The 52,973-nt window shown below is 67.2% G+C and carries 60 protein-coding genes (2 of these 60 running past the window's edge); 22 read left to right on the top strand and 38 right to left on the bottom strand.

Annotation, left to right across the window (positions count from 1 at the left end; all coding sequences use genetic code 11):
* Together BMW87_RS18345 and BMW87_RS18340 are read right to left on the bottom strand one after the other, a co-directional pair.
* On the bottom strand, positions 1 to 1,395 hold the 5' portion of the coding sequence (locus BMW87_RS18345) for an FAD-binding oxidoreductase (RefSeq protein WP_093077830.1). It extends 39 nt beyond the left edge of the window; only the first 1,395 of its 1,434 coding nucleotides appear in the window; the start codon lies at positions 1,393 to 1,395; its stop codon lies beyond the left edge, outside the window.
* Entirely contained in the window at positions 1,392 to 1,865 is a 474-nt protein-coding gene (locus BMW87_RS18340) for a DUF2069 domain-containing protein (protein WP_256216820.1), read from the bottom strand. The genes BMW87_RS18345 and BMW87_RS18340 overlap by 4 nt, the downstream gene beginning before the upstream one ends.
* Between BMW87_RS18340 and BMW87_RS18335 the strand changes: the two genes are divergently transcribed.
* Positions 1,864 to 3,075: a YihY family inner membrane protein gene (locus BMW87_RS18335; RefSeq protein WP_093051585.1), complete on the top strand. Its 1,212-nt coding sequence runs from the start codon at positions 1,864 to 1,866 to the stop codon at positions 3,073 to 3,075. The two genes, BMW87_RS18340 and BMW87_RS18335, sit on opposite strands and share 2 nt — an antisense overlap.
* On the opposite strand, the gene BMW87_RS18330 is transcribed toward BMW87_RS18335, so the two are convergent.
* Positions 3,072 to 3,410, bottom strand: a complete 339-nt coding sequence (locus tag BMW87_RS18330; RefSeq protein ID WP_093051582.1) for an Mpo1-like protein — start codon at positions 3,408 to 3,410, stop codon at positions 3,072 to 3,074. The genes BMW87_RS18335 and BMW87_RS18330 overlap by 4 nt on opposite strands.
* Positions 3,411 to 3,533: 123 nt before the next feature.
* On the opposite strand from BMW87_RS18330, the gene BMW87_RS18325 reads away from it, so the two are divergent.
* Together BMW87_RS18325 and BMW87_RS18320 are read left to right on the top strand one after the other, a co-directional pair.
* Positions 3,534 to 3,920, top strand: coding sequence for a thioredoxin family protein (locus BMW87_RS18325; protein ID WP_093077829.1), 387 nt, complete (start codon positions 3,534 to 3,536; stop codon positions 3,918 to 3,920).
* Between the two features lie 14 nt (positions 3,921 to 3,934).
* Positions 3,935 to 4,597 carry an NAD-dependent epimerase/dehydratase family protein gene (locus tag BMW87_RS18320; RefSeq protein WP_093077827.1) on the top strand — a complete coding sequence of 221 codons (663 nt, stop codon included), beginning with the start codon at positions 3,935 to 3,937 and terminating at the stop codon, positions 4,595 to 4,597.
* A 9-nt stretch (positions 4,598 to 4,606) separates the two neighbouring features.
* Here the strand turns inward: BMW87_RS18320 and BMW87_RS18315 are convergent, their stop codons facing one another.
* Positions 4,607 to 5,548, bottom strand: coding sequence for a LysR family transcriptional regulator (locus BMW87_RS18315; RefSeq protein ID WP_093051573.1), 942 nt, complete (start codon positions 5,546 to 5,548; stop codon positions 4,607 to 4,609).
* A 116-nt stretch (positions 5,549 to 5,664) separates the two neighbouring features.
* On the opposite strand from BMW87_RS18315, the gene BMW87_RS18310 reads away from it, so the two are divergent.
* Complete coding sequence (locus tag BMW87_RS18310) at positions 5,665 to 7,092, top strand: M20 family metallopeptidase (RefSeq protein WP_093077826.1); 1,428 nt, start codon at positions 5,665 to 5,667, stop codon at positions 7,090 to 7,092.
* Positions 7,093 to 7,100: 8 nt separating this feature from the next.
* Positions 7,101 to 8,090 carry a Bug family tripartite tricarboxylate transporter substrate binding protein gene (locus tag BMW87_RS18305; protein WP_093077824.1) on the top strand — a complete coding sequence of 330 codons (990 nt, stop codon included), beginning with the start codon at positions 7,101 to 7,103 and terminating at the stop codon, positions 8,088 to 8,090.
* Between the two features lie 12 nt (positions 8,091 to 8,102).
* On the opposite strand, the gene BMW87_RS18300 is transcribed toward BMW87_RS18305, so the two are convergent.
* Together BMW87_RS18300 and BMW87_RS18295 are read right to left on the bottom strand one after the other, a co-directional pair.
* Positions 8,103 to 8,909, bottom strand: a complete 807-nt coding sequence (locus BMW87_RS18300) for an alpha/beta fold hydrolase (protein WP_093077823.1) — start codon at positions 8,907 to 8,909, stop codon at positions 8,103 to 8,105.
* A gap of 1 nt (position 8,910) precedes the next feature.
* Complete coding sequence (locus BMW87_RS18295) at positions 8,911 to 10,221, bottom strand: O-acetylhomoserine aminocarboxypropyltransferase (protein WP_093051563.1); 1,311 nt, start codon at positions 10,219 to 10,221, stop codon at positions 8,911 to 8,913.
* A gap of 164 nt (positions 10,222 to 10,385) precedes the next feature.
* Here BMW87_RS18295 and BMW87_RS18290 point away from each other — a divergent pair, with 164 nt between their 5' ends.
* Positions 10,386 to 10,838: a CBS domain-containing protein gene (locus BMW87_RS18290; protein WP_093051560.1), complete on the top strand. Its 453-nt coding sequence runs from the start codon at positions 10,386 to 10,388 to the stop codon at positions 10,836 to 10,838.
* Between the two features lie 15 nt (positions 10,839 to 10,853).
* On the opposite strand, the gene BMW87_RS18285 is transcribed toward BMW87_RS18290, so the two are convergent.
* From BMW87_RS18285 to BMW87_RS18275, 3 genes are read right to left on the bottom strand one after another with little or no spacing between them, the layout of a single operon-like run.
* Complete coding sequence (locus tag BMW87_RS18285; protein WP_177192807.1) at positions 10,854 to 11,930, bottom strand: nucleoside hydrolase; 1,077 nt, start codon at positions 11,928 to 11,930, stop codon at positions 10,854 to 10,856.
* A gap of 19 nt (positions 11,931 to 11,949) precedes the next feature.
* Positions 11,950 to 12,927: a Bug family tripartite tricarboxylate transporter substrate binding protein gene (locus BMW87_RS18280; RefSeq protein ID WP_256216819.1), complete on the bottom strand. Its 978-nt coding sequence runs from the start codon at positions 12,925 to 12,927 to the stop codon at positions 11,950 to 11,952.
* A gap of 8 nt (positions 12,928 to 12,935) precedes the next feature.
* The gene (locus BMW87_RS18275; protein ID WP_177192798.1) at positions 12,936 to 14,036 is read right to left on the bottom strand and encodes an adenosine deaminase family protein; all 1,101 of its coding nucleotides are present in this window, start codon (positions 14,034 to 14,036) and stop codon (positions 12,936 to 12,938) included.
* An 86-nt stretch (positions 14,037 to 14,122) separates the two neighbouring features.
* Between BMW87_RS18275 and BMW87_RS18270 the strand changes: the two genes are divergently transcribed.
* A complete protein-coding gene (locus BMW87_RS18270) occupies positions 14,123 to 15,085 on the top strand; it encodes a LysR family transcriptional regulator (RefSeq protein WP_093077818.1) in 963 nt (320 codons plus the stop codon).
* On the opposite strand, the gene BMW87_RS18265 is transcribed toward BMW87_RS18270, so the two are convergent.
* On the bottom strand, positions 15,082 to 16,302 hold the full coding sequence (locus BMW87_RS18265; RefSeq protein ID WP_093077817.1) for a polyhydroxyalkanoate depolymerase: 1,221 nt from the start codon (positions 16,300 to 16,302) through the stop codon (positions 15,082 to 15,084). The genes BMW87_RS18270 and BMW87_RS18265 overlap by 4 nt on opposite strands.
* A gap of 81 nt (positions 16,303 to 16,383) precedes the next feature.
* Between BMW87_RS18265 and BMW87_RS18260 the strand changes: the two genes are divergently transcribed.
* The gene (locus tag BMW87_RS18260) at positions 16,384 to 17,040 is read left to right on the top strand and encodes a glutathione S-transferase (protein ID WP_093077815.1); all 657 of its coding nucleotides are present in this window, start codon (positions 16,384 to 16,386) and stop codon (positions 17,038 to 17,040) included.
* 10 nt (positions 17,041 to 17,050) lie between these two features.
* On the opposite strand, the gene BMW87_RS18255 is transcribed toward BMW87_RS18260, so the two are convergent.
* Positions 17,051 to 17,878, bottom strand: a complete 828-nt coding sequence (locus BMW87_RS18255; RefSeq protein ID WP_093077814.1) for a helix-turn-helix domain-containing protein — start codon at positions 17,876 to 17,878, stop codon at positions 17,051 to 17,053.
* A gap of 110 nt (positions 17,879 to 17,988) precedes the next feature.
* On the opposite strand from BMW87_RS18255, the gene BMW87_RS18250 reads away from it, so the two are divergent.
* Both BMW87_RS18250 and BMW87_RS18245 read left to right on the top strand, forming a co-directional pair.
* Positions 17,989 to 18,975: a tripartite tricarboxylate transporter substrate binding protein gene (locus tag BMW87_RS18250; protein WP_093077812.1), complete on the top strand. Its 987-nt coding sequence runs from the start codon at positions 17,989 to 17,991 to the stop codon at positions 18,973 to 18,975.
* Positions 18,976 to 18,993: 18 nt separating this feature from the next.
* Positions 18,994 to 20,310, top strand: a complete 1,317-nt coding sequence (locus tag BMW87_RS18245; protein ID WP_093077811.1) for an aromatic ring-hydroxylating oxygenase subunit alpha — start codon at positions 18,994 to 18,996, stop codon at positions 20,308 to 20,310.
* Here the strand turns inward: BMW87_RS18245 and BMW87_RS18240 are convergent.
* From BMW87_RS18240 to BMW87_RS18215, 6 genes are read right to left on the bottom strand one after another with little or no spacing between them, the layout of a single operon-like run.
* On the bottom strand, positions 20,307 to 20,654 hold the full coding sequence (locus BMW87_RS18240; protein WP_093051535.1) for a DOPA 4,5-dioxygenase family protein: 348 nt from the start codon (positions 20,652 to 20,654) through the stop codon (positions 20,307 to 20,309). The two genes, BMW87_RS18245 and BMW87_RS18240, sit on opposite strands and share 4 nt — an antisense overlap.
* Positions 20,655 to 20,661: 7 nt before the next feature.
* On the bottom strand, positions 20,662 to 21,291 hold the full coding sequence (locus tag BMW87_RS18235) for a DUF4166 domain-containing protein (RefSeq protein ID WP_093077809.1): 630 nt from the start codon (positions 21,289 to 21,291) through the stop codon (positions 20,662 to 20,664).
* Positions 21,288 to 22,322 (bottom strand): SRPBCC family protein, encoded by a 1,035-nt coding sequence (locus BMW87_RS18230; protein WP_093077807.1) that lies wholly within the window; start codon positions 22,320 to 22,322, stop codon positions 21,288 to 21,290. The genes BMW87_RS18235 and BMW87_RS18230 overlap by 4 nt, the downstream gene beginning before the upstream one ends.
* Positions 22,323 to 22,365: 43 nt before the next feature.
* Positions 22,366 to 23,322 carry an SAM-dependent methyltransferase gene (locus BMW87_RS18225; RefSeq protein WP_093077806.1) on the bottom strand — a complete coding sequence of 319 codons (957 nt, stop codon included), beginning with the start codon at positions 23,320 to 23,322 and terminating at the stop codon, positions 22,366 to 22,368.
* Positions 23,323 to 23,357: 35 nt separating this feature from the next.
* Entirely contained in the window at positions 23,358 to 23,780 is a 423-nt protein-coding gene (locus BMW87_RS18220; protein ID WP_093077804.1) for a thiol-disulfide oxidoreductase DCC family protein, read from the bottom strand.
* 60 nt (positions 23,781 to 23,840) lie between these two features.
* Complete coding sequence (locus BMW87_RS18215) at positions 23,841 to 24,443, bottom strand: GbsR/MarR family transcriptional regulator (protein ID WP_093051520.1); 603 nt, start codon at positions 24,441 to 24,443, stop codon at positions 23,841 to 23,843.
* Positions 24,444 to 24,563: 120 nt separating this feature from the next.
* On the opposite strand from BMW87_RS18215, the gene BMW87_RS18210 reads away from it, so the two are divergent.
* Complete coding sequence (locus BMW87_RS18210) at positions 24,564 to 25,658, top strand: PA0069 family radical SAM protein (protein WP_093077803.1); 1,095 nt, start codon at positions 24,564 to 24,566, stop codon at positions 25,656 to 25,658.
* On the opposite strand, the gene BMW87_RS18205 is transcribed toward BMW87_RS18210, so the two are convergent.
* A complete protein-coding gene (locus BMW87_RS18205; RefSeq protein ID WP_093051513.1) occupies positions 25,655 to 26,209 on the bottom strand; it encodes a MarR family winged helix-turn-helix transcriptional regulator in 555 nt (184 codons plus the stop codon). The two genes, BMW87_RS18210 and BMW87_RS18205, sit on opposite strands and share 4 nt — an antisense overlap.
* A gap of 311 nt (positions 26,210 to 26,520) precedes the next feature.
* Between BMW87_RS18205 and BMW87_RS18200 the strand changes: the two genes are divergently transcribed.
* The 6 genes from BMW87_RS18200 (at position 26,521) to BMW87_RS18175 (ending at position 30,848) form a co-directional block, all read left to right on the top strand.
* Positions 26,521 to 27,453 (top strand): LysR family transcriptional regulator, encoded by a 933-nt coding sequence (locus BMW87_RS18200; RefSeq protein WP_093077801.1) that lies wholly within the window; start codon positions 26,521 to 26,523, stop codon positions 27,451 to 27,453.
* Positions 27,454 to 27,882: 429 nt separating this feature from the next.
* Complete coding sequence (locus BMW87_RS18195; protein ID WP_093077954.1) at positions 27,883 to 28,557, top strand: hypothetical protein; 675 nt, start codon at positions 27,883 to 27,885, stop codon at positions 28,555 to 28,557.
* Complete coding sequence (locus BMW87_RS18190) at positions 28,554 to 29,096, top strand: GTP-binding protein (protein ID WP_093077800.1); 543 nt, start codon at positions 28,554 to 28,556, stop codon at positions 29,094 to 29,096. The genes BMW87_RS18195 and BMW87_RS18190 overlap by 4 nt, the downstream gene beginning before the upstream one ends.
* Complete coding sequence (locus BMW87_RS18185; protein ID WP_093051489.1) at positions 29,093 to 29,488, top strand: roadblock/LC7 domain-containing protein; 396 nt, start codon at positions 29,093 to 29,095, stop codon at positions 29,486 to 29,488. The genes BMW87_RS18190 and BMW87_RS18185 overlap by 4 nt, the downstream gene beginning before the upstream one ends.
* A 48-nt stretch (positions 29,489 to 29,536) precedes the next feature.
* Positions 29,537 to 29,896, top strand: a complete 360-nt coding sequence (locus BMW87_RS18180; RefSeq protein WP_093051487.1) for a hypothetical protein — start codon at positions 29,537 to 29,539, stop codon at positions 29,894 to 29,896.
* Positions 29,897 to 29,924: 28 nt separating this feature from the next.
* The gene (locus BMW87_RS18175) at positions 29,925 to 30,848 is read left to right on the top strand and encodes a LysR family transcriptional regulator (protein ID WP_093051484.1); all 924 of its coding nucleotides are present in this window, start codon (positions 29,925 to 29,927) and stop codon (positions 30,846 to 30,848) included.
* Between the two features lie 24 nt (positions 30,849 to 30,872).
* Here BMW87_RS18175 and BMW87_RS18170 read toward each other — a convergent pair whose 3' ends face one another.
* From BMW87_RS18170 to BMW87_RS18160, 3 genes are read right to left on the bottom strand one after another with little or no spacing between them, the layout of a single operon-like run.
* Positions 30,873 to 32,363, bottom strand: a complete 1,491-nt coding sequence (locus tag BMW87_RS18170) for an efflux transporter outer membrane subunit (protein WP_256216818.1) — start codon at positions 32,361 to 32,363, stop codon at positions 30,873 to 30,875.
* On the bottom strand, positions 32,360 to 33,625 hold the full coding sequence (locus BMW87_RS18165; RefSeq protein WP_093077797.1) for an efflux RND transporter periplasmic adaptor subunit: 1,266 nt from the start codon (positions 33,623 to 33,625) through the stop codon (positions 32,360 to 32,362). The genes BMW87_RS18170 and BMW87_RS18165 overlap by 4 nt, the downstream gene beginning before the upstream one ends.
* A 4-nt stretch (positions 33,626 to 33,629) precedes the next feature.
* On the bottom strand, positions 33,630 to 36,854 hold the full coding sequence (locus BMW87_RS18160; RefSeq protein ID WP_093077795.1) for an efflux RND transporter permease subunit: 3,225 nt from the start codon (positions 36,852 to 36,854) through the stop codon (positions 33,630 to 33,632).
* A 109-nt stretch (positions 36,855 to 36,963) separates the two neighbouring features.
* On the opposite strand from BMW87_RS18160, the gene BMW87_RS18155 reads away from it, so the two are divergent.
* Positions 36,964 to 37,470: a gluconokinase gene (locus BMW87_RS18155; protein WP_256216817.1), complete on the top strand. Its 507-nt coding sequence runs from the start codon at positions 36,964 to 36,966 to the stop codon at positions 37,468 to 37,470.
* On the opposite strand, the gene BMW87_RS18150 is transcribed toward BMW87_RS18155, so the two are convergent.
* A complete protein-coding gene (locus tag BMW87_RS18150; RefSeq protein WP_093077794.1) occupies positions 37,460 to 37,954 on the bottom strand; it encodes a MarR family winged helix-turn-helix transcriptional regulator in 495 nt (164 codons plus the stop codon). The genes BMW87_RS18155 and BMW87_RS18150 overlap by 11 nt on opposite strands.
* A gap of 57 nt (positions 37,955 to 38,011) precedes the next feature.
* Here BMW87_RS18150 and BMW87_RS18145 point away from each other — a divergent pair, with 57 nt between their 5' ends.
* A complete protein-coding gene (locus BMW87_RS18145; protein ID WP_093077792.1) occupies positions 38,012 to 38,539 on the top strand; it encodes a thioesterase family protein in 528 nt (175 codons plus the stop codon).
* 3 nt (positions 38,540 to 38,542) lie between these two features.
* Here the strand turns inward: BMW87_RS18145 and BMW87_RS18140 are convergent, their stop codons facing one another.
* Together BMW87_RS18140 and gnd are read right to left on the bottom strand one after the other, a co-directional pair.
* On the bottom strand, positions 38,543 to 39,100 hold the full coding sequence (locus BMW87_RS18140; protein ID WP_093077791.1) for a GNAT family N-acetyltransferase: 558 nt from the start codon (positions 39,098 to 39,100) through the stop codon (positions 38,543 to 38,545).
* Between the two features lie 4 nt (positions 39,101 to 39,104).
* Positions 39,105 to 40,532, bottom strand: coding sequence for a decarboxylating NADP(+)-dependent phosphogluconate dehydrogenase (gene gnd, locus BMW87_RS18135; protein ID WP_093077789.1), 1,428 nt, complete (start codon positions 40,530 to 40,532; stop codon positions 39,105 to 39,107).
* A gap of 154 nt (positions 40,533 to 40,686) precedes the next feature.
* On the opposite strand from gnd, the gene BMW87_RS18130 reads away from it, so the two are divergent.
* Entirely contained in the window at positions 40,687 to 41,646 is a 960-nt protein-coding gene (locus BMW87_RS18130) for an AraC-like ligand-binding domain-containing protein (protein WP_093077952.1), read from the top strand.
* A gap of 8 nt (positions 41,647 to 41,654) precedes the next feature.
* On the opposite strand, the gene arsH is transcribed toward BMW87_RS18130, so the two are convergent.
* Genes arsH through BMW87_RS18110 form a run of 4 tightly spaced genes read right to left on the bottom strand, consistent with a single transcriptional unit; the run spans position 41,655 to position 44,403 of the window.
* Positions 41,655 to 42,374: an arsenical resistance protein ArsH gene (gene arsH / locus BMW87_RS18125; RefSeq protein WP_093077788.1), complete on the bottom strand. Its 720-nt coding sequence runs from the start codon at positions 42,372 to 42,374 to the stop codon at positions 41,655 to 41,657.
* Positions 42,358 to 42,789, bottom strand: coding sequence for an arsenate reductase (glutaredoxin) (gene arsC, locus BMW87_RS18120; RefSeq protein WP_093077786.1), 432 nt, complete (start codon positions 42,787 to 42,789; stop codon positions 42,358 to 42,360). The genes arsH and arsC overlap by 17 nt, the downstream gene beginning before the upstream one ends.
* A 19-nt stretch (positions 42,790 to 42,808) precedes the next feature.
* Positions 42,809 to 44,092, bottom strand: coding sequence for an arsenic transporter (locus tag BMW87_RS18115; RefSeq protein ID WP_093077951.1), 1,284 nt, complete (start codon positions 44,090 to 44,092; stop codon positions 42,809 to 42,811).
* Positions 44,086 to 44,403 carry an ArsR/SmtB family transcription factor gene (locus BMW87_RS18110; RefSeq protein ID WP_093077785.1) on the bottom strand — a complete coding sequence of 106 codons (318 nt, stop codon included), beginning with the start codon at positions 44,401 to 44,403 and terminating at the stop codon, positions 44,086 to 44,088. Before BMW87_RS18110 ends, BMW87_RS18115 begins: the two co-directional genes overlap by 7 nt.
* A 143-nt stretch (positions 44,404 to 44,546) precedes the next feature.
* Here BMW87_RS18110 and BMW87_RS18105 point away from each other — a divergent pair, with 143 nt between their 5' ends.
* Positions 44,547 to 45,275 carry an alpha/beta fold hydrolase gene (locus BMW87_RS18105; protein WP_093051448.1) on the top strand — a complete coding sequence of 243 codons (729 nt, stop codon included), beginning with the start codon at positions 44,547 to 44,549 and terminating at the stop codon, positions 45,273 to 45,275.
* A 15-nt stretch (positions 45,276 to 45,290) separates the two neighbouring features.
* Here BMW87_RS18105 and BMW87_RS18100 read toward each other — a convergent pair whose 3' ends face one another.
* The 10 genes from BMW87_RS18100 to BMW87_RS18055 are packed head-to-tail and all read right to left on the bottom strand — an operon-like array spanning position 45,291 to position 52,393.
* The gene (locus BMW87_RS18100) at positions 45,291 to 45,902 is read right to left on the bottom strand and encodes a 3'-5' exonuclease (RefSeq protein ID WP_093077783.1); all 612 of its coding nucleotides are present in this window, start codon (positions 45,900 to 45,902) and stop codon (positions 45,291 to 45,293) included.
* A complete protein-coding gene (locus tag BMW87_RS18095) occupies positions 45,899 to 46,294 on the bottom strand; it encodes a TfoX/Sxy family protein (RefSeq protein WP_093077782.1) in 396 nt (131 codons plus the stop codon). Before BMW87_RS18095 ends, BMW87_RS18100 begins: the two co-directional genes overlap by 4 nt.
* The gene (locus tag BMW87_RS18090; RefSeq protein ID WP_093051439.1) at positions 46,291 to 46,680 is read right to left on the bottom strand and encodes a VOC family protein; all 390 of its coding nucleotides are present in this window, start codon (positions 46,678 to 46,680) and stop codon (positions 46,291 to 46,293) included. Before BMW87_RS18090 ends, BMW87_RS18095 begins: the two co-directional genes overlap by 4 nt.
* Before the next feature lie 22 nt (positions 46,681 to 46,702).
* A complete protein-coding gene (locus BMW87_RS18085; RefSeq protein ID WP_256216816.1) occupies positions 46,703 to 47,197 on the bottom strand; it encodes a GNAT family N-acetyltransferase in 495 nt (164 codons plus the stop codon).
* 49 nt (positions 47,198 to 47,246) lie between these two features.
* Positions 47,247 to 48,125, bottom strand: a complete 879-nt coding sequence (fghA, locus tag BMW87_RS18080; RefSeq protein ID WP_093077780.1) for an S-formylglutathione hydrolase — start codon at positions 48,123 to 48,125, stop codon at positions 47,247 to 47,249.
* Complete coding sequence (locus BMW87_RS18075) at positions 48,122 to 49,045, bottom strand: alpha/beta fold hydrolase (RefSeq protein WP_093077779.1); 924 nt, start codon at positions 49,043 to 49,045, stop codon at positions 48,122 to 48,124. The genes fghA and BMW87_RS18075 overlap by 4 nt, the downstream gene beginning before the upstream one ends.
* A 19-nt stretch (positions 49,046 to 49,064) precedes the next feature.
* Positions 49,065 to 50,171, bottom strand: a complete 1,107-nt coding sequence (locus tag BMW87_RS18070) for an S-(hydroxymethyl)glutathione dehydrogenase/class III alcohol dehydrogenase (protein WP_093051428.1) — start codon at positions 50,169 to 50,171, stop codon at positions 49,065 to 49,067.
* Between the two features lie 52 nt (positions 50,172 to 50,223).
* Positions 50,224 to 50,868 carry a glutathione S-transferase family protein gene (locus BMW87_RS18065; protein ID WP_093077777.1) on the bottom strand — a complete coding sequence of 215 codons (645 nt, stop codon included), beginning with the start codon at positions 50,866 to 50,868 and terminating at the stop codon, positions 50,224 to 50,226.
* The gene (locus BMW87_RS18060; RefSeq protein WP_093077776.1) at positions 50,865 to 51,707 is read right to left on the bottom strand and encodes an aromatic ring-hydroxylating oxygenase subunit alpha; all 843 of its coding nucleotides are present in this window, start codon (positions 51,705 to 51,707) and stop codon (positions 50,865 to 50,867) included. The genes BMW87_RS18065 and BMW87_RS18060 overlap by 4 nt, the downstream gene beginning before the upstream one ends.
* A gap of 8 nt (positions 51,708 to 51,715) precedes the next feature.
* Positions 51,716 to 52,393 (bottom strand): Rieske 2Fe-2S domain-containing protein, encoded by a 678-nt coding sequence (locus tag BMW87_RS18055; RefSeq protein ID WP_093077774.1) that lies wholly within the window; start codon positions 52,391 to 52,393, stop codon positions 51,716 to 51,718.
* Between the two features lie 110 nt (positions 52,394 to 52,503).
* Here BMW87_RS18055 and BMW87_RS18050 point away from each other — a divergent pair, with 110 nt between their 5' ends.
* Positions 52,504 to 52,973, top strand: partial view of a LysR family transcriptional regulator gene (locus BMW87_RS18050; RefSeq protein WP_093077773.1) — the 5' end (the start) only. The gene runs 499 nt beyond the window's last position; only the first 470 of its 969 coding nucleotides appear in the window; the start codon lies at positions 52,504 to 52,506; its stop codon lies beyond the right edge, outside the window.

Below are 52,973 nucleotides of genomic sequence, written 5' to 3'. Positions count from 1 at the left end.
CGGATCGAGCCCGCGCTTGATCGCCCGCATCATCTCCAGCGCCACAGGCGACTTGTGCTTTTCCAGCTTGTCGACCTTGAGCGAGCCCACGCCATGCTCGGCCGAGAACGAGCCGCCGAACTTCTCGACCGCGTCGTACACCAGCGTGTTGATGCGCTCTTCTTCGTTCTTCAGGAACGCCTTGGTGTCGATGTTCTCCGGCGCCTGCACGTTGTAGTGCAGGTTGCCGTCGCCCAGGTGGCCGAAATTCACCAGCCGCACGCCGGCGATCTCGCGTGCCAGCAGCGCATCGGTTTCTTGCACGAAGGCCGGGATGCGCGACACCGGAATCGAGATGTCGTGCTTGATGTTCAGGCCTTCCTCGGCCTGCGCGAGCGGAATGCTTTCGCGGATGTGCCACAGCTGGTGCGCCTGCGTGAGGTTCTCGGCCACCACCGCGTCGGTGACGCAGCCGTCTTCGAAGGCGGTTTCGAGCAGCGCCTCGAAGCGTGCGCGCGCGTGGTCTTCGGATTCGCTGTCGGAGTTTTCCAGCAGTACGCAGTACGGCACGGCCTCATCCTTGATGAAGGGCACGCGCAGCTGCGGCATGTGCTTGTCGACCAGGCTCAGTGCAAACTTGCCCATCACTTCGAAGCCCGTGAGGCCCGAGCCCAGGTGCTTGTGCGCAAGGCCCAGCAGCGTGACCGCATGGTCGAGCGAGGGCACCGCGGCCCATGCCGTGAGCTGCGCGGCCGGCAGCGGGTAGAGCTTCATGGTCGCGGCGGTGATGATGCCGAGCGTGCCTTCGCTGCCGATGACGAGGTCGCGCAGGTCGTAGCCGGTGTTGTCCTTGCGCAGGCCGCTGGTGCCTTCCCAGATCTCGCCCTGCGGCGTGACCACTTCGAGGCCCAGGCACAGCTCGCGCGTATTGCCGTAGCGAACCACCTGCGTGCCGCCCGCGTTGGTCGCGAGGTTGCCGCCGATGGTGCAGCTGCCTTCGGCAGCGAGGCTCAGCGGGAAGAGGAAGCCGGCCTTCTCGGCGGTCTCCTGCAGCGTTTGAAGAATGCAGCCGGCCTCGACAGTCATCGTGAGGTTGGCGCCATCGATGGTGCGGATCGCGTTCAGGCGCTGCAGGCTCAGCACCACCTGCGTGCCGCTCTCGTCCGGAATGGAGCCGACCGCGAGGCCAGTGTTGCCGCCCTGCGGAATGATGGCGGTGCCGGCGGCCGCACAGGCCTTCACCACGTCGGCCACCTGCTGCGTGGTGCCGGGCCGCACCACGGCCAGCGATTTGCCGCGCGCGCGCTTGCGCCAGTCCTGCTCGTAGGCAGTGAGGTCGCCCTCGTTCAGCACGTTCGCCGCGCCGACGATGGCGCGCAGTTGATCGATCAGGAAAGAAGAAGCAGCAGTGGTCATTGGGCGGAAGCCTCCAGTTGGCGGGCAGCGTTCTTGGCGTGGCGCAGGCGCAGCCGCACATGCCATGCGCAGGCCGCGAAGAGCACGAGGCACAGCAGCACCTCGACGAGCGCGAGCACCTGGCCCACGCCGTTGGTGTCGCTCCAGGCGCGCACCACGCCCTCGGTGAAATAGAGCCAGATCATCAGGCTGACCCAGCGGTAGGTGTACATGCGGTTCTTCCACAGACCCGCGAGCGGAATGACGAGCGGCAGCACCTTCAGCGCCAGCAGCGAGCCACCCGGGCGCAGCGGCGCCAGCCACAGTTCCCAGGCCAGGCCCAGCACGATGAGGCCGACGAGGCTGCCCACGGCGGCCCAGCGGGTCGCGCGAACGGAAGAGGGCGGGAGCGGAGTGTCGGACACGTTGGGCAGCGAAGGGAAGAGAGCGCCCGGCAGGCGGCCAGCGGCGACAAAAAGAGCGGATGGCATGATAGCCGCCATGAATCGCAGGCAACTCTGGAGGGATCTTTCGCGCTTCCCGTGGCGCAACACCGCAGCGGTGCTGGGCGAGCGTTTTCGCGAAGACCGGCTCGGCCTCACAGCCAGCAGCCTGACCTTCACCACCACCATCGCGATGGTGCCGTTCTTCACGGTGGCGCTGGCACTGTTCACCGTGTTCCCGATGTTCGCCAAGATGCAGGGCCGCCTGCAGCGCTGGCTCATCGAGAGCCTGATTCCCGACAACATCGCACGGCAGGTGCTGGGCTACCTGAACCAGTTCGCGAGCAAGGCCAGCGGGCTGGGCATCGCAGGCCTGATCGTGCTGCTGATCACTGCCATCGCGCTGATCCTCACCATCGACAAGACGCTCAACAACATCTGGCGCGTGCGCTCGCCGCGGCCGTTCGCGCAGCGGGTGCTCATCTACTGGGCGGCCATCACGCTGGGGCCGATCATCCTTGCGGTGAGCCTGTCGACCACTTCGTACGTGGTCTCGGCCACCAGCGACGTAGTGGGGCGCGGCATGGTCAAGCTGTTCTTCGACACCTTCGAGTTCGCGCTGCTCGCGGTCGGCATGGCGTCGCTCTACCACTACGTGCCCAACACCAATGTGCGGTGGTCGCATGCATGGGCCGGCGGCATCTTCGTGGCGGCCGCCATCGAAATCGCCAAGCGCGTGCTGGCCTACTACCTGAGCCTAGTGCCGACCTATTCGGTGCTGTACGGCGCCTTTGCCACGGTGCCGATCCTGCTGGTGTGGATCTACGTGGCCTGGGTGATCGTGCTGCTCGGCGCGGTCATCGCGGCCTATTTGCCCAGCCTGCTCACGGGCGTGGCACGGCGCGGCGGCACCGCGGGCTGGCCCCTGCAGCTGGCAATGGAAGCGCTTCAGCACCTGGCCCGCGCGCAGGCCACGCCGGCCAAGGGCATGGGCGCGACTGAACTGGTCACGCGCATGCGGGTCGATGCGCTGCAACTGGCGCCGGTGCTCGAAACACTGGTGGCGCTCGACTGGATCGCGCCGCTCGCGGAAGAGCCCGCCAACGAAGACCCGCGCTACGTGCTGCTCGCGGACCCTTCGACGCCCATCGAGCCGCTGCTGAAAGAACTGCTGATGCCGCAGGCCGAGCCGCTCGAAGACCTCTGGCAGAAGGGTCCGCTGCGCTCGCTGCGCCTGGGCGACGTGCTCCTGATCTAGATCTTCACCCGACCGAGCCAGATGTCGCGGTACATCGCCCAGTCGCCCATGAAGGAGTAAAGCGGCCGCTTGAACGAGGCCGGCTTGTTCTTCTCGAACCCGAAGTGCCCGATCCAGGCAAAGCCGTAGCCCGCCACCAGTCCGGCCAGCAGCCACAGCGGGTTGAGCGTGACCACCAGCGCCACCAGGCACAGCAGCGAAATGGTCGAGCCCGCGAAGTGCAGCCGCCTGCAGGTGAGGTTGGCGTGCTCGGTCAGGTAGAAGGGATAGAACTGCGCAAAGCTCTTGAATTGACGCGGATCGACGGCAGATCCTGGGGCAGTCGTGGTGTTCATCGTGCGAGTCTCCTGTGCCCCTGAAACCCGGTGGTCCCGGCGGATGAGGGCTTTGTCCATAATAGCCACGACCTTCCGGCCGCACCACCCCGGCCTTCCGATCACACTACCGACGCATCAGCCTTGAGCGCCCTTCCAAGCACCCCCGAATCCGTCGAGCCGGCCAGCAACGATGCGCCGTGGGTCGTGTGCCTTTGCGCCGAATGGTGCGGCACCTGCCGCGACTACCGGCCGCTGCTCGAAGAGGTGGCGCGCGCGCACCCGCAGTTCCGCTTTGCCTGGGTCGACATCGAGGACCACGCAGACATCGCCGACGCCTTCGACGTAGAGACCTTCCCGACCCTGCTGGTTGCGGGCGCCGACGGCACGCGCTTTCTGGGCCCGCTGCTGCCGCATGCCGAGACGCTGTCGCGCATGCTCTCCGCGCTGCAGCCGCCGAAGCCTTCGAGCCTTGACGTCGACCTGCTGCTCGCCGTGCTCAACAAGAAACCGGCCGTCTTCACGGTCTGACCGGAAGCCCCGTCATGAAAATCCTGATCTTCGGCGCCACCGGCATGGTGGGGCAGGGTGTGCTGCGCGAGTGCCTTCTGGCGCCCGACGTCGAGAGCGTCGTCGCGGTCGGCCGCAATGCCACGGGGCAGCAGCATCCCAAGCTGCGCGACCTGGTCCACAAGGACATGTACGACTACAGCGCCATCGAGCCGCAACTGCAGGGCTTCGACGCCTGCTTCTTCTGCCTCGGCGTGTCGTCGGTCGGCATGAAGGAGCCCGAGTACAAGCGCATCACCTACGACCTGACGCTGGCCGCCGCCACCGTGCTCGCGCGGCTCAACCCGGCCATGACTTTCACCTACGTGACGGGTGCCGGCACCGACAGCAGCGAGCGCGGCAGCAGCATGTGGGCGCGCGTGAAGGGCGCGACCGAAAACGCCTTGCTGCGCCTGCCGTTCAAGGCGGCCTACATGTTCCGCCCCGGCATGATCCAGCCGCTGCATGGCATTCGCTCGAAGACGCCGCTCTATGACGCTGCGATCGTCGTGCTCAGGCCCGTGCTCGGGCTGGCCCACAGCCTGTGGCCGAACAAGGTGACGACCACCGAGAAGATCGGCCGCGCCATGCTGGCCGTGGCGCGCAACGGCGCGCCGAAGGTGCTGCTCGATCCGGCGGACATCAACGCGCTGGGCTGAAGAGCTTCTTCAGGCCGCAGCGGCCCGCGCGCGCCCCAGCTTGCGCCGGCCCGCGCTGGCGATCGCGCTCACCAGGTGCCGCACGAAGTCCTGCGCCAACGGCGGCAGCGTGCGGCCTTCGAGCGCCAGCACCTGCAACTGCCGCTGCTGCAGCGGCGCCTCCGCAAAAGGCCGCGCCACCACCGTGCCCGCGTCGACCAGGTGCATCACCGTGAGAAGGCCCGACAGCATCACGTCGGGTGTGCGCAGCAAGGGCAGCAGCACTGAAGAGAAATTGCTCACGAACAGCGCGTGGTACTGCAGCCCCTGCAGGCTGCAGGCCTGGTCGAACAGCTGGCGCGCGGTCACGCCTCGGTCGCCCACGGCCAGCGGGTAGCGCACCGCATCGGCCACCGACACCACGCGCTGGCGCGCAAGCGGATGGTCGGGGCGCAGCACCGCGTACACCGGCGCGGTGGCCGTGTGCTCGATCTTCAAGCCCGGCTCGGGCGCAACCACGTACTTGAGCGCGATGTCGGTCTCGCCGCGCGCCAGCAGCGCGCTCACGCCGTCGGGCGAGCCCACGTGCAGTTCGAGCTGGCAGCCCGGATTCGCCGTCTCGAAGCTGCGCATCACCAGCGGCATGAAATGCCCCGCGAAGCCCTCGGTGCAGGCCATGCGAATGCGCCGCGCGCGTTGCCCGCCAAGATCGCGTACCTGCTCGACCACCTGCTCGATGTCGAGCTGCGCATTGCGCAGGTGCGCGGCCAGCCGTTCGCCGGCGGCGGTGAGCGCCATGCCGCGCGCATGCCGCTCGAACAGCGGCGTGCCCAGGCTGTCTTCGAGCTTGGCGATCTGCCGGCTCACCGCCGAAGACGCCACGAACAGCCGCGCCGCCGCCTGGTTGACCGAGCCGCTGCGCGCCACTTCGAGGAAGTGGCGCATCGGGATGCTGAGAAGCGGGAGAGTCATGACGCCAGGGTGTTGCCTTCAAGGCAATGGTAGCTTGCCAAAACGATGCTGGAAGCATCGGCCTTCAGGCCTTGTACTTGCTGCACCCGATGGACAGACAGACAAGGAAGCCCTTCATGCAACGCACAGACAGCCTGGCCGCTGCCGCCGCCTACTTCGACGGGGGCGGCTTCTTCGCCGACCTCCAGCGCCGCATCGCCTTTCGCACCGAGAGCGACACCGGCGCCGCAACGCCCGCGCTGGAGGCCTACCTGCGCGAAGAATTGATGCCGCCGCTCGCGGCGCTCGGCTTCGCCTGCGAGGTGGTCGCCAACCCGGTGCCCGGCGGCGGGCCGTTCCTCATCGCGCGCCGCATCGAAGACCCGGCCCTGCCCACGGTGATGACCTACGGCCACGGCGACGTGGTCAGCGGGCAGGACGCGCACTGGGAAGAGGGCCTTGCCCCGTGGGCGCTGACCGTGCGCGGCGAGCGCTGGTACGGGCGCGGCACCGCCGACAACAAGGGCCAGCACAGCATCAACCTCGGCGGGCTTGCTGCCGTGCTCGAGGCGCGCGGCGGGCGCCTGGGCTACAACATGACGTGGCTCGTCGAGATGGGCGAGGAGGCCGCCTCGCCCGGCCTGCACGCGGTGTGCGCGCAGGAACGCGACAAGCTGCGCGCCGACGTTTTCATCGCCAGCGACGGCCCGCGCGTGAGCGCCGCGCGGCCCACGCTGTTCCTCGGTTCGCGCGGCGCGGTCAACTTCAGCCTGCGGCTGCGCGCCCGGCCGCGCGGCTACCACTCGGGCAACTGGGGCGGTGTGCTGGTCAATCCGGGCACAGTGATCAGCCATGCGGTGGCCTCGCTGGTGGATGCGCGCGGCCGCATCCTCGTCGAAGCGTTGCGCCCGCCGCCGGTCACGCAGGCCGTGCGCGATGCGCTGGCCGACATCGCCATCGGCGGTGGCGCGGACGACCCCGCGGTCGACGAGGGCTGGGGCGAGCCCGGCCTGAGCCCGGCCGAACGGCTGGTGGCGTGGAACACCATCGAAGTGCTGGCGCTCGGCGCGGGTTCGGCGCAGCGTCCCGTCAACGCGATTCCGTCTGAAGCCGTGGCGCATTGCCAGCTGCGCTTCGTGGTCGGCACGCCGTGGCAAGACCTGGAGAAGATCGTGCGCGCGCACCTGGATACGCACGGCTTCGGCCAGGTCGAGGTGCAGATCACGCTGACCGGCGCGGCGACGCGGCTCGATGTCGAGAACCCGTGGGTGGGCTGGGCGCGCCACTCCATCGCGCAAAGCAGCGGGCAGCGCGTCGACCTGCTGCCCAACCTGGCGGGCTCGCTGCCCAACGACGTGTTCGCCGACCTGCTCGGGCTGCCCACGCTGTGGGTGCCGCATTCGTACCCGGCCTGCGCGCAGCACGCGCCCAACGAGCACCTGCTCGCGCCGCTGGCGCGCGAGGGCCTGCAGATCATGGCCGGCCTGTACTGGGACCTGGGCGAGCCGGGGCTCGCGCCGTGGGCCGCCGGGCAACTGCCGCCATCCGTTTCTTCCCTTTCCTGACACGCACCATGAACCTCGTCATTTCCCGTCGCGCCTTCGGCCTGCTGCTTTCCGCTTCCGCCGTCCTGGGCGCCCAGGCACCCGCCTTCGCGCAGAGCGCATGGCCTGATCGGCCGGTCAGGCTGGTCGTGCCCTTTCCACCGGGCGGCGGCACCGACATCGTGGCGCGGGCAATGGGGCAGACGCTGTCGGAGCACCTCGGCCAGCCCATCGTGGTCGACAACAAGCCCGGCGCCTCCACCATCATCGGCACCGATGCGGTCGCCAAGGCCGCGCCTGACGGCTACACGCTGCTGCTCTCGGGCTCTACCAGCTACAGCGTGAACCCGGCCCTGCGCGCCAAGCTGCCGTACGACCCGGTGCGCGACCTGGCGCCCATCGCCATCGTGGCGCGCACGCCGCTGGTGCTGGTGGTGGGCAAGGGCACGCCGTGGCACTCGATGCCCGAGCTCATCGCCGCGGCCAAGGCCAAGCCGAAGAGCATCCGCTACGCCACCTTCGGCTCGGGTTCGGGCCCGCACCTGGCCGGCGAACTGCTCGCGCTGGCCGCCGGCATCCAGCTTCAGGACATTCCGTACAAGGGCAGCAGCCAGAGTTCGATGGCGGTGATCGGCGGCGAGATCGAGATCGGCATCGACACCGTGGCCGCCGTGGCGCCACATGTGCGCTCGGGCAAGCTGCGCGCGCTCGGCATCGTGGGCGCAACCCGCTCCAGCATGCTGCCCGAAGTGCGCACGCTGGCCGAGCAGGGGCTGCCCGACGCCACCTTCGATGCCTGGTATGGCTTTGCCGCGCCAGCCCGAACCCCGGCGCCGGTGATCGAGAAGCTCGCCCGCGCGGTCACCGCGACCATGGGCAACCCTGCGCTGCAGGCGCAACTGCGAGCGCAGGGCATGGAGCCGGTGGCGATTGGCGCGGCGGCGTTCCGTACGCAGATGGAAGGCGAGATCTCGCGCTACCGTGCCCTGGCGCACCGCGCGGGGATCGCGGCGGAATAAGGGCGTGCCTGCTCAGGCAGCCGCGAAGTCGCGCAGCGCGAACAGCACCTCGTCGGGCGCCTCGCTCATCAGCGAGTGGCCGGCATGCACCGTCACCACCTTGGCGTTGCGCGCCTTGCCCACCAGCGCCTTGGTGGCGCGCGGCGGCGTCATCTGGTCGGCGTCGCCGAGCAGGAACAGCACCGGGCACTGCACTCTCTCCATCGCGGCCTCGCCGTTGGCGTAGTCGTTGCAGGCCTTGAAGCCGATGTGGAACACGTTCGCACCGCGGTTGCTCGCGAGCACGCGGCGCATCAGCGCGCGCGAGCTGCCGTAGAGCCAGGTGCCCGGCCCGAGCGAGGAGGGCGGCGGCGCCAGCAGCGAGTGCGAGAAGGTGTTGACCATGGCGATGGCGCGCTGCGGGTCGCTCACCGAGCTTTCGAGCAGCGCGGGCGAAACCACCATCGGGTAGGCCGTGCCGACCATCGCGAGGTGCGTGATGCGGTCGGGTGCGCGCGAAGCCGTTTCGAGTGCGATCAGCGAACCGAAGCTGTGGCCGACCAATGCGGCCTTCTGCACGCCGGCTGCGTCGAGCAGCGCAATGACGAACTGCGCCGCGTCTTCCACGCTGGCGGGTGGCGGGCCTTCGCTCTTGCAATGGCCGGGCAGGTCGACCGCGAGCACGTTCCAGCCGTGGTTGGCGAACCAGCGGCTTTGCAGGATCCACACGCTGTGGTCGTTGAGCACGCCGTGGATGAACACCACGGTGGGTTTGGCCGCATCGAAGGGCTTGCCGCCGGTGTAGCAGTAGGTGGTGTGGCCGTTGACGGTGTAGTTCATGTCAGGCGCCCGCCTTTTCCGCGGCCTTCAGGGCACGCTTCAGGTCGTCGATCAGGTCGGCCGGGTCTTCGAGCCCGATCGACAGGCGAATCGTGCCTTGCGAGATGCCCGCACCCGCCAGCGCCTCGTCGGTCATGCGGAAGTGCGTGGTGCTCGCGGGGTGGATCACCAGGCTGCGGCAGTCGCCCACGTTGGCCAGGTGGCTGAAGAGCTTCAGCGCCTCGATGAAAGCCTTGCCCTGCGCGCGGCTGCCCTTGATGTCGAAGCTGAACACCGCGCCCGCGCCGCGCGCGCCATGGCGCAGCAGCTTCTGCGCGAGCACGTGGCTCGGGTGCGATTCGATCAGCGGATGTCCCACGCGCGACACGAACGGGTGGGTGGACAGGAACTCGACCACCTTCTGCGTGTTGTCGATGTGCCGCTCCATGCGCAGCGGCAGCGTCTCGATGCCCTGCAGGATCAGCCAGGCCGTGTGCGGGCTCATCGAGGCGCCGAAGTCGCGCAGGCCCTCGCGGCGGGCGCGCAGCAGGAAGGCGCCGACAGTGCTTTCCTCGCTGAACACCATGTTGTGGAAGCCGTCGTAGGCCTGGGTCAGCTCGGCGAATTTGCCGGACTTTTCCCAGTCGAAGCTGCCGCCGTCGACCACCACGCCACCGATGACGGTGCCGTGGCCCGACAGGAACTTGGTGGCCGAGTGATAGACCAGGTCGGCGCCCCAGTCGAAGGGCTTGATCAGGTAGGGCGAGGTGAGGGTCGAGTCGACCAGCAGCGGCACGCCGGCCTCGTGGGCGATGTCGCTCACGGCCGGAATGTCGAGCACGTCGAGCCCGGGGTTGCCCACGGTCTCGCCGAAGAACAGCTTGGTCTCGGGGCGTACCGCGGCGCGCCAGCCGTCGAGGTCGCCGGGCTTCACGAAGGTGGTGTCGATGCCGAAGCGCCGCATCGTGTAGTGCAGCAGGTTCTGCGAGCCGCCGTACAGGGCTGTGCTGGCCACGATGTGCGAGCCAGCGCCCATCAGCGTGGCCACCGACAGGTGCAGCGCCGCCTGCCCGCTGGCGGTGGCGATGGCGCCGATGCCGCCTTCGAGCGCAGACACGCGCTGCTCCAGCACGGCGTTGGTCGGGTTGCTGATACGCGAGTACACGTGGCCCGCGCGCTCCAGGTTGAACAGGGCCGCCGCGTGATCGCTCGACTCGAAGACGAAGGAGGTGGTCAGGTGGATCGGCACCGCCCGTGCGCCGGTGGCGGGGTCGGGCGCGGCGCCGGCGTGCAGCGCGAGGGTGTCGAAACCGGGGTCGGAATAACCGGGCATGAGGGCCTTTCTGGGTCTGAGCAGTTGTCTCCTGGCAATGCCCCGTTACGTATGCAATTCATGCGTCCGCGACATGGGCGCTCAGGTCGGCGTCGATTGTGGGCTATATTCAAAAACGGCACGCCCGCCTAGATAGCCGAGATTGAGTCCGAGAGGAGCACACGATGAAAGTCAGCGACATCCTTCGCGTCAAGGGCAATACGCTCTTCACCATCACGCCAGACGACCTGCTGGCAGAAGCCGCCAACACCATGGCGGAAAAGGACATCGGTTCGCTGGTGGTCATGGAGCACGGCGACCTGGTCGGCATGCTCACCTTCCGGGAAGTCATCGTGGCCATCGTCGGCAACGGCGGCCAGGTCGGCACCACGCTGGTCCGCAAGGCCATGGACGACGCCCCCGTCACCTGCACGCTGGAAACCGACCTTGACGAAATCCGCCGCATCATGCTGGAGCGCCACGCGCGCTACATGCCCGTGATGGACAAGCGCATGCTGATGGGCGTGATCAGCTTCTACGACGTGGCCAAGGCCGTGGTGGACAGCCAGAACTTCGAGAACAAGATGCTCAAGGCCTACATCCGCGACTGGCCGGCGGAAGACGAAAAGGCCGGTTGATCCCGGCCAGCCCGTTCAGGGCAGCCGCGCGATCTGCGCGCGCAGCAGCGTGTAGAAGCCTTCGGTGTCGGCCTCGCTGATCCACAGCGTATTGGGCGTGCGGCGGTTGTAGCCGCGAAAGTCGACCACCGTCGCGCCGGTCGTGAACTCGCCCTTGGTTTCCACATCGACGCTCACCTTCGCGCCCTTGAAGAGTTCGGGCTTCAGCAGATACGCGATCACGCACGGGTCGTAGATCGGCCCGGCCGCCACGCCCCGGCGGCGCTGGCCGTACGCCATCATCGAATCGAAGATTTCCGCCACCACCTTGCCGGCGTTGTTGCCCATGGTGCGGAAGGGCACGATGCGCTCGGGCGTCAGCAGCACGCGGCGCGCCGCGTCGTGCGACATGGCCGTGACCGGCACGCCGCTGCGGAACACGATCGATGCGGCCTCGGGGTCGGCGTACACGTTGAAGGTGGCGGCGGGCGTGATGTTGCCGCCCACGCCCCAGGAGCCGTCCATCACCACGATCTCGGCAATGGCGGGCTTGATGTCGGGTGCCGAGTTGAGCGCTGCCGCGAAGTTGGTCAGCGGCCCCAGGCCCACGAGCGTGATGCTTTTCGGCGCTGCGGCGCGCAGCGTGTCGATGAGGTACTGCACCGCGTGCGTGGGCATCAGCGGGCCGCGTGGCTCGTGCAGCGTCGGGCCTTCCATGCCGGTCTTGCCGTGCACGTCATCGGCGAAGATGGGTTCGCGCACCAGCGGGCGCGGGTAGCCGGCGTAGACCGGAATCTCGGGCCGGCCTGCCCAGTCGCGCACGATGCGCGCGTTCTTCTCTGTCACCGTCAGCGGCAGGTTGCCCACGCTCACCGTCAGCGCCTTGATGTCGAGCCGGTCGGTCGCGGCCATGGCCATCAGCAGGGCGATGGCGTCGTCCTGGCCGGGGTCGGTGTCGATGATGACCTGGCGCTTGCCTGCCACGGGCGGCAGCTGCGTGGCGGGCGTGCCGGCGAGCGCCTGTGCCAGTTCGGCGGGGCTGGGGCTCTGCGCGAAGGCCATGCCTGCAAGGCCGGCGGCGGACACGCCCAGCAGGGTGCGGCGGGACAGCATGGGCGTCGTCTTCACGCGCTCACTCCTTGATGTTGGCCGTCTGCACGATCTTCTGGTTGCGCGCGTACTCCGTCTGCACGAACTTCGCGAAGCTCTCCGGCGTGCCGCTGCCCGGCAGCGCGCCTTGCTCCATCAGCTTGCCGCGCACGCCTTCTTCCTGCAGCACCGCGTTGAGCTCGTGGTTGATCTGCGCGACCACGGCCGGCGGCGTTTTCGCAGGCGCGAAGATGCCGGTCCAGCTCACCATGTCGAAGCCCTTGAGGCCGGGCATCTCGTCGAAGGTAGGCACGTTGGGCAGCGCGGCCAGCCGCTTGCTGCTGGTGATGCCGAGCGCCTTCAGCCGCTTTCCGTTCACGTGCGGAATGGCGCTGGTGCTCACCAGCATCGCCAGGTCGACCTGGTCGCCGATCACGTCGGTGGCAATCTGCGCGCCGCCGCGGTAGGGCACGTGCGTGACGAAGATGCCGCTGCGTTCCTTCAGCAGTTCCATGGCCAGTTGCAGCACCGTGCCCACGCCCGAGGTCGCGTAGTTGTATTTGCCGGGCTTGGCCTTCGCGAGCTTCACGAAGTCGGAAAAAGTCTGGGCCTCGAGGCCGGGGCGCGCCACCAGCACCATCGGCGCAGTGTTGAGCAGGCCGACCGGCGCCAGGTCTTTCAGCGGATCGAAGCGGAAGGCCGTGGGGTTGACCAGCTTGCCGATGGCAATGGCGCTGTCGGGCCCCACCACCAGCGTGTAGCCGTCGGGCGTGGCATTCACCGCCTTGGCTACGCCGATGGCGCCGCCCGCGCCGCTCACGTTCTCGATGACGACCGATTGCTTGAGCCGCTCGCCAAGGCGCTGTGCGACGAGGCGCGCGTTGACGTCCACGCTGCCGCCGGCTGTGTAGGGAACGATCAGCGTGATGGGCTTGGCAGCGGGCCATGCCTGCGCGAGGGCCGCGGTGGGAAGCGCGGCGCAGAGTGCAGCGGCGAGAAGCAGGCGGCGGGGTGTGTTCATGGCGTGGGTCATTCGAGGGTGGTGGGGGCGGGTTCGGTATCGAGGCGGGCGCGCAGCGTGTCGAATTCATCGCTCCACTGCGTGCGCCATGCGTGGCGCTGCGTGTCGTCGATCCACGCACCGTCCAGGCCGTTGTGCATGAAGCTGCGCAGGTCATCCAGGCCGAAGCCGAAGTCGCGCACCATCATCAGCCAGGCCTGCGTGGGCGTGACCTTGTGCAGCGTTGGGTCGTCGGTGTTGGGGTGGATGCGCAGGCCCAGGCCGGGCATGCGGCGGATCGGATGGTCGATGGCCCATCGCTCGGGCGGCAGCGTGCGCAGGTAGTACGAGTTGGTCGGCACCACCGTGAAGATCACGCCGCGATCAGCACATTCGCGCGCGAAGTCGGGCTGGTCGACCACCGTGTAGCCGTGGTCGATGCGGTCGACCTGCAGCACGTCGAGCGCAGTGCGCACGTTGGTCCAGGGCATGCCGAACTCGCCCGCGTGCGCGGTGGTCTTCAGGCCCGCCTTCTTCGCATCGGCGTAGGCCTGCGTGAACAGTTCGGGCGGACGGTCGACCTCGCGGTAGTCGATGCCGATGCCGATCACCTCCTCGCAGCGACGCGCCTTGACCCACTCGACCATCTCCACGGCCGCCTCAGGCCTGGCTTCGCGGTCGATGGCGGCGATGAGGCGGCCGGCGATGCCGAATTCCTGTTGCGCGTCCTGGATCGCGCGGACGATGGCGCCTTGCGCGAGCGGGTAGGCAATGCCCGATTCGTGCACCGTGCCGGTCGGGTTCCAGAAGAACTCTGCGTAGCGCACGTTGTGCGAGGCCGCGTCCTGCAGGTATTCGAGCGTGAGCTGATAAAGGTCGCCGGCGCTGCGCACCAGCTGGGCGTCGAGCGCGCGCAGCACCCGCAGCACGCCGACCGGCTTTTCGCCGCGCGTGTAGAAGCCCTCGATCTCGTCGGCCGCCAGCGGCGAGCCGGCGCGCAGGTTGAGCTGCTTGAAGGTTTCGTGGCGCACCGTGCCGAACAGGTGGCAATGCAGCTCGGCCTTGGGCATGGCGCGGAGCATCGATTCCAGCGTGAGAGGCGCGTGGGGAGCAGGCGTGGGGCTGGTCATGCTGACCAGTCTAGTAACGGCGCTCTCATAAAGAAAATTTTGAATTTCTATAATTTGATTCACTGAATCAATAACCGGGAGTGCTCATGGCCGCTTTGCCCCTGCGTGCGCTCACGTTGCGCCAGCTGCAGTTCTTCTCGGTGCTGGTGGAAGAAGGCCAGTTCGGCCGTGCCGCGCGCCGGCTCGCCATCACGCAGCCGGCCTTGAGCAACGCCATCAAGCAGATGGAGAAGCTGCTCGGCGCCGAACTGCTCACGCGCTCCACCCATCGACTGGAGCTCACGCCCGTGGGCGCCGAGGTGCTGGCGCGCACCGACTTCCTGGTCAACACCTTCGAGGTGGCGCTGCGCGACATCGAAAGCACGGTGCAGCGCGGCCGCGCCTTCGTGCGCATCGGCGTGATTCCCTCGGCCAGTGCGCGCGTGGCGGCGGCTGCCAGCGAGTTTTTGCAGAGTGGGCAGCGCGAGGTGGAGCTGGCCTGGCGCGATGCCCCCTCGAACACGCTGCTGGCCGAACTGCGCAGCGGGCAGATCGACATGGCGGTGGCCGCCATCACCGAGCCGCCGGGCGGGCTGACCTGCATCGACCTGTTCCGCGACCCGCTGGTGCTGGTGGTGCGGCGCGACCACGCGCTGGCAGCGGCCGGAGATGCCCAGTGGGAGGCCATCGGCAAGGAGCGACTGGTGCTGTTCGAACGCGGCAGCATGCCTGCGCTGGGCAACCCGGCGCGCGCGCAGTTCGCGCAGGGCCCGGAACCGTACCGTGTGAGCTATTCCGAGACGCTCTATGCGCTGGTGCGCAGCGGGCAGGCGCTGGGCCTGATGCCGCGCCTGTACACCTCGTCGCTGCGCGACCCCGAACTGGTGGTGGTGCCGCTGCTGAAGCCGCGCGTCGAGCGCCGAGTGGTGCTGGCCTACCTGCCGGGGCCGATGCGCAACGTGGTGGCGCAAGAGCTGATCGCGTTCCTGCGCGAGCGCCTGCCGCAGGCCGGCGAAGCGACGGTGCGGCGCGTGAGCGGCAAGGGCGTGCGCGCGCGGCGCCAGGCCTAGCCGTTCAATTCAGCCGCGGCGTGGATCGTCTCGCGCACGCGCGGATAGATCTGCGCATTCCACTTGCTGCCGCTGAACACTCCGTAGTGCCCCACGCCGGCTTGCAGGTGGTGCGTCTTGAGGTACGGCCGGATGCCTGTGCAGAGGTCTTGCGCCGCCACCGTCTGGCCCACGGCGCAGATGTCGTCGCGCTCGCCTTCCACCGTCAGCAATGCGGTGCGGCGGATGGCGGCGGGGTTCACGGTGCGGTCGCCCACGGTGAGCACGCCTCGTGGCAGGTCATACGTCTGGAAGACTCGTTCGACGGTCTCCAGGTAAAACTCGGCCGGCAGGTCGTTCACGGCCAGGTACTCGTCGTAGAAGGTGCCGATGGTGCGGGCCTTCTCGATGTCGCCTTCGACCAGGTGGCTGTACATGTCCTCGAACTGCTTCTTGTGCCGCTCGGGGTTCATGCTCATGAAGGCCGAGAGCTGCAGGAAGCCCGGGTACACGCGCCGCATCATGCCCGCATGCGGCCAAGGCACATGGCTGATGAGGTTGCGCCTGAACCACTCGATGGGCTTGCTGGTGGCCAGCGTGTTCACGCCGGTCGGGTTGATGCGGCAATCGACCGGGCCGGCCATCAGCGTGAGGCTGCGCGGCGTGGCGGGGTTGTCGTCTTCGGCCATCAGCGCGGTGGCGGCCAGCGCGGCCACGCAGGGCTGGCAGACCGCGACCATGTGCACGCCCGGCCCCACGGCCTCCAGGAAGCTGATGAGCTGCAGCGTGTAGTCGTCCAGGCCGAAGCCGCCGTGCCACAGCGGCAAGTCGCGCGCGTTGTGCCAGTCGGTCAGGTACACGTCGTGGTCGCGCAGCAGGGTGCGCACGGTTTCGCGCAGCAGCGTGGCGAAATGGCCCGACAGTGGTGCGGCCAGCAGCACCGGCGGGTGCACCGCATCGGTGTCCTTGCGGAAATGCAGCAGGGTGCCGAAGGGCGAAACGAGGGTCGTCTCCTCGTGTACGGCCACTTCCGCGCCGTCGACCATGACGCTGTGTATGCCGTAGTCGGGCCGCGTGTGGGTCAGCCGCATGCGCGAGAACACCTCGAACTGGGCGGCCATGCGCCGCAATATGGTGCGCTCCGTGCCGTCTTTCCACAGGGCCTTGCTCATGTACTGCGCCGCGAGCCGCGCCGGAGAGAGCAGGTCGGCTTGGTTCTGGTAGGCCCGGTACAGCATGAATACCTCGCAGGCAAGTTGCGGGCCAACCGCATGGCATGGCGCTTGCACGCAACAGCACAACGCCCAAGGAGCTTCACGATGGCCAAACCCGTTCTCACCATCAGCAGCAAGAACTACGGCGCGTGGGCGCTGCGCGGCTGGCTGATGTGCAGGCTGGCCGGGCTGGACTTCAGCGAGAAGGTCATTCCGCCCGACGATCCGGCCATGAAGGCCGAGATGCTGCTGCTGTCTTCGTCGATGCTGGTGCCCTCGCTGCAGCACGGCAGCGTGAAGGTGTGGGACACGCTGGCCATCGGCGAATACCTCAACGAGATCAAGCCCAAGGCCGGCCTGCTGCCGGACGACGTGGCGGCCCGCGCCCATTGCCGCGCCATCTGCGGCGAGATGCACTCGGGCTTCGGCTCGATGCGCGGCGCGTTGCCGATGAACATCAAGGCCCATTTCAAGAACTTCAAGGTGTGGTCTCGCGCGCAGGCCGACATCGATCGCATCGTCGCCATCTGGCGCGAATGCCTCAAGGCGTACGGCGGCCCCTTCCTGTTCGGCAAGCAGCCGGGCATGGCCGACGCGATGTACGCGCCGGTGGTCACGCGCTTCCTGAGCTACGACGTGGCGCTAGACAACGTGTGCGCGGCCTACTGCAAGCGCGTGATGGAACTGCCGGCCATGAAGGAATGGGTGACGGCCGCGAAGCAGGAGCCCGAGGAGATCGACGAGCTCGACGCAGAGTTCTGAGCAGCGCGCTTCATGAACTCGCCGGGGGCGGCTCGAAGCCGGCCTGCGCCAGCTTGCGCTCGATGTTCTGCGCGGCCTGCTGCAGGTCGGCCAGGTGGGCCGAGACGATCTCGCGCTCGCTCTTCACCGCCGGCAGCCAGGCGCAGCTGAGGCAGCCCACCACCAGTTCGCCCTGTCGTAAGGGCACCGAGATCGCGCCGAAGCGGTCGGGCGAATCCATGCTGGTCGAGGTCGGGTCGCGCGCCACGTAGCCGAGGTCGCGCGCGTGCGCCACCATGCGCCGGATGTTCTCGGGCCGCCGCGCGCTGCGGTCGAAGTCGTTGGGCGAACGCGCCAGCGCCGCGAGGATTTCGCGTCGCTCGTGTTCCGGGCAGAACGAGAGATAGCAGCGCCCCAGTGAAGACAGCAGCATCGGCGGACGAAAGCCTAGTGCACGGTAGTTGACGGCCAGGCCGTTGCGCGGCCGGTCGGTGTCGAGGATGAGCATGGCCGTGCCGTCACGCACGCCCAGGTCGATGGGCCACGGCACCACCCGCTGCAGCGTGGCGCGCGCGGGCGCCGCCAGCGCTGACAGGCGCGTGCGCCATGCCATTGCAGGCCCCGACTGCCCGGTGGCCGACGTGGGCACGTAGCGCCTGTCGTGCTCGCTGCGCTCGGCCCAGCCCGCCTGCTGCAGTGTCTTGAGGATGCGCAGCAGCGTGGCCTTCGACAGGCCGGTCTGGCGGTGCAGCTCCTGCAGCGTGACGGCCGACGAGCGCTGGATGGCCAGCATCACGTCGAGCCCGCGGCGCAGCGCGTCGATGGCTTTCACGCTCTGCGCGCCCGTGGTGTCCGACATGCCGGCCTCCGGAAAAAAGTTCACTGAGTGAAACTATATCTTCTGGCTTCGAGGCCCCGTTCCTACAGTGCGGACGACACCAACGTCGTCCCACCGAGAAGGAAAAGAGCATGATGTTTCACCCGCGAAACGCGGTCCGTGCCGCTGCAGCAGCCGTTCTTTCGCTATGCGCCGCCACCGCGGCCATGGCGCAGGCCTGGCCCTCCAAGCCGATCACCATCGTCGTGGCCTACCCGGCCGGCGGCGACACCGACGCCATCGCGCGCACCTATGCCGAGAAGCTGTCGCAGCGCATCGGCCAGCCGGTGCTGGTCGACAACCGGCCCGGCGCGAGCGGGATGATCGGCAACGTCTGGGTCGCCAAGGCGCCGGCCGACGGCTACACGCTGCTCTTCACGCCCAGCACCTTTCCCATTGCGCAGCACGTGCTGAAGACCGGCCCCGGCGTGGCGCACGACGTGGTGAAAGACTTCACGCCCATCGTGAAGACCGGAAACATCCCGCTGCTGCTGGTGACCGCGCCGTCGACCGGCATCCAGAGCGTGGCGCAGCTCGTTGCCGGCGCGAAGGCCGGCAAGACCACGACCTACGGAACGCCCGGTGCCGGTTCGCCGATGCACATTGCGGGCGAACTGCTCAACAAGGACGCGGGCATCGCGGCCACGCACGCGCCGTACCGCGGCGTGGCGCCGGTGGTCAACGATGCATTGGGCGGCCATGTCAGCGTGGGCTGGATCACGCCCGGCGCCGTGGCGGGCCACATCGCCGCGGGCAAGCTGATTCCGCTCGCCGTCGCGGAACGCCAGCGAACGAAGCTGATGCCCAACGTGCCCACCTTCATCGAGCTGGGCTTCAAGGACGTGGACGTGAGTGCCTGGATGGGGTTGCTCGGCCCGAAGGCGATGCCGGCAGAAGTCGTGCAGGCGCTCAACAAACACTTCAACGAGATCCTGAAGATGCCCGACGTGCAGGCAAAGATGGCCGCGCTCGGCATCGAGCCCATGGGCGGCGCGCCCTCCGTGCTGGCGCAGCAGATTGCAGACGACGACCAGCGCTTCGGCAAGCTGGTGCGCGAGTTCGGCATCCGCGCCGATTGAAGAAGAAGGAGACGATGCATGCTGAGCGAAGAAAAGAACCGCCTGCTGACCGAAGTGGGCCCCGGCAAGCCGATGGGCGACTACCTGCGCCGCTACTGGCACCCGATTGCCGGTGCGAGCGAGTTCGGCGACAAGGCCGTGAAGCCGCTGCGCATCCTCGGCGAGGACCTGGTGCTCTACAAGGATCTGAGCGGCAACTACGGCCTGGTCGACCGCCGCTGTCCGCACCGCAACGCCGACATGTCGTACGGCTACGTCGAGCAGTGCGGCCTGCGCTGCAGCTACCACGGCTGGCAGTACGACCAGAGCGGCCAATGCGTGCACCAGCCCTTCGAGGAAACGCTGGACCCCGGCGCGCGCATGCGCAAGAACACGAAGATCAAGGCCTATCCGGTGCAGGAGAAGGCCGGCCTGCTATGGGCCTACATGGGCCCGCAGCCCGCGCCGCTCTTGCCCGACTGGGAGCTGTTCAACTGCAGGAACGGTTTTGCGCAGGCGGTGTTCGCGGAGATTCCGTGCAACTGGTTCCAGTGCCAGGAAAACTCCATCGACCCGGTGCACTTCGAGTGGACCCACAACAACTGGACCACGCGCCTGCAGGGCGAAGAAGGGCCGTACGTGCCCACGCACCTGAAGCTGGCCTTCGAGGAGTTCGAGCACGGCTTCGTCTACAAGCGCCTGCGCGGCGGCGAGCGTGAAGACAGCGTGATGTGGACCACCGGGCGCGTCACGCTGTGGCCGAACGGCTTCTTCCTCGGCCATCACTTCGAGTGGCGCGTGCCCATCGACGACCATCACACGCTCAGCGTGCTGTGGGTGCTGAGCCGCGTGCCGAGCGAGCAGGAGCCCTATGTGCAGGAGCGCATTCCTTCGTGGTACGGGCCCATCAAGGACCCGGCGACGGGGCGGTGGATTACCAGTCATGTGGCCAACCAAGACTTCGTGGTGTGGGTCGGGCAGGGCGCCATCACCGACCGCACGCGCGAGAAGCTGGGCCAGAGCGACAAGGGCATCGTGATGATGCGCCGCCGCTTCTTCGAGGAGATCGAGGCAATGCAGGCCGACCCGGCGCACGAGCCCAAGGGGCTGATCCGCGATCCCAAGAAGAACCGCGATGTATTCCTGCCGTCAGCGTGCCGCGACGAGATGCTGAACGGCTTGCCGCGTGCCGAACTGGCCGCGCATCCGCTGCTGGGGCCGTATCTGAAGGATTTCTTCGGCCAGGCCGGGCAGCCTGAGGACGTGCGCGCGGCCTATGAGAAGGCCATTGGCCAGAAGGTCGAGGGCGCGACCTTCTTCAAGGTGCACGGCGCCGGGGTCGAAGAAAAGACCTAGTGGCGGAACATCCGCAGGTCGAGCGCGCTTTCTTCGCCCAGCCACATGGCATGGGCTGTGTGGTCGGCAAAGTCGTCGCCCGTCACGCCGTGCACGAACACGTCGAGGCCGTTGCGGTTGGCGTCGAGCCAGCCGATGACCTGGTCGAACTCGGCGGCGTCGAAGGCGAGCTGGCAGCTCCAGTGCGGATGCGGCCCCACCAGCCGCTCGTGCACGCGGCCGACCACCACCATCAGCTCGTGGCCCGCGCGCTCGCAGAGGGCGCGCGCCTGCGCCACCGTGTCGGGCGCGAAATAGACGTGGGCGTGGTACTGGGCGTAGAGGTTTTCAGGGCGGCGTGGCATGGTGCGCTCATTGTGGCCCTAACCGCGGGCCCAGGTGAAAACGCCCGCTGTAGCGGAACACGTCGCCGAACCAGCGGTGGCGCAGCAGCATCTTCATGGTGAAGTGGTCGGCATCGGCGGGGTCGGGCCGCTCCTCGACATAGGCAGTGCCGAGAAAGAGGCCGAGCGGCAGCGGAATGCGCAGCCCCGCGATGCGCCAGATGTAGCCCATGTCGCGGAACACCACCGCGCCGTCTTCTGCGCTCACCGCCAGGCGCATGCCGATGCCGAAGCGCACGTATTCGATCACCTCGCTGCCTTGCTTCGCATCGTGTTCCATGTGCGAGCGGAAATGGAAAGGCGGCTTTCCCGGAAAGTGAAAGATACGGTCCCAGTAGAGATTGGCGTCGTCGGGGTGGCAGCGGTAGTGCACCTCGATCGGCACATTCGTGCCCTGGTGCGGAACGAGCGCGCCGAACAGCCGGCCGAAGGGCATCAGCAGCGCGGCCCAGGGGGCGTGCCAGACCTCGTTCATCGTGCCGCGCACGCACACGTAGTCGCCGGAGAACGGCGTCATCGTGTAGTGGCGGCGGATGACGTCGCCGAGCCGGTCCCACGCGGGGCCGAGCGCCTGCTGGAAGACGGGTTGCATCGTCATCCTGCTGCCGCCGTTGCCGTGGCTTCGCTGCGCGCCTTGTAGAAGCGCAGGATGTTCTCCGAGGCGTCATTGAGCAGCATCTGCATGACCCGGTCCGCATACCAGTTGAAGCGCGTGCTCAGGCGCCACGACACTTCTACGCGCAGCTCGGTGCCGCCCTCACGCGGGGTCAGCGTGTAGGTGGCGTCGCGCAGGTCGAAATACTGGCCGCCGATCATCACGTGGTCGTCGAGCGCACCGGCGGGGAAGGAGTCGGGCGAGAAGCGAAAGCGCCACTTCAGCAGGCGGTTGGGTTGCCACTCGGTGACGATTTCTTCGAAGTGCACGTTCTTCTGCCACTGCACCTGGCGCACGCGGCCCTCGGGCGTGTCGACGGTCACCCCAGACACCGGCATCGGCACGCCGATGCGGTAGGCCCATGCGTCGCCGACTTCGGCGGGGCGGATGTCGCGCGCGGCATTGAGCTCGTGCCACACGCGCTCGGCCGGCGCGGCAATGAAGAGCGTGCGCGAGGTGTTCGAGAACTGGTCCGGGTTGGGCAGTTGCGGCTCGATGCCGCCGAGCAGCAGCGGCATCAGGGCGAAGCTGTACAGCGCGGGCTTGGGCCAGTTGGTGATGCGGCACACGATGCCCATTGCGAGCCCGCCGACGCTGCCCATCACCGCGAACAGCGGAATGATGACGATGGCGCAGATGATGCCTTCGATGAACACCGCCAGCGTGCCGGTGACGAACAGCGCCGTCGCCACCCAGGGCGCCCAGAGGTAGTAGCCCCAGCTGCGCCGCTCGATGCGCTCGGCCAGGTACACCGTGACCGCGCCGCACACGGCGGGCACGAAGTACACGAACGACCCGAGCATCGGGGAGAAGCGCTGGCCAGGCCCGCCGCTGAAGACGACACGCAGCACCAGCGCGACGAGCGCGCCCGCCAGGATCGGCCAGAACCATGCGAAGGGCATGCGGCGCCGGGGCTCGGCCTGCTCCATGGGGTCGAGTTCGGAGAGCCTGCTTTCTTCGTTGTCGTTGCTCATGTGGAAACCTCTTCTCCTCGTTGTGCTTGTGTTGTTCGTTCTGTCAGTCGGCGCGGCGCTTCGCCGTAACCATGCAGTAGTCGAAGTCGCGCCAGAACATGCCCAGCGCGAGCGCGCAGTAGCTGGCCACGATGTGCTTGCGCCGCCACGGGCTGAGCTTGCCGCGCGCCTTCCAGAGCTCGGCCAGCGTGAAGCGGGTGGCCAGCACCGGGATGTGCAGCGCGCTGGGCGCCACGCGCCAGCGCAGCGACTTCACCTCGATGTCGTCGAAGCCGTGCTCGCCCAGCGCGGCGACGAAGTCTTCGCGCACGGCCAGCGTGGGCACGGCCCAGCTGTCGGCCCACAGGCGGTGCAGCCAGTTGGCCAGGCGGCCGGGCCGGGGCCGCAGCAGAAAGCCGTCGACAACCGCGAGGCGCGCACCGGGCTTCAGCAGCCGTGCGGCTTCGCGGATGAAGTCGGCCTTGGCGGTGCCGTCGGCATAGCAGGCGCTTTCGACAGCCCACGCGCCATCTGCCTGTGAGGCGGGCAGGCCGGTGCGCGTGTAGTCGGCTTCGAGGTGCGCCATGCGGTCGGCCACGCCAGCAGCGGCGTCGAGCTTCGCGGCGATGCGGTTCTGCACGGCGACGTTGGTCACGGTGATGGCGTAGAGCGACGGATCGTCGCCGACCAGCGTGCGCGCGGTGGCGCCGGCGCCGCAACCCATGTCGATCACGCAGCGGCGGTGCGCGGTGCCGGGCTGTGCGTCGCCGAGCTGCAGCGCACGGCCGACCGCGCGGTTCATCTCCACCAGCATGCCTTCGCGCCGCAGCGGGTTCAGGCCCGCGCGCCAGAAGCCGAAGTGCATGTTGTAGCTGGGGCTCCAGGCGCTGTAGTCGATCGCTACTTCGGTGAAGTAGTCCTGCGTGTCCTCGGTCGTGATGGGCGCGCTGGCGTGGCTTGCCGGGGTGCGCAGGGGCGTTTCGTGCGGCACGCGGAAGTCGGGCTGGAAGACGGTGGGCATGGCGATTCCCTCGGTGGTTGCTTGTTCGTTGGTTCTCAGAGGCGGCAGTTGCCGTCGTCGCAGGAAGGCGCGACGCGCCCGGCCAGCCTTGCGGCCAGCCAGCGCGGAATGCGGTAGCGGTTGCGCGCCAGCAGTGCATAGGCGCGGTCGGCCAGCGGCGCGACGATCGGCAGGTCGAGCAGGAAGCTGCCGCTCGACAAGCCGACCGCTGTGCGGCAGATGCGGATCGCGGGCACGCCGATGAACACCCGGCCTTCGGCGTCCGACACATGGATGGCCGCCATCAGCGCGTCGCGCGGAGCAGGGCCGCTGCTGAATGCTACTGGCGAGCAGTCGACCAGTTGCAGCCGCCCCCCCGCATCGCGCGCCTTGAGGCTGCCCATTTCGGCCGAGCAGATCGCGCAGCTTGCGTCGAAGTAGATCGTGAGCGGGTAGGCAGGAAGGGCGGTGTGGCTCATGTTGTTTTTGGTTCTCGATATTTCTGTCAAAACAGAAATTGAAGGGCAAAAAAAGGGGGCTCAGATCATCGGCAGGCTGGCATGGTGCGCGTCCGGGTCTTCGTCCTTGCCGCCCTTGCCGCCCTTGCCGGTCGCAGCGGTATCGCCGCGCACGAACCTCTGCACGCTCGCGCCCAGCGTCATCACCTTGTCGAGCGTGCCGGGCGACAGCCGCAGCATTTCGTCGGCCCAGGTGGCGAGCTTGTCCATGAGTTCCATGGTGGAGCGGATGCGGTCCTGTGCATCGGCCGGTTCTTTCTGGAAGTCGGGGCTGGAGACCAGCTCGCGCAGCACGCGGACGGTGGGGTCGAATTCGCGTTCCTTGCGTTCGCGCACGACGGTGCGGAACAGCTCCCACACGTCGACGCTGGTCTCGAAATAGTCGCGCCGGTCGCCCAGCGTGTGGGTTACGCGCACGAGATTCCAGGCCTGCAGCTCCTTCAGGCTGTTGCTGATGTTGGAGCGGGCGACGCCGAGCGTGTCGCACAGCTCCTCGGCGTTCATCGGCTTGCCGTGTGCGAAGAGCAGGGCGTGGATCTGCGAGACGGTGCGGTTGACGCCCCACATGGAGCCCATTTCGCCCCAGTGCAGGACGAACTTGCGTTGAATGTCGGTGAGTTCCATGGCGTCGAGTTTAGGATTTATGAAATTTCTGTCAATAGAGAAATTGAAAAACTGGCGACAACAGTGAATCAGTGGAATACTGTATGAATAAACAGTAAATCCAGCCTCGAAGGAGTTGCCATGCCAGCTGCCCGGATCCCCATTCATGCCATCAAGGGCCGCGGCGCGGCCACGCATATCGCGCATCGTTTCTCGAAGGACGAGCGCAACGCCTTCGACGACGGCTGGGGCACGCTCGAAGAAGGCGTGGCCGAGGCCGATGAGCTCCAGCCCATTGCCACCGAGGTGCGCTTCGAGGACGTGAAGTCGGTGCTCAACGGGAACGACTCGCCCGACATCTACTTCGACCGATCGCTCAATCCGTACCGCGGTTGCGAACATGGCTGCATCTACTGCTTCGCCCGGCCCACGCACAGCTACCTGAATCTCTCGCCCGGACTCGACTTCGAGACCAAGCTCATCGCCAAGCGCAACATCGTCGAGGTGCTGCGCACCGAGCTCGGGCGCAAGAGTTACAAACCCAGCTACATCGCCGTCGGCACCGCCACCGACTGCTACCAGCCCATCGAGCGCGATCTTCGGCTCACGCGTTCGATCATCGAGTTGTTGCAGGAAACGCGGCATCCGTTCGCGCTGGTGACCAAGTCGAGCGCCATCGAGCGCGACCTCGACCTGATCGCGCCCATGGCGGCCGACCACCTGGTGGCCGTATACGTGACCGTGACCACGCTCGACGGCGAACTCGCCCGCAAGCTGGAGCCGCGCGCCGCCGCGCCGCATCGCCGGCTGCGCACCATCCGCACGCTGACCGATGCCGGCGTGCCGGTCGGCGTGAGCGTGGCGCCGCAGATTCCCTTCGTCACCGAAGACATGGAGCAGGTGCTCGAAGCCGCGTGGGAGGCCGGCGCGCGCAGCGCCTTCTACACGGTGGTGCGGCTGCCGTGGGAGGTGGCGCCGCTCTTCAAGGAATGGCTGATGCTGCACTACCCGCAGCGCGCCGACCGCATCATGGCGCGCATCCACGAGATGCGCGGCGGCAAGGACTACGACGCCGACTTCGCCACGCGCATGAAGGGCTCGGGCCTGTGGGCCGACCTGATCCACCAGCGCTTCGAGAAGGCCACGAACCGTCTCGGCTACAACCGCGAGCGCATTCCGCTGGATGTCACCGCGTTCCGGCCGCCTGGGGCTGCGGGGCAGGGCAACTTGTTCTAGCCGTACTCAGGCGCGCACTCGGGCCATCGATGGCGCGTGCCGCCCGAGCGGCGGTCGGCTTTTTCGGGGACCACGCCCAGCGCGCTCAGTTCCCTGCCGCGCAATTCGAGCCGGTGCAGGCACTCGAGAAAGATGTCGAGGTGCTCCGCGTCGATGCCGTCGAGAAGATCCATGTTGAGGCGGGCGACCCGCGGAAACAGCGCGTCGCAGAGCTCGCGGCCGGTGGAGCTCAGGCGCACGTGCACTTCGCGGCCGTCCTGCGCATCCTGGCGCCGCTCCACCAGTTTCTTCTCGCTGAGGCTGCGCAGGCCGCGCGAAGTGCGCACACGGTCCAGCTGCAGGCGCTCGGCAAATGCGGAGGAGGTGATCTCGCCGATCTGCGCGAGCATGCCGATCATTCCCCACTCGCGATGCGTGATGCCGAAGCCGCCCTCGACCAGGCGGGTTGCCATGCCGCTGCAGGCACGAACCGCGCGCGACAGCCGGTACAGGAGCAGGTCGTCCAGGGAGCGCGGATCGCGCAAGGCATCTGCATTGGGAAAAGCTTGCATGCGAGTCGGAAATGAAGAACTGTGGCCAAGCCGCTTTGGCGGCAAGTGATTGATTAGATTAACTATTGACTGCCTGTTTATAACAAAGCAACAAAGGATAAATAGTGCCGGAGTAAGTATTGATATGCAGGTTTTTTTGAACACTCGTCAAGGTCAATTGGTCAGCTTCTGCTCAGTGTCGATGTAATCGTGCCTGTGCCGAATGGCACCGTGTGATTGCATTTCAGTTATCGATCGATAGCAATTGAGAAATTGAAAAATCCGAACGCTGCGAGCGAATTGTATTTCCGCCATTCACAGAAAGAATATCCGTGCTCGACCTGAACGAAGTCGCAATGTTCGTGCAAGTTGCGCGCCTCGGCAGCTTTGCCGAGGCCGCGCGGCAGCTGCGCATGCCATCGGCAACGGTGAGCCGGCGCATCCAGCAGCTCGAGGCGCGCCTGGGCACCCGGCTGATGCAGCGCTCCACCCGCAAGCTGACGCTGACGAGCGCGGGCCAGACCTTTCATGAGCGATGCGGCCCGGCGGTCGAGGAACTGATCGAAGCCGGTCAATCGCACGTCGCGGATAGCCAGGAGCCGAGCGGCGTGATCCGGGTGGCCGCCTCGGCCAGCTTCTTCGAATACTTCGAAATGGAATGGGTGTCGGCCTTTCTCGCTGCGCACCCCCTGGTGCAAATCGACTTTGTTCTCAGCGATATCACGGCCGACCTCATTGCCGACCGCATCGACGTCGCGTTTCGCATCGGATCCCTGCCGGACTCCAGCTACGTTGCCCGCAGGATCTTTGCAAGCTACGGGGGGCTTCTTGCCAGTCCTGCCTATCTGGCGGCGCATGGTGCGCCCGCCGATCTGGAGGAATTGAGCAGGCACGCGTGCGTGACACAGCCGCCAGAGACCGGAAATCTCGCCATCTGGCGCCTCCAGGGTCCTGACGACGCGGAGGAAGAAGTGCGGGTGAGAGGGGCCTTCACCAGCAACATGCAAGTGGCGCTGCGCGAGGCCGCTTGCGCCGGGCTTGGCATCGTCGCGCTGCCGTCGATCCTGACGGCGGCGGAGGTGGCCGCCGGCCGGCTGGTGCCAGTGCTGCCGCAATACATGCGGGCGGGCCGCGGCTTGAGCGTCGTCTACCCCAGCCGCCAGCAGCGGCCGCTGGCAGTCTCGGCGTTCGTCGACATGGCCGTGGAAAAGCTCAGCCTGCAGGAGTGGACACCGTCGTCCCCCGCATTAATTGACATCTCGTAATTCATTGGTGAATCGCATTTCGCGATTCGCCCAATTGCGGGCGCCGGGTGAGCCATATTGGGTGTGGATGCCCCAATTCGGTGCGTATTGCATTGGCTGCCATCAGGATTGCCTCGAAAACTGAGCGGCTGAATTTCATTCCGGGTGCTAGCGGAGAGTACCAAAGTTCGTAAACAATTGTCACAAGCGATCTCTCGATAGAGAGGCGTATTGCTGATCCATTTCCGCTCCGTTGGGAGCGTATCTCGGGATCGCCTCGAATTGGACGAGTCTTTCGGTGCAGGCCAATTCATTCGTCTTCGTCGTTCCTCCGATCTGGAGATGAACGGATTTTCTTTGTTGCAAGGATGGACAGCGGATGCACACACGGTCTTTGAGCGCAGCGAAACAACCGGGATTCGAACGACTCGGGCATCGCGTCACGTGGCCATGCTGAGGCTCGGCGTCTACAAGTTGCCGGTCGCCGAGGTCGTGGTGATCCAGACGATCGTCCGGCTGTATGCGAGCGACGCTGCCTTTCCGTGGCAGCTGGTCAACGCGCCGCCGTACGACGCGCTGCTCGTCGATGCCGCCGCCGTGGAGCACGAATATCCCACGGTGGTCGGCATGGCCGCGGCCGTGCTCAGGCTCACGCGCATGAATTCGGGTGGACAGCCCAACGCGCTGGAGCGGCCGATACGTGCCGACAAGCTGCAGCGCTGGCTCAAGAGCACCGAGCAGGCACTGCGCGAGTCGCGACCCGCGGGGCCGACGCTGGACGAGCAGACCGCCCTGGAGGTCGAGGTTTCCGATGCGGTCCGCTTCATGCTGCGTCGCTGGCCACCGGCCACGCTGTTGCGCAACGACCTCGACAACATCCGCATGGCGAGCCTGCTGGCGCGGCGCGCGCTGAATGCGAGTGAGCTGGCCGAGATCAGCCAGCTTCCATTCACCCAGTGCGCCGCGTTCCTGCAGGCGCTGCGAACGGCCGGCGTGCTGGAGCTGCATGTCGAGCAGGCCCTGCCGCCGTCGTTCGCACCGCAATCCGACAGGCCGATCCGCAGCGACTTCGCGCGAAGTCTCCTCGATGGCATTCGCCGCCGGCTGGGCCTGCGAGCGTCATGAAGGAATACAAGATCCTTCTCACGGGCACTGTGGGCGCGGGCAAGACGACCGCGATCGGATGCGTGAGCGAAACCTCGCCGGTCATGACCGAGGTGCCGAACTCCGATGCGGCCATCGACAAGGAGCGCACCACCGTGGGCCTCGACTTCGGCCAGCTAACGCTGGACAACGGGGACCGCGTTCGCCTGTTCGGCACGCCCGGGCAGGCCCGCTTCGAATTTCTCTGGAAGATCCTCGTCAGGAACGCGCTGGGCGTGATCGTCCTGATGGACAACTCCCGGCCCGACCCGCTGGGCGACCTGTCCATGTACATGCAAGGCTTCGCCGAAGCCCTGCGGACCCTGCCTTGCGTGATCGGCGTGGGACGGATGCACCGCCACCCTGTGCCGACCCTCGACGACTACGCGCAACGACTCGAGTCAACGGGCCGGGTGTTTCCGATTCTCGATGTGGACGTGCGAAGCAGGGCCGATGTGATCCTGCTGATCGACACGCTGCTGATGCAACTTGAAGCCGACATGCAGGGAGAGACAGAGTGAGTGTTCGACATGGCTTGTCCAGGACGGCAACCGCGCACGCGCAACGCGAGGTGCAGAAACTGGTCGACGAACTGAACGGCGTGACGGCTGCCGTGGTGGCTACCGTGGACGGTTTCGACGTGGCGTCCACAACCATCGGCGATGCCGATCCTGCCCGCATGGCTGCCATGGCCAGCTCCATCGTGGCGATCAGCGGCGTTGTCGCCGAAGAGGCACGCCTCGGCCGCCATCAGAGCGTGATGGTCCTGACGGATTCGGGCTTTGCGGTTTTCCATAGCGTGCACCGGCGCGACGGCGAACTCGTCATCAGCGTGCTCGCCCGCGACAGCGCGGTTCCGGCACTGGTGGCCTACAAAGCCGCCCAACTCGCCAAGACCCTGGCCGAGGCATGACAGCAGATTTCCACAACAACCTTTTCAACCATCCGACAGGAGAACAACTTGGCATCCATCAAACAAACGCTCGACGACATCCTCACCATCGACGGCGCCATGTGCGCCGCCGTTGTCGACTCGGGCAGCGGCATGATCCTCGGCGCCGTGGGTTCGGGCGTGGACATGGAGATTGCCGCCGCCGGCAACACGGAAGTCGTGCGCGCCAAGCTCAAGACCATGCAGGCTCTGGGCCTGAGCGACGTGATCGAGGACATCCTGATCACCCTGGGCAAGCAGTACCACATCATCCGCCCCTCGGCATCGAAGGAGGGTGTCTTTCTCTACGTCGTGCTCGACAAGCAGCGCGCCAACCTCGCGCTGGCCCGCCGCAAGACGCAGGACGTGGACAAGCTGATGGACTTTTGAGATCAGCGGAAAGGCAGAAAGAATCTCCGTGCTCGACCTGAACGAAGTCGCAATGTTTGTGCAAGTGGCGCGTCTCGGCAGCTTCGCGGAAGCCGCGCGGCAGCTGCGCGTGCCGTCGGCGACAGTGAGCCGGCGCATCCGGCAACTCGAGGCGCACCTGGGCACCCGGCTGTTGCAGCGCTCCACCCGCAAACTGGCGCTGACCAATGCCGGCCAATCTTTCCAGGAACGATGCGGCCCGGCGGTCGAAGCGTTGATAGGCGCCGGGCGGCTGCAGGTCGAGGGCGGCCAGGAACCGAGCGGCCTCGTACGCGTGGCCGCGCCGGCCAGTTTTTTCGATTTTTTCGAGATGGAATGGGTTGCCGATTTCCTGGCCGCGCATCCACGGGTGCGACTGGACTTCGTTCTCGACGATGTCGTGGCCGACCTCATCGGCGATCGCATCGACGTCGCCTTTCGCGGCGGGCCCCTGCAGGACTCGAGCTTCGTGGCCCGCAAGATCTTCGCAAGCTACGGCGGCCTTCTTGCCAGTCCCGCCTACCTGGCGGCGCGGGGCACACCCGGCAGCCTGCAGGAGCTGCTCGAACACGACTGCGTGACGCAGCCACCGGACAGCGGCAATCTCTCGACCTGGCGCTTGCAAGGCCCCGACGGCATGGAAGAAGACGTGCGGGTGAGGGGGCGCTTCATCAGCAACGTGCAGGGCGTGCTGCTCAAGGCTGCGTGTGCAGGGCTGGGCATTGCCGCGCTGCCGTCGATCCTGACGGCGTCCGACGTGGCGGCCGGCCGGCTGGTGCCGGTGCTGCCGCAGTACATGCGGGCAGGGCGCGGCCTGAGCGTCATCTACGCCAGCCGGCAGTACGTTCCGCAGGCGGTGTCCACGTTCGTCGATATGGCGATGGAGAAGCTCAGCCAGCAGGATTGGGCGCCCGCAGCCAGGCTGGCTGCCTAGCGTCGCCGCCTGCGCCCGTCGCGTTCAACCCGCCTTGGCGGAACGATCTGCGACGGCGGTGGGGCAGGACGAGGGCGTTGCACCGGTCGCGTCGGCACCGCACCAGTCGCCGCCCAGCGCCTTCACCAGGAACACCGAGGTCAGCAGCCGCTGCCCCTGCAATTGCGCGGCCTGGCGCTCGACCGTCAGCAGCGACTGCTGCGCGGTGATCACGTCGAGATACGTCGAGGCGCCGCCTTCATAACGGCTGGTCGCCATGTCGAGCACGCGCCGCGCCGCCGTCACGGCCGACTGCGCCTGCGTGGTCGCGCTGTCGAGTGCCGACAAGCCGGTGATGCCGTCTTCCACTTCCTGCATCGCCGTCAGCACGGTGCGGCGGTAGTTGCCCACGGTGGCGTCGTAGCCGGCCTTGGCGAAGTCGACGTTGGCACGCACGCGCCCGCCGTCGAACAGCATCTGCGTGGCCGATACTCCCACCGACCACAGCAGGCTGGGCCCGTTGAACAGCGACTCGATCAGGCGGCTGTCCACGCCCACGGTCGGCGAGATGATGAAGCTCGGATAGAAGGCCGCGGTGGCCACGCCGATCTGCGCATTGGCCGCGGCCATCGCGCGCTCGGCCGAGGCCACGTCGGGCCGGCGCTGCAGGATTTCCGAAGGCACGCCCAGCGGTACCGCGGGCGGCTTGATCTCGCGCAGGTCCACCGGCAGAGCGAAGTTCGGCGCGGGCGTGCCGGTGAGCGTGGCCAGCGCGTGCTCGTACTGCGAGCGCTGCTTCTTCAGCACGTCGACCTGCGTCAGCGTGGTTTCGAGCAGCGCCTGCTGCTGCGCCACGTCGAGGCCCGACACCGCGCCCAGGTCGTGACGCGCCGTGACCAGCTCCAGCGCCCGGCGTTGCAGCCCGATGGAGCGCGAGAGCACGTCGAGCTCGATGTCGGTCGAGCGCAGGTTGAAGTAGTTGCTGGCCACGTCGGCGCTCAGCAGCAGGCGCGTGTTGGCCAGGTCGGCAGCCGATTGCTCGGCGGAGGCCGAGGCGCCCTCGACGGTGCGCTGCACGCGGCCCGCGAGGTCGAGCTCGTAGCTGGCGTTCAGCGAGACGGTGAAGTCGTTCTGCACCGTGGACGCGTTGGCGGTCGCGTAGTTCGTCAGCGGCCGGTTGGCGGAAATCTTCAGGCGCGAGGCGCGCGTGCCGAGGCCCAGCTGCGGATATTGGCTGGCCGCGTTGGACGCCAGCGCGGCCCGCGCCTGCGCCAGCCGCGCGTTGGCGATGACCAGCGTCGGGCTGCCGGCCAGGGCCTGCGCCTGCAATGTGTCGAGCGTGGCGTCGTCGAAGCGCTTCCACCAAGGGCCCTTGTCGGCGCTGTCGCTGGGCGTGCTCATGCGCCAGGGCTCTTCGAGCTTCCAGCTGACGGGCAGGGGCGTGTCGGGCGTCTTGTAGTCGGGGCCGACCGCGCAGCCCGCGACGAGCGCGAGCACCGCAGCAGCCACTGCAACGGCTGGCGATCGCAATGTCACGCCGGTTCCTTCTTCGGCATGACGGGCGGGGCAGCCTTTGCGGCGGCCGGCGGCGCTTCGGGCGCGACGGCCACGATGTCGCCTTCGGCCAGCGAGTCCGAAGGGTTCAGCACCATGCGGTCTGTGCCTTCGAGCCCATCGATCACTTCGACGTTTTCGCCGTAGTTGCGCCCCAGCGTCACGGCGCGCAGGCCCACGCGGCCCTTCGCATCGACCACCGCGATGCGCGTGCCCTCGGCGCGGAACAGCAGCGCGTTCGACGGCACGGTGAGCGTGCGGCTCGCGGCCAGCGGCAGCGACACCTGCACGTAGGCACCCGGCAGCAGCGCGCCGTCCTTGTTGGGCAACGACACCTCGACCTGCATCATCCGCGTGGTCGTGTCGATGGAGCCTGCGGTGCGCGCCACCTGGCCCTTGAAGCTCTGGCCGCGCAGTTCGGCCTGCGTGACGACCACCGGCTGGCCTGCCTTCACGAGCTGCGCGTAGGCCTGCGGCACGTTGATGTACACGCGCAGCGGGTCGGTCTGCGCGAGCAGGAAAAGGGCGCGCCCGGCACCGCCGCCCGCGCCCGCGTCGATCAGGTCGCCCACGTCGACGTTGCGCCGCGTGATCACGCCCGCGAACGGCGCCACCACGCGCTTGAAGCCTTCGGTCTGCTTGAGCCGCTGCACGTTGGCATCGGCCGCCGCCACGTTCGAGGTGGCCTGCGCCACGGCGCTGCGGCGCTCGTCCAGGTCTTGCTGCGAAACCACGTCTTTCTTGCGCAGCGCTTCCCAGCGGTCGGCGGTGCTGCGTGCCAGCTCCAGCCCCGAGGCGGCCTGCGCGCGCGCGGCCACGGCCTGTGAGAGCTGTTGGTCGATTTCGGGCGTCTCGATCTCGGCGAGCAGCTCGCCCTTTTCGACGCGGCTACCGATGTCCTTGGTCCAGCGCTTGAGGTAGCCGCTGGCGCGCGCCGAAATGGGCGACTGCACGAAGCCCTGCAGCGTGCCCGGCAGCGCCAGCGTCTGGCCGGTGGTGGGCGTGCGGGGCAGGGCGGTCTGCACGTACTGCCTGGCGCGCTCGCTGGTGCCCGCTTCGAGCGCGCGAGCGTTGGCGATGCGCACGAACACGGTGCGCGCCGCACCGAGCGCCAGCAGCACCAGCACGATCAGCACCAGCCAGCGCGTGCGCCGCACGATCTGCCGGCGGCGCAGCAGTTCACCCTCGCCCTCTTCAACGGCGATGGGGTGGATGGCCAATGCCGAATGGCGTTGCTCCGTCATGAAATCAGTTCTCCTGGGGCGTTGCGCCCGCTGGCGGTTGATGCGGCTGCGAGGCTTCACGTGCCGCCCGGCGGTGCGCAAGCCGACTGTGCACCCCCGCGAACACGGCGGGTACGAAAAACAATGTCGACACCGTGGCAAAGATCAGGCCACCGATCACCGCGCGGCCCAGCGGCGCGTTCTGCTCTGCGCCTTCGCCCAGGCCCAGTGCCATCGGGATCATGCCGATGATCATTGCCAGCGCCGTCATCAGCACTGGCCGGATACGGGTGGCGCCGGCTTCCAGTGCGGCCGACAGCGGCGGAATGCCCGCCTGCAGCCGCTCGCGCGCGAACGACACCAGAAGAATCGAGTTGGCCGTGGCCACGCCCATGGTCATGATCGCGCCGGTCAGCGCCGGCACGCTCAGCGTGGTGCCGGTGATGAACAGCATCCACGCAATGCCCGCCAGCGCGGCCGGCAGGGCGGTGATGATGATGGCCGCGTCCAGCCATGACTGGAAGGTGACCACGATCAGCAGGTACACCAGCACGATCGCCATCGCGAGGCCGACGCCCAGGCCTATGAACGACGACTGCATGGTCTGCACCTGCCCGCGGATCTCGACCCGGCTGCCGCGCGAGAGTTTGGGCCGCATCTCGTCGACCAGCTTCTGCACCTTCGACGCCACGCTGGCGAGGTCGGTGCCCTGCACGCTCACGTACACGTCGATCACCGGCGCGATGTTGTAGCGCGACATCACCGCCGGCTGGCGGTCGGCCTGCGTGCTCACGAGGTTGCCCAGCAGCTGCTGCGCGCCGGTTCCCCCCGTTGCTGCGCCTGCACCCGCACCAACCGGAATGTTCAGCAGCGAGTCGAGCGAGTCGACGGTGTACTGCGGCGTCTGCACCGCGATGCTGTAGACCACGCCGTTCACCGGGTTCAGCCAGAAGGCGGGTGCCGTCTGCGAGCTGCCCGACAGCGCGATGAGCACGTTCTGCCCCACGTTGGAGGCGGTCAGGCCGTACTGCTGCAGCCGCGTGCGGTCCATCTGCAGGCTCAGCGCCGGGCCGTCGAGCCGCTGGTGCACGTGGGCGTCGACCGCGCCCGGAATCTGGCGGATTGCCTTGGTCAGTTCGGCCGCGCGCAGGGCGTTGCCGGCCATGTCGTTGCCGCTGAACTGCACGTCAATGGCCGCGGGCAGGCCGAAGTTCAGGATCTGCGTGACGATGTCCGCTGGCTGGAAGAAAAACTCGATGCCCGGAAAGCGCTTTGGCAGTTCGGCCCGCAGGAGCGACACGAACTGCTCGGTCGGCTTATGGCCCTCTTTCAGCGACAGCAGCAGCTCGCCGTCGAAGGTGCCGATGGTGCCGGCATTGCTGTAAGACAGGTTGATGCCGCTGTTGGGCACGCCCAGGTTGTCGAGGATGGTTTCGAGCTGGTCCTGCGGCACCAGCTCGCGGATGGCGGCCTCCACCTGGTCGGTGAGGCGAGCGGTCTCTTCGATGCGCGTGCCGGTGGGCGCACGCAGGTGCAGGCGAATCTGGCCGGCATCGACGGTCGGGAAGAAGTCGCGCCCCAGCGCGGGGTAGAGCAGGCAAGACAGCAGGCAGAAGCCGAGGAACAGGCCGATGAACCCGGCACGCTTCGACAGCACCGCAGACAGCACCAGCGTGTAGGCGCGGCGTACGCGTTCGAAGCGGCGGTCGAAGGCGCGGTACAGGCGCTGCAGGGCGCTCTGCTTCGCGCCTTCCGCCGGTGCATGGCCGCCGCCGTGCGAGCCGCCCATCAGCAGCATCACCAGCGTCGGCACCAGCGTGCGCGAGAGCAGGTAGGAGGCCAGCATGGCGAACACCACCGCTTCGGCCAGCGGCACGAACAGGAAGCGCGCCACGCCCGAGAGGAAGAACATCGGCACGAACACGATGCAGATGCACAGCGTGGAGACGAAGGCGGCCGAGCCGATTTCGCCCGCGCCGACCTCGATGGCCTCTTTCAGCGGCGTGCCCATGTGCAGGTGCCGCTCGATGTTCTCGATGGTCACGATCGCTTGGTCGACCAGGATGCCCACCGAGAGCGCCAGCCCGCCCAGTGTCATGAGGTTGAGCGTTTCGCCCAGCGAGTACAGCACCAGGATGGACGCCAGGATCGACAGCGGAATGGTCAGCCCGATGATCAGCGTGCTGCGCCAGTTGCCGAGAAACAGCAGCACCATCGCGGCCGTGAGCGCTGCGGCCAGGATGGCTTCGAACACCACGCCCTTGACGGCCGCCTTGACGAACACCGACTGGTCGAACAGCGGCGTGATCTTGATGTCTTCCGGCATCGTCTGCGCGGCGATGGGCAGCATGGCGCGGATGTTGGAGACGATGTCCAGCGTGGAGGCGCCGCCGTTCTTCAGCACCGACAGCAGCACGCCGCGCACGCCGTCCTGGCGCACCACGTTGGTCTGCGGCGAGAAGCCGTCGCGCACGTAGGCCACGTCGCGCAGGTAGGTGGTGGCGCCGTTCACCGTGCGGATCGGCAGGTCGTTCAGGCCTGCGATGGCGTCGGGCGAGCCGTTCATCTTCACGTTGTATTCGGTGGCACCGAACTTGGCCGTGCCCGACGGAAGAATCAGGTTCTGCGTGTTCACCGCGTTCACCACGTCGGCCGGCGAGAGGCCGCGCGCCTGCATCGCCTGGGTGTCGAGGTCGACTGAAATCAGCCGGTTCTTGCCGCCGTAGGGAAAGGGAATGGCCGCGCCCGGCACCGTGATGAGTTGCGGGCGCAGCTGGTTGACGGTGGAGTCGAACAGCGAGTTTTCAGAGCGCGTGGGGCTCGACAGCGCCAGCTGGATCACCGGCACGCTGGAGGCCGAATACTTGATGACCAGCGGCGGCGTGATGCCCGGCGGCAGCTGCCGTACCTGCGCCTGCATCGAGGCCACCACCTGCGAGATGGCCATCTCGATATTGGCCGTGGGCTGGAAGAACACCTTGATGATCGACACGCCCGCCAGCGATTGCGACTCGATGTGCTCGATGTCGCTCACCGTGGTGGTCAGCCCGCGCTCCACCTGTCCCGAAATGCGCTGCCCCATTTCCTGCGCCGGCAGGCCGGTGTAGTTCCAGATGACGCTGACCACCGGGATGTTGATTTCCGGGAAGATGTCGGTCGCCATGCGTGCGAGGACAAAGGGCGTGGCCAGCACGATCAGCATCGCCATGACGATGAAGGTGTACGGACGACGCAACGCAAGCTGGACCATGGAGGGGGCTCTCTGCTTCCGACGGAAAAAGGTTTTGCATCATAAGGAAGTAGATTTAAGTTTGCCGACTCCGTTAAATAGGGTGTGGCGCTTTACCAAAAGGGTGCATATGGACAGGGTCTGGCTGGTAGTGATGGGGGTTTCGGGATGCGGCAAATCGAGCCTGGGCGCGGCGCTGGCCACCGCCCTCGACCTGCCGCTCATAGAAGGCGACGACCATCATCCGCCGGCCAACGTCGAGAAGATGAGCCACGGCATCGCGCTGACCGACGCCGATCGCGCGGGCTGGCTCGCCACGCTGGGCCGCGCGCTGGCCGATGCGCCGCAGGGCGCGGTGCTGACCTGCTCGGCGCTCAAGCGCATCTACCGCGAGCAGCTGCGCGCGGCCGCGCCGGGGCTGCGCTTCGTGTTCATGGCGATCGAGCGGGCCGAGGCCGAGCGCCGCGTGGCCGCGCGGGCTGGAGCAGGGGAGCACATGTTTCCCGCCAGCCTGGTAGCCAACCAGTTCGCCACGCTGGAGTCGCCTGTGGGAGAGGCGGGTGTGCTCGCAGTGGATGCGACGGCGCCGCTGGCGCAGTCGGTGGGGGCCGTGAAGGCGTGGCTGGTCAGCCCTTGAGTTCGGCGCGCATGCCTTCGAGCGTGGTGGCCACGCGGCCCATCACGTCGGCCACTGCGTCCAGTTCGTCGCGCGTGGCCGGCGCGACCATCGCGGTCACCATCTCCGCCTGAACCGCCAGGCACTTCTGCGCCATTGCCATGCCGTCGTCCGTGAGCGTGAGGCGCCGCACGCGCGCGTCGGCGCCATCGCTGTCGCGCCGCACCCAGCCCCTGGCCTCCATCTGCGTGAGCAGCATGCTGACGCCGCTCTTCGCCACGAAGCAGCGCGCGGCCAGCGCCTGCTGCGTGATGCCCGGCGTGGTCGCGATGGTGGCCAGCACCTCGTGCTCGCCCACGCGCAGGCCTATGGCGGCGAGCCGTGCCGTCATCACCGCATCGCAGAGGTTGTAGGCCCGCACCACCGCCAGCCATACGGCCGTGCCGTGGGGCGAGGAGGGGGCCTTGTCGGTCTTGCCGGGCTTGGAGGACTTTGCTGCGGGCATCGAGATAGTTCAGTCTTGAACTAGAATGTTCTGAATTGAACCAATTCTAGGCTGTCCATGAATCTCTACCTGCGCTTGCTGATGACCCTGTTGCGCGCCTGGCGTGCACCGCGCCTGGCGCCGGGCGACACGCTGGAGCGGCAACTGCGCGTGCTGCCGAACGACCTCGACATCAACGGCCACATGAACAACGGCCGCTACCTGACGGTGGTCGACCTGATGCTGGTCGAGTACTTCGTGCGCACCGGCTTCGCAACAGCCATGCTGCGCCAGGGCTGGAGGCCGATGTCCGGCGGCTCGCTCATCAGCTACCGGCGCGGGCTCAACCCCTTTCAGGTGTACACGCTGCGCTTTCGGCTCGACGCCACCGACCAGCACTGGAACTACATGCGCTTCGAGTTCGTGCGTGGCGACAGGGTGTGCGCGGCCGGCTACATGAAGGGCGCTGCCGTGGGGCGCGGCGGGCTGGTGCCGAACCAGGAGTCGTATGCGGCGATGGGGCTCGTGCCGCCGGCGCATGCACTGCCGTTGCCGGTGCGCGACTGGATAGCGGCTGAGCAGGGCGTGATGAATGCGGCCTGGTAAGGCTCAGCGCGTTGGCGGCGCATCGAGCGCCAGGCGCAGCCGCGTGACGTTCGGGTTGCCCGGATCGCGCTGCAGCTTGAAGCCCAGCTTGCGCGCCAGCGCCAGCATGCCGATGTTGTCGTAGAGCGTGATGTCCGCCAGCTGCTTCACGCCGGCTGTCGCGGCCGCGTCGATCAGCTTGCGCATGAGCTTGTGGGCAACGCCGTGGTGCTGCCATGCATCTGCAATGACGACGGCGAATTCGGCGACGTGCGCGGTCTCAGGCGTCTCGCCGCGCACATAGCGCACCACGCCCATCTGCTGCTCCCCGCCATCGACCTCGGTCGTCGCGATGAGCGCGAGTTCGTGGTCGTAGTCGATGTGCGTCATGCGCCACAGCTCGTCGGGCTGAGGCTTTCGAGGCGACAGCAGGCGGTGGTAGCCCGTCTCTTTCGAGAGGCCGTCCACGAAGGCCGTGTGCATCGCCAGATCGTCGGCGCGGATCGGGCGGATCCGCACCGGCGTACCGTCGCGCAGTTGCCAGTCCTCGACCAGGTGGCTGGGGTAGTCGAGGGCCGGCATGGCATCAGCCGATCACTTCGGGCCAGTCCGTGTGGAAGAACTGGCCTTCGGGCTTGTCGGTGCGCTCGTAGGTGTGCGCGCCGAAGAAGTCGCGCTGAGCCTGCAGCAGGTTCGCCGGCAGGCGCTCGGTGCGGTAGCTGTCGTAGTAGGCCAGCGAGGCGCTGAAGGCCGGCACCGGAATGCCGTTGCTCACCGCCAGCGCCACCACTTCGCGCCAGTTCTGCTGCGTGCGGTTCAGCAGGTCCTTGAAGAACGGGTCGAGCATCAGGTTGCCCAGGGCAGGGTCGGTACGGAAGGCGTCGGTGATGCGGTTCAGGAAGCGCGCGCGAATGATGCAGCCGCCGCGCCAGATCGACGCGATGCCGCCCAGGTCGAGGCCCCAGTTCTTCTTGTCGCCCATGGTCTTGATGAGGTCGAAGCCTTGCGTGTAGCTGATGACCTTCGATGCATAGAGCGCATCGTGCACCTTGGCCACCAGCGCTTTCCTTTCGACCGACAGCTCGATCTTCGGCCCCTGCAGCAGCTTGCTGGCCGCCACGCGCTGCTTCTTCTGCGAAGACAGCACGCGCGCCTCCACGGCCGCGTTGATGGTGCTGATGACCACCGCGTTCTCGGCCGCGTTGATCAGCGTCCACTGGCCAGTGCCCTTCTGGCCAGCCTTGTCGAGAATCACGTCGACGATGGGCTTGCCCGTCTCCGGATCTTTCTGTTCGAGCGCCTTGGCGGTGATCTGGATCAGGTAGCTCTGCAGCTCGCCGTCGTTCCACTCGTTGAAGATGGCGGCCATCTCGTCGGTGCTGAAGCCGGCCGCCTTGAACAGGCTGTAGGCCTCACAGATGAGCTGCATGTCGCCGTACTCGATGCCGTTGTGCACCATCTTCACGTAGTGGCCGGCGCCGCCCGGGCCGATGTGAATGACGCAGGGCTCGCCGTCCACCTTGGCGGCGATGCTCTCGAAGATCGGCTTCATCACCTCCCAGGTGGAAAGCGGTCCGCCCGGCATGATCGACGGCCCCTTGCGCGCGCCTTCTTCGCCGCCCGACACGCCCGCGCCGATGAAGCGCAGGCCCTTGCTGGAGAGGTATGCGTCGCGGCGCTCGGTGTCGGTGTAGAGGCTGTTGCCGCCGTCGATGACGATGTCGTCCTTGTCCAGCAGCGGAATGAGCTGCTCGATCACCTGGTCGACCGGCGCGCCGGCCTTCACCATGATCTGGATCTTGCGAGGCTTGGCCAGGCTCTGCACGAACTCTTCCAGCGTCTTCGCGCCGACCAGCTTCTTGCCGGGGTTGGCGGCAATGAAGGCTTCGGTGGTGGCCTCGGTGCGGTTGTACACGCTGACCTGGAAGCCGCGGCTTTCCACATTCAGCACGAGGTTCTGGCCCATCACGGCCAGGCCGATCAGTCCGAAATCGCTTTGCTTGTTGCTGCTCATGACCCGTCTTGCCCTTCTTTCATGTGCGTGCGCCGGAATGTCCCGCGCACGGGTTGGTTCGCGGGTCATTTTGCCGGTGCCGGGCGCAGGGTGGCGTCGGAGACGGTCTATACCCGCTTGGCAAGCGGGCACGGCGTGGGTATGTTTGGCGCGCATGAGCGAAGCCATCGACACCATCCACCGCTGGTCCACTGACGCCGTGCCGCCCGCGCAGCGGCTGGACTACTGGGTGGGCGCGGTCTGCGAGGGCTTCCTTGAGATGGACGTGACCAGCCCGGTGGCCGGCAGCTTCGGCGCCACGCTCGAATCCGCGCCGCTCGGCCCCATCGTCGTCAACCAGGTGCGCGGCAGCGCACAGGACGTCTACCGCACGCGCCGCGCCATCGCCCACAGCCGCAACAACTACTTCTACCTGCTGTGCAAGACCGACTCGGCCTGGGTGGCCGTGCAGGACGGCCGTTCCGCGCGGCTGCTGCCCGGCGATGCGGTGCTGGTCGACTCGCGCCGGCGCTACGAATTTCACCTGCTGCAATCGGCCGACACCATTTCGCTCGAACTGCCGACCGCCTGGGTCGATGCATGGATTCCCGACGCGGGTGACCAGGTGGCGCGGCGCATCGACGGGCAGGCGGGGTGGGGCGGCGTGCTGTGCAGCTTCGTGCGGCAGCTGACACCGCAGATGGCAGCAAAGCCGCCACTGCCGGCGGCGTTGCTGGGCGACCAGCTCGGTAGCCTGCTGGCACTGGCCACGGGGCACAGCCCTGCAGAGTCTGGGAGCGAAGGGCGCGCCGCGCTGTGCCGCCGCGTGCTCGACGCCACGCGCGAGCGCCATGCAGAGCCGGGCCTCACAGCCGCGGGCGTGGCGCGCGAGCTGGGCATATCGGAGCGCAGCCTGCACCGCTGCCTGGGCGAAGGCGGCACCACCTTCGCCACCGCGCTGGCGGGCTTCCGCATGCAGGCGGCGCGGCGCATGCTGGCCGATGCGCGCTTCGATCGCCTGGGCATCGCGGAGATCGGCTTCCGCGTGGGGCTGACCGATGCCTCGCACTTTGTTCGCCAGTGCCGCAGGCATCTGGGCGCCACGCCGGGTGAGCTGCGCCGCTCGCGGCACTGAGCCGTCGCTCAGATGCTGCGCAGGTTGACCCGCTTCGACAGCGCCTCTGCACTCTCGCGCCGCTCGCTGTAGCGGTCCACAAGGTAGCCTGCGCAGTCGCGCGTGAGCAGCGTGAACTTGACCAGCTCTTCCATCACGTCGACCACTCGCTCGTAATACGGCGAGGGCTTCATGCGGCCGTTCTCCTCGAACTCGAGGAAGGCCTTGGCCACCGACGACTGGTTGGGGATGGTGAGCATGCGCATCCAGCGGCCGAGCACGCGCAGCTGGTTCACGGCGTTGAACGACTGCGAGCCGCCCGACACTTCCATCACCGCAAGCGTCTTGCCCTGCGTGGGCCGTACCGAGCCGACGGACAGCGGGATCCAGTCGATCTGCGCCTTCATGATGCCGGTCATGGCACCGTGGCGTTCGGGTGAAGTCCACACCATGCCCTCGGACCATTGGGCGAGGTCGCGGAGCTCCTGCACTTTCAGATGGTCTTCCGGCGCGTCGTCGGGCAGGGGCAGGCCGCGCGGGTCGTAGATGCGCGGTTCCGCGCCCAGGGCCTGGAGCAGCCGCGCGGCTTCTTCGGTGAGCAGTCGGCTGTAGGAGCGCTCGCGCACCGAGCCGTAGAGCAACAGGATGCGCGGCGCGTGCGTGGCGCGCTCCGTGGGCAGCAGTTGCCGCAGGTCCGGCCGGTGGAAATGCCCGGCGTCGATGTTCGGCAGTTCAGGGCTTGACGACACGCTGGCCCTTCGCGTCGATGACGGCCTCGCCGTCTTCCTTGGAGAAGGCGCCTTGCTGCGGCCGCGGCAGGATGTCGAGCACTGCTTCCGAAGGCCGGCACAGCCGCGTACCGAGCGGCGTCACCACGATCGGCCGGTTGATGAGGATCGGGTGCTGCAGCATGAAGCCGATCAGCTCATCGTCGCTCCACTTCGCATCGTCGAGGGCGAGTTCGTCGTAAGGCGTGCCTTTGCGGCGCATGACCTCGCGCACCGGCATGCCCATTGCCGCGGTCAGCTGCTTCAGCGTCGCGCGATCGGGCGGAGTCTTCAGGTACTCGATGACGGTGGGCTCGTCGCCTGTGTTGCGGATCAGCGCGAGCACGTTCCTCGACGTGCCGCAGGCGGGGTTGTGATAGATCGTGATGTCGTTCATGGAAGTGTGGTGTCGGGTTTCAAAGACTCAGTCGAAGCGCCAGTGCCGCCAGGGTGACCAGCAGCACGGGCAGGGTCAGCACGATGCCGACCTTGAAGTAGTAGCCCCAGCCGATTGCCATGCCCTTCTTCGCGAGCACGTGCAGCCAGAGCAGGGTGGCGAGGCTGCCGATGGGCGTGATCTTCGGGCCGAGGTCGCACCCGATCACGTTGGCGTAGACCATCGCTTCCTTCACCGCGCCGCTCGCGCTCGACGCGTCGATGGACAGCGCGCCCACCAGCACGGTAGGCATGTTGTTCATGACCGACGAGAGCAGCGCCGAGAGAAAGCCCGTGCCCATCGCCGCACCCCAGACGCCGCCTTGCGCGAACACATTCAGCAGCGAGGCGATGTAGCCGGTCAGGCCGGCGTTGCGCAGCCCGTAGACCACGAGGTACATGCCCAGCGAGAAGATCACGATCTGCCAGGGCGCGCCGCGCAGTACCCCGCGAATGCCGATCACCGGGCCGCGCCTTGCAACAGCCAGCAGCACGACCGCGCCGAAGGCGGCCACCGCGCTGACCGGCACACCCAGCGGCTCCAGCCCGAAGAACCCGACGAGCAGCAGCACCAACACGACCCAGCCCGCGCGGAAGGTCGCGGGGTCGCGGATCGCATCCGCAGGCGCCTTGAGTTGGGTCGCGTCGTAGCTTGCCGGGATGTCGCGACGAAAGAAAAGCATCAGCGCCAGCAGGCTCGCGAGCACCGCCGCGATGTTCACGGGGAACATGACCGAGGCGTACTCGCCGAAGCCGATGCGGAAGAAGTCGGCCGACACGATGTTCACCAGGTTCGAGACGATCAGCGGCAGGCTGGCCGTGTCGGCGATGAAGCCCGCCGCCATCACGAAGGCGAGCGTGGTAGCCGGCGAGAAGCCCAGCGCCACGAGCATCGCCATCACGATGGGCGTAAGGATCAGCGCCGCGCCGTCGTTGGCGAACAGCGCCGACACGGCGGCGCCCAGCAGCACGATGAACGCGAACAGCAACCGCCCGCCCCCGCCGCCCCAGCGCGCCACGTGCAGCGCGGCCCATTCGAAGAAGCCCGCCTCGTCGAGCAGCAAGCTGATGACGATCACGGCGATGAAGGTGGCGGTTGCGTTCCACACGATGCTCCAGACGACGGGGATGTCGGACAGCTGGACCACGCCGAGCAATAGCGCGATGACGGCGCCGAGCGAGGCACTCCAGCCGATGCCCAGCCCGCGCGGCTGCCAGATCACCAGCACGAGCGTGAAGACGAAGATCGCAACGGCGCTCAGCATGTCGGCGGGCATCCGACAGCGCAGGTTTCTCCCTGGCAGCAGTTCTCGGTGAGGTAGGCCAGCAGTCCAGTCATCTGCTCGAACGCCGCGCGGTAGATGAGGTTGCGGCCCTGCCGCTCCTGCGAGACCAGCCCCGAATGCACGAGCTCCTTGAGATGGAACGACAGGCCCGTGGCCGACACCTCGAGCGCTTCGGTCAGCGCGCCGGGCGTGAGTCCGGCAGGGCCCGCCACCACCAGCGCACGAAACACCCGCAGGCGAACGGGCTGCGCCAGTGCGGCAAGGGATCGGACAACGTCGTTTTCTTCCATAATTCAAGTATCGTTGAATAATTGAATCGAAGCAATACGGCTGGCGCGAATCGGCCATCGTGCTGGCACGCATCGGCCATGCGCAAGTCACCGATGTTCCTTACAGTCGTGCTCCGTCACAAACAAAAGGAGACACACCCACCATGTCCGACACCTATGTTCTCGTCCACGGCGCCTGGCACACCGGCGCAGAAATCGAAGCCGTGGCCGACGGCCTGCGCGCAGCAGGGCACACCGTGTATTGCCCGACGCTCGCTGGCAACAACCCCGGCGACGATCGCTCGAGCATTGGCCTGGAAGACGCCATCGCTTCCGCCGTGCGCTACATCGAGGAAAAGAATCTCACGCAGGTGCGCCTCGTGGGCCATAGCTACGGCGGCATGGTGATCTCGGGCGTGGCGGACCGCATCGCGCCGCGGCTGAAGCGGCTGGTGTATATCAACGCCTTCGTGCCGCTCGATGGCGAATCGCTCAACGACATGGTGCCGCCGCATTACGTGACGATGTTCGACGCGGTTGCGGAGGCCAACGGCAATGCCGTGACCTTGCCCTTCGAGATCTGGCGCGAAGCCTTCATCAACGATGCGGACCTGGCGACCGCGACGGCCGCCTACGGCAAGCTCAACCCGCACCCGTATCGCACCTTTACCGACAAGATCAGGCTGCAGCAGCCGCTGGCCGCGCTGGCGCTGGGCAAGTCGTATGTCAACTGCCTGCAGGACACCGCGCTGCCGCACGGCATGCCGTGGCATCCGCGCCTGTCGGAGCGGCTGGGCCTGTTCCGCCTGGTGGAGTGCCCCGGCAGCCACGAGATGTTCTTCTCGAACCCCCAGAGGCTCGCGCAGGCCATTCTGGAGGCGGGGCGCGACTGACCCCGTTTCGATCGGTCAGTTGCTGCTGCTGAAGAGCGCGTCGTACACGCGGATCGACGCATAGGCGTCGTTCGCGGCGTAGCGGATCTGCGCTTCGGTGAGCTGCTTGTTGGCCCAGTTGGAAGTGGTCGCCTTGCGCGACTTGATGAAGCGGCGGTTGAACACCAGAGCCACCGCCGCCTTCACGCCGACCGACTTGCGGTAGCCGCGGTGGCGGAATTCGTTGTCGATGTCGAACACCGCCTTCGGCTCGATGTTGAGCCGGTTGCGGATCAACGTGAGGTCGCCCGACAGGCCGAAGCCGACCTTGCGCAGCTCGGTGGAGGCGATCAGCGCGGCCACCACCGGGTTGCACTCGGTGCGATGCAACTGGAACAACCACGCCGTGTCGCGCGTGGAGAACTGCACCACGTGCGGGCCGCCCGACACCTCGTTCTTCGCGAAGGTGGGCTTGGATTCGGTGTCGAAGCCGGCGATGCCTGCGGCGAGCAGCGTGGCGGCGGCGTGTTCTGCATCTTGCAGTGTCTGCACGACCACGATGTCTTTCAGGCCGAGGCCTTCGAAGGGTTCGAGCAGCGCGATCTGTTCGCGCTCGGGCAGGGGAGGGAGCTTGGGGTTCTCGCTCACCGGGAGGCTGCTTTCGCTGTCTTTTTCTTCACTGCTGTTTTCTTTGCGGGTGTTTTCTTCGGCTTCGGTGGCTGGCCCGAGCGCAGCGCTGCTTCATATGCAAGGCGGCCCCACAGGGCGGCTTCCTCGCGGTCTTCGAAAAGGTCCGCCGGGGCTTGCCGGTACGACATCGGCATCGACTTGCCCTGGCGCACGTAGGTGAAGGGCGGCAGGTTCAGCTTGTCGAAATGCGCGGCGCTCTCGGCATCGGCCTTGAGGTAGAGCGTGTCCTTGGCGACCAGCGCGATCATGCGGCCTTCGTGCCAGATGCCGTGGCCGCCGAACATGCGGCGCGTTTCGATGCGGCCGAGCCGCTCGAAGGTTTCGTGCAGGCTTTCGACGAATTCGCTCATGCGGTGATCTCGATGCGGTTGCCGTCCGGGTCGAGCACCACGCTCTCGTAGTAGCCATCGCCGGTGCGGCGCGGGCCGTCGAGCAGCGGGTAGCCGTCGGCCTTCAGGCGCTGCGTGAGTTCGTCGACCGCAGCGTCTGAGCCCACGCTGATCGCCAGGTGCGTCCAGCCCATGCGCTGCGCGCCGGCTTCAGCGGTTACGGGCGAGAGCGTGCTCGTGGTCATGGCCTCGATGCGCGCGCCGTCGCCCAGGCTCAGGAAGCACGAGGCGAAGCCCTTGGCCGGGTTGACGTAGCCTGCGCCGGCGGTGGCGCCGAAGTAGTCGACATAGAAGCGCTTGCAGCGTTCGAGATCGGTGGTCCAGAGTGCGATGTGGTCGATGCGCATGGGCACGAAAAGAAGATGGGGTTCAGCCGATGCGCCACGGCGGGCGCGAGGGCGACCAATGGTAGGCGATGCGTTCGCGGCCGCTCGATGGGTGCCGATCGACCGCACCGCGCTCGAGGCCATAGCGCTCGTAGAAGCGCTGCGCCGACGTGTTGGTGGAGGCAACGTGCAGCCACCAGCCTGTGGGAATGCGCACGCAGGCTTCGTCGAGCAAGGCCTTGCCCAAACCCTGGTTGCGCAGGTGGGGCTCGACGAAGAGCTGGGCCACGTATTCGCGCCGCTCCAGCAGCACCATGAACGCCAGCACCTGCCCGTCGCGCTCCGCCAGCACCACTTCGGCGGGCGGGCCGAACTCGGTCTGCACGCGGTGCAGCCAGTAGCCGATCGGCTCGAAATGGGGAACGCCCCGGTTGGCCGCGATCCAGGCGCGGCGCCAGATGCCGGCCAGCACCATGTTCTCTTCGGCGCTGCCTTCGCGCAACCGCAGGTGGAAGGCAGGAATTTGGGCGGCGGACATGCGAACCATGATACGGCGCGGGGCCGCTGTGGTCGATGAGGCTGAGGCCCTATGCGCGCAGGGTTTGTACGTGGTGCGCGAGGTGGTCGGCCATGAAGCTCTGGATGAAGTAGTAGCCGTGGTCGTAGCCCGCGTGGCGGCGCAGCGTGAGCGGCTGGCCCGCCGCGAAGCAGGCGGCCTCGAAGGCCTCGGGGTGCAACTGCTCGGCGAGGAATTTGTCGGCCAGGCCCTGGTCGATGAGGATGCCTTGCGGGTAGGGCGCCACCACCTGCGACTTCATGAGCGCGCTGGCGTCGTGCGCCAGCCACTGCGCACGGTCGGCGCCGGGCTGGCCCAGATAGCCGCCGAGCGCCTTCTCGCCCCATGGGCACTGCGTGGGCACGCAGATCGGCGCAAAGGCCGAGAGCGACTTGAAGCGCCCCGGATGCCGCAGCGCCAGGGTGAGCGCACCGTGGCCGCCCATCGAGTGGCCGAAGATGCCGATGCGCTCGCCGTCGATGGCGAAGTGCTTCGCGACCAGCGGCAGCAGTTCGTGCACGACCCAGCTTTCCATGCGCCAGTGCGTGGCCCATGGCTCGACGAGCGCGTCGAGGTAGAAGCCGGCGCCGATGCCGAAGTCCCAGTCGTCCTTCGCACCCGGAATGCTTTCCGCTTCGCGGCCGCGCGGGCTGGTGTCGGGCGCGATCAGCGCAAGGCCCAGGCTCGCGGCCATGCGCTGCGCGCCGGCCTTCATCGCGAAGGTCTCCTCGTTGCAGGTCAGGCCCGCGAGGTAGAGCAGGGCGGGCACCCGCTCGTGCGCGACCTGCGGCGGCAGGTAGACCGAGAAGCGCATCGGCAGGCCGATTTCATGCGAGCGGTGTTCGAGAAAGCGCTGCACGCCGCCGAAGGCGTGGTGCTCGGAAAGAAGCTTCGGAGTGTTGTCGGTCATTGCGGATTTTTGCCGCGCAGGGCGGGCACGAGTTCGAGCACGGCGTCGGCAAAGGTGCGCGGCGCTTCCTGCGGCATGTTGTGGCCCGCGCCGGGCACGAGCCGGTGCGAACGCGGGCCGCTGAAGCGGTGTGCGTGGGCCGATGCATCGGCAGGCGGGCGCACGCCGTCGTCGATGCCGTCGAAGGTGATGGCGGGCACGGTGATCGTGGGCTGGACTGCAAGGCGGCGTTCGATGTCGGCGTAGGCCGGGTCGCCCGGCACGAGGCCGAAGCGGTGGCGGTACGACTGGATCACCACGTCCACGAAATCAGGGTGGTCGAAGGCGGCGGCGCTGCGCTCGAAGGTGGCGTCGTCGAACTTCCAGGTTGGCGACCAGAGCTTCCACAGCAGCTTTGTGAGCGCCTTGCGGTCTTTCTCGAGGCCGGCGCGGCCGCGCTCGCTGTGGAAGTAGTACTGGTACCAGAGGCTGTGCTCGTTGGCCGGCGTGTCCGGCTCCATCGCCTTCGCGATGTTCTGGATGTTGTAGCTGTTGAGGGACACCAGCCCCGCGCAGCGTTCGGGCCACAGCGCCGCGACCACGCAGGCGGCGCGGCCGCCCCAGTCGTAGCCGGCCAGCACGGCACGGTCGATCTTCAGCGCGTCGAGCAGCGCGAGCAGGTCGGCGCCCAGCGCGGCTTGTTCGCCCGAGCGTGGCGTGGCTTCGCTCAGGAAGCGCGTGGCGCCGTAGCCGCGCAGGTACGGCACGATCACGCGGCAGCCCTGGTCGACCAGCATTGGCGCGACTTCGGCGTAAGTGTGGATGTCGTACGGAAAGCCGTGCATCAGCAGCACGGGAGGCCCGTCGGCGGGGCCCGCTTCGAAGTAGGCGACTTCGAGGACGCCCGCTTCGATCTTGCGCAGGGGTTCCATGCGATTCATGGCGGGCGCCTCCCGGGGTTTAGTAGAGAACCACGCCGCGAATGGATTCGCCGCGCTTCATCAGGTCGAAGCCCTTGTTGATGTCCTCCAGCGGCATGGTGTGCGTGATCAGGTCGTCGATGTTGATCTTGCCTTCCATGTACCAGTCGACGATCTTCGGCACGTCGGTGCGCCCGCGTGCGCCGCCGAAGGCTGAGCCTTCCCACTTGCGGCCGGTAACCAGCTGGAACGGGCGCGTGCTGATTTCCGCACCCGCTTCGGCCACGCCGATGATGATGCTGCGGCCCCAGCCCTTGTGCGTGCATTCGAGCGCCTGGCGCATCACCTTGGTGTTGCCGATGCACTCGAAGCTGTAGTCGGCGCCGCCATCGGTCAGCTGCACGATGGCATCGACGACGTTCTCGGTGTCCTTGGGGTTGATGAAGTGCGTCATGCCGAACTTGCGGGCCATGGCCTCGCGCTCGGGGTTCAGGTCCACGCCGATGATCTTGTCGGCACCTACCATCCTGGCGCCCTGGATCACGTTCAACCCGATGCCGCCGAGGCCGAACACCACCACGTTGGCGCCGGCTTCCACCTTGGCCGTGAAGATCACCGCGCCGATGCCGGTGGTGACGCCGCAGCCGATGTAGCAGACCTTGTCGAAGGGGGCGTCTTCGCGGATCTTGGCCAGCGAGATTTCAGGGGCGACCGTGTAGTTGCTGAAGGTCGACGTGCCCATGTAGTGAAAGATCGGCTTGCCGTCGAGGCTGAAGCGCGAGGTGGCGTCGGGCATCAGGCCCTTGCCCTGCGTGCCGCGGATCAGCTGGCACAGATTCGTCTTGCGGCTCAGGCAGAACTTGCACTGGCGGCATTCGGGCGTGTACAGCGGGATGACGTGGTCGCCCTTCTTGAGCGTGGTGACGCCGGGGCCGACGTCGACCACGATGCCCGCGCCTTCATGGCCGAGGATCGCGGGGAAGATGCCTTCGGGGTCGGCGCCCGAGAGCGTGTAGTAGTCGGTGTGGCAGATGCCGGTGGCCTTGATCTCGACCAGCACTTCGCCGAATTTCGGGCCTTCGAGGTCCACGGTTTCGATGGTGAGCGGGGCTCCGGATTTCCAGGCGACGGCAGCTTTGGTTTTCATGGCGAGTGTGATTCTTCAGAAAGGCGAAGCGGTAAGGATACCCAGACGACGTTCAAACAGGGCCGGCGGGAAAGATTCCCGACATTCCCACAAAGCCGGGCAGGTGGCGAAAGTCCCAGACCCAGTTTCGCAGTGCGGGAAATTCATCGAGAGAAATGCCGCCTTCGCCGGCAAGCGCGACGTAGGGGAAGCAGGCGAGGTCGGCAATGGTCGGCTCGGGTGCGGACGCAAGCCAGCGCAGGCCCGCGCTGGCCTGTTCGGCAAGATGGTCGTCGAGCACGCGGAACACGGCGCGGGCGCCGCTGCGGCAGGCTTCGATGTCGAGGTGGTGGTAGCCCAGTGCGTCGTGCAGCCGTGCGGCCGAGGCGGTGCGGGTGATGTCGTCGGCAGTGGCGAGCCACATCGCGACCTGGCCGCGCAGCTTCGGGTCGGCGGGGTACCAGCGGCCTTGCGCGTCGTAGCGGCTTGCCAGGTAGACCAGGATGGCCTGTGCATCGCGCAGCAGGAAGCCGTCGTCGTCGATCACCGGGAGCTGGCCGAGCGGGTTGATGTTCGCCAGGAATGCGGCGGATTTGTGCTCGCGGCCGGGAAAGAAATCGACCGGCACGGTTTCGTGCGCGACACCCAGCCAGGCCAGCATCTGCCGTACCTTGAAGCAGTTGCCTGAGAGCGGGTAGTCGTACAGCCTGATCGTCATGCCGCGGCCCTCACGCCGAAGCGCATGCCGCGCTCGCGCAGCCATCGCCGATAAGTGACGGAGGATGTGTCGCCGCGCGTCGGCGTTTCGGCACGGCCTTCGAGCGGCATGCGCTTGAATGCGTGGTTTTCCAGGATGGGCTTGTCCTGGCCGAAGATGGTGTGCTGGAAGGCGATGAGTTCGGCATCGGTGGAGTCGTCGTCGTAGCAGGCGAGCAGCGTGTGGGCGACAACGTGCTCGTCGTCGATGGGCTGAAGATAAAGGCCGATCGCGTCGAGCGCGCCCGCACGGAAGCTCGATTTGTAGAGCATGGCCGAGAAGGGCTGCATCACGCGGTACCTGTAGAGCACCTCGCTGCCCGAATCGTGCGCGGCGGAAGCGCGCGGCTGCCAGAAGCGGCAGTCGGTGGCCCAGATTTCGCCGGTGACAGGCTCGACCTGCACCTGATACTGCGCCACCTCGGTGTGCGGCACCTTGCCGAGGTAGTCGGCATGCACGAAGGGAAAGTGCGCCATGTCGAGGAAGTTCTCGATCACGCGCAGGCCCGACACCGCGACGCCGATGCCGCCGCAGTCGATGATGCGGCGGCCGGGCTCGCTGTACTCCGGGAAGTCGAACAGGGCGCGCGCGGGTCGGCCGCTGGGGCAGACCCAGAGGTAGCCGTAGCGCGACTGCACAGTAAGCGGCTGGTCGCCGAGGCGGCATTGGGGCGTGCCGTCGGCGTCGGTCCAGAGCTGCACGGTTTCGCCGAGCAGGCGGGTCGTGCGGGGCGTGGTCGTCGCGGGCCCGACGACCAGCCAGTCGTCGAGCATGTTGGGGTCGTCGGTAACGAAGGGCATGGGTGCTTTCAGCCTTGGGGCAGGGCTTCGATGCCGGCGCGCAGTTCGCGGGCGGCGGTGTGCAGGGCCTTCATGGCGGGCGAGCCGGGCGCTGCATCGGTCCACAGGTGGACGAAGGCAAGCCGGGGCTGGGCGTCGAGGACGAGGGCGACGGTGTTCACGTCGTCGAGCAGGCCGCGCCAGGCGGCTGAGACCGCATCGGCTGTCAGGCCGCGCTGTGCCAGCGTTTCTCGCACCGTGCCGGCGGGCGCACGCACGGTCAGCGTGCGGCAGAAGTGCCAGTCGGTGGGGACGGCGCCTTCCAATTCGGCGGGCGCGGGCGGCGTTTCGGGCGACAGGTGAACCCACAGCATCCCTGCGGCCTCCATCGTGCCGAAGGTCTTCGCGCAGACGTTGCGCGGAGCCTGCATGGCCGGATGCGCCGGAATGCTGGTGCACTGCCCGCTGCCCGCCGCGTACTGCCAGCCGTGATATGCGCAGGCCAGGCGGTTGTCGACGACCTGGCCCAGCGTGAAGCGCACGCTGCGGTGCGGGCAGCGGTTCTCCCAGGCCTGGGCGGTGCCGTCGGCGGCGCGCCAGAGCGCGAGCTCCTGGCCCTCGGCAAAGCCGGCGACGATGTTGGCGCCGGCGCGCAGGTCGGCCGAGCGCGTAACGGGGTGCCAGGTGGCGGTGTTCTGTGTGTTCATGAGTCGTGGGAGGCGCAAGGCTGGGCGCCGGTGATACCGTAACGCTTCCGCCGCACCGATGAAAGCCACATGAAGAGACGCTACTTTTCATTCTTGCAACGCCGGGCCTCATGAGCCGGATCGATCTCGCCCTGGTCGAGGCCTTCGTACTGATCGCCAGGAGCGGCAGTCTCACCAAGGCCGAAAGCCTCTCGGGTGTCTCCAAGGCCACCTTGAGCCGGCAGCTCACGCGGCTGGAGAAGTTGCTTGGCGCGCAGTTGCTGATGCGCAGCCCCCGCCGCATTGCGCTTACCGAGGCCGGCCGCGCCTTCTTTGCGCGCGGCGAAGGGCTGCTCGACGAAGTGACGGGCCGGCTCGAAGCGGCCAGCACCGAGATCCACGCGCTGACGACGGGCGTCTCGGGCGGCCTCTCGCTGCTGTCGGACACGCAGTTCAGCACCTCCTTCGTCTGCCACGTGGTCAAGCTGTTCCTGGAGACGCATCCGGACGTGCGCTGCCAGCTCGATGTGGCGAACGGCTTCCATGCGCCGCAGATCGGCGATGTCGACTGCTACGTGTGCTCCGAGCCGCCCGATGCGCC

The organism is Variovorax sp. OV084 (assembly GCF_900111625.1).
Taxonomy (GTDB): Bacteria; Pseudomonadota; Gammaproteobacteria; order Burkholderiales; family Burkholderiaceae_C; genus Variovorax.
This window is presented reverse-complemented; position numbering and strand designations above follow the sequence as displayed.

Bases quoted from the DNA above. Each gene is read 5' to 3' on its own strand.
- BMW87_RS18085 (WP_256216816.1), bottom strand. From the start codon at position 47,197: ATGTCCGCCGCCCAAATTCCTGCCTTCCACCTGCGGTTGCGCGAAGGC.
- BMW87_RS18305 (WP_093077824.1), top strand. From the start codon at position 7,101: ATGAACCTCGTCATTTCCCGTCGCGCCTTCGGCCTGCTGCTTTCCGCT.
- BMW87_RS18310 (WP_093077826.1), top strand. From the start codon at position 5,665: ATGCAACGCACAGACAGCCTGGCCGCTGCCGCCGCCTACTTCGACGGG.
- BMW87_RS18275 (WP_177192798.1), bottom strand. From the start codon at position 14,036: ATGACCAGCCCCACGCCTGCTCCCCACGCGCCTCTCACGCTGGAATCG.
- BMW87_RS18300 (WP_093077823.1), bottom strand. From the start codon at position 8,909: ATGAACTACACCGTCAACGGCCACACCACCTACTGCTACACCGGCGGC.
- BMW87_RS18220 (WP_093077804.1), bottom strand. From the start codon at position 23,780: ATGAGCCACACCGCCCTTCCTGCCTACCCGCTCACGATCTACTTCGAC.
- BMW87_RS18155 (WP_256216817.1), top strand. From the start codon at position 36,964: ATGGACAGGGTCTGGCTGGTAGTGATGGGGGTTTCGGGATGCGGCAAA.
- BMW87_RS18090 (WP_093051439.1), bottom strand. From the start codon at position 46,680: ATGCGCATCGACCACATCGCACTCTGGACCACCGATCTCGAACGCTGC.
- BMW87_RS18115 (WP_093077951.1), bottom strand. From the start codon at position 44,092: ATGCTGAGCGCCGTTGCGATCTTCGTCTTCACGCTCGTGCTGGTGATC.
- BMW87_RS18315 (WP_093051573.1), bottom strand. From the start codon at position 5,548: ATGACTCTCCCGCTTCTCAGCATCCCGATGCGCCACTTCCTCGAAGTG.
- BMW87_RS18060 (WP_093077776.1), bottom strand. From the start codon at position 51,707: ATGCCCTTCGTTACCGACGACCCCAACATGCTCGACGACTGGCTGGTC.
- BMW87_RS18070 (WP_093051428.1), bottom strand. From the start codon at position 50,171: ATGAAAACCAAAGCTGCCGTCGCCTGGAAATCCGGAGCCCCGCTCACC.
- BMW87_RS18205 (WP_093051513.1), bottom strand. From the start codon at position 26,209: ATGCAAGCTTTTCCCAATGCAGATGCCTTGCGCGATCCGCGCTCCCTG.
- BMW87_RS18095 (WP_093077782.1), bottom strand. From the start codon at position 46,294: ATGAGCGAATTCGTCGAAAGCCTGCACGAAACCTTCGAGCGGCTCGGC.
- gnd (WP_093077789.1), bottom strand. From the start codon at position 40,532: ATGAGCAGCAACAAGCAAAGCGATTTCGGACTGATCGGCCTGGCCGTG.
- BMW87_RS18190 (WP_093077800.1), top strand. From the start codon at position 28,554: ATGAAGGAATACAAGATCCTTCTCACGGGCACTGTGGGCGCGGGCAAG.
- BMW87_RS18240 (WP_093051535.1), bottom strand. From the start codon at position 20,654: ATGCCACGCCGCCCTGAAAACCTCTACGCCCAGTACCACGCCCACGTC.
- BMW87_RS18330 (WP_093051582.1), bottom strand. From the start codon at position 3,410: ATGAACACCACGACTGCCCCAGGATCTGCCGTCGATCCGCGTCAATTC.
- BMW87_RS18245 (WP_093077811.1), top strand. From the start codon at position 18,994: ATGCTGAGCGAAGAAAAGAACCGCCTGCTGACCGAAGTGGGCCCCGGC.
- BMW87_RS18295 (WP_093051563.1), bottom strand. From the start codon at position 10,221: ATGCCCGGTTATTCCGACCCCGGTTTCGACACCCTCGCGCTGCACGCC.
- BMW87_RS18110 (WP_093077785.1), bottom strand. From the start codon at position 44,403: ATGGAAGAAAACGACGTTGTCCGATCCCTTGCCGCACTGGCGCAGCCC.
- BMW87_RS18260 (WP_093077815.1), top strand. From the start codon at position 16,384: ATGGCCAAACCCGTTCTCACCATCAGCAGCAAGAACTACGGCGCGTGG.
- BMW87_RS18195 (WP_093077954.1), top strand. From the start codon at position 27,883: ATGCTGAGGCTCGGCGTCTACAAGTTGCCGGTCGCCGAGGTCGTGGTG.
- BMW87_RS18320 (WP_093077827.1), top strand. From the start codon at position 3,935: ATGAAAATCCTGATCTTCGGCGCCACCGGCATGGTGGGGCAGGGTGTG.
- BMW87_RS18105 (WP_093051448.1), top strand. From the start codon at position 44,547: ATGTCCGACACCTATGTTCTCGTCCACGGCGCCTGGCACACCGGCGCA.
- BMW87_RS18065 (WP_093077777.1), bottom strand. From the start codon at position 50,868: ATGACGATCAGGCTGTACGACTACCCGCTCTCAGGCAACTGCTTCAAG.
- fghA (WP_093077780.1), bottom strand. From the start codon at position 48,125: ATGACCGACAACACTCCGAAGCTTCTTTCCGAGCACCACGCCTTCGGC.
- BMW87_RS18285 (WP_177192807.1), bottom strand. From the start codon at position 11,930: ATGCTGTCCCGCCGCACCCTGCTGGGCGTGTCCGCCGCCGGCCTTGCA.
- BMW87_RS18145 (WP_093077792.1), top strand. From the start codon at position 38,012: ATGAATCTCTACCTGCGCTTGCTGATGACCCTGTTGCGCGCCTGGCGT.
- BMW87_RS18140 (WP_093077791.1), bottom strand. From the start codon at position 39,100: ATGCCGGCCCTCGACTACCCCAGCCACCTGGTCGAGGACTGGCAACTG.
- BMW87_RS18210 (WP_093077803.1), top strand. From the start codon at position 24,564: ATGCCAGCTGCCCGGATCCCCATTCATGCCATCAAGGGCCGCGGCGCG.
- BMW87_RS18235 (WP_093077809.1), bottom strand. From the start codon at position 21,291: ATGACGATGCAACCCGTCTTCCAGCAGGCGCTCGGCCCCGCGTGGGAC.
- BMW87_RS18270 (WP_093077818.1), top strand. From the start codon at position 14,123: ATGGCCGCTTTGCCCCTGCGTGCGCTCACGTTGCGCCAGCTGCAGTTC.
- BMW87_RS18150 (WP_093077794.1), bottom strand. From the start codon at position 37,954: ATGCCCGCAGCAAAGTCCTCCAAGCCCGGCAAGACCGACAAGGCCCCC.
- BMW87_RS18280 (WP_256216819.1), bottom strand. From the start codon at position 12,927: ATGAACACACCCCGCCGCCTGCTTCTCGCCGCTGCACTCTGCGCCGCG.
- BMW87_RS18250 (WP_093077812.1), top strand. From the start codon at position 17,989: ATGATGTTTCACCCGCGAAACGCGGTCCGTGCCGCTGCAGCAGCCGTT.
- BMW87_RS18055 (WP_093077774.1), bottom strand. From the start codon at position 52,393: ATGAACACACAGAACACCGCCACCTGGCACCCCGTTACGCGCTCGGCC.
- BMW87_RS18215 (WP_093051520.1), bottom strand. From the start codon at position 24,443: ATGGAACTCACCGACATTCAACGCAAGTTCGTCCTGCACTGGGGCGAA.
- BMW87_RS18225 (WP_093077806.1), bottom strand. From the start codon at position 23,322: ATGCCCACCGTCTTCCAGCCCGACTTCCGCGTGCCGCACGAAACGCCC.
- BMW87_RS18160 (WP_093077795.1), bottom strand. From the start codon at position 36,854: ATGGTCCAGCTTGCGTTGCGTCGTCCGTACACCTTCATCGTCATGGCG.
- BMW87_RS18130 (WP_093077952.1), top strand. From the start codon at position 40,687: ATGAGCGAAGCCATCGACACCATCCACCGCTGGTCCACTGACGCCGTG.
- BMW87_RS18255 (WP_093077814.1), bottom strand. From the start codon at position 17,878: ATGTCGGACACCACGGGCGCGCAGAGCGTGAAAGCCATCGACGCGCTG.
- BMW87_RS18265 (WP_093077817.1), bottom strand. From the start codon at position 16,302: ATGCTGTACCGGGCCTACCAGAACCAAGCCGACCTGCTCTCTCCGGCG.
- arsC (WP_093077786.1), bottom strand. From the start codon at position 42,789: ATGAACGACATCACGATCTATCACAACCCCGCCTGCGGCACGTCGAGG.
- BMW87_RS18075 (WP_093077779.1), bottom strand. From the start codon at position 49,045: ATGAATCGCATGGAACCCCTGCGCAAGATCGAAGCGGGCGTCCTCGAA.
- BMW87_RS18165 (WP_093077797.1), bottom strand. From the start codon at position 33,625: ATGACGGAGCAACGCCATTCGGCATTGGCCATCCACCCCATCGCCGTT.
- BMW87_RS18335 (WP_093051585.1), top strand. From the start codon at position 1,864: ATGATAGCCGCCATGAATCGCAGGCAACTCTGGAGGGATCTTTCGCGC.
- BMW87_RS18340 (WP_256216820.1), bottom strand. From the start codon at position 1,865: ATGCCATCCGCTCTTTTTGTCGCCGCTGGCCGCCTGCCGGGCGCTCTC.
- BMW87_RS18230 (WP_093077807.1), bottom strand. From the start codon at position 22,322: ATGAGCAACGACAACGAAGAAAGCAGGCTCTCCGAACTCGACCCCATG.
- BMW87_RS18290 (WP_093051560.1), top strand. From the start codon at position 10,386: ATGAAAGTCAGCGACATCCTTCGCGTCAAGGGCAATACGCTCTTCACC.